General features: G+C 73.8%; 56 protein-coding genes (2 of these 56 cut by a window edge). 32 read left to right on the top strand and 24 right to left on the bottom strand.

What is annotated here, in order from left to right; all coding sequences use genetic code 11:
* From FB476_RS15905 to FB476_RS15875, 7 genes are all read right to left on the bottom strand, one after another.
* A protein-coding gene (locus FB476_RS15905; protein ID WP_141821205.1) for a CobD/CbiB family cobalamin biosynthesis protein crosses the window boundary here: on the bottom strand, positions 1-368 show its 5' end (the start). The gene continues 583 nt to the left of window position 1, outside the view; only the first 368 of its 951 coding nucleotides appear in the window; it begins with the start codon at positions 366-368; its stop codon lies beyond the left edge, outside the window.
* On the bottom strand, positions 365-1090 hold the full coding sequence (locus tag FB476_RS15900) for an adenosylcobinamide amidohydrolase (RefSeq protein WP_170233693.1): 726 nt from the start codon (positions 1088-1090) through the stop codon (positions 365-367). Before FB476_RS15900 ends, FB476_RS15905 begins: the two co-directional genes overlap by 4 nt.
* Positions 1087-2583, bottom strand: a complete 1497-nt coding sequence (locus FB476_RS15895; protein ID WP_238329839.1) for a cobyric acid synthase — start codon at positions 2581-2583, stop codon at positions 1087-1089. The genes FB476_RS15900 and FB476_RS15895 overlap by 4 nt, the downstream gene beginning before the upstream one ends.
* A 218-nt stretch (positions 2584-2801) precedes the next feature.
* Positions 2802-3659, bottom strand: coding sequence for an ABC transporter ATP-binding protein (locus FB476_RS15890; RefSeq protein WP_141821199.1), 858 nt, complete (start codon positions 3657-3659; stop codon positions 2802-2804).
* A complete protein-coding gene (locus tag FB476_RS15885; protein WP_141821197.1) occupies positions 3656-4738 on the bottom strand; it encodes a FecCD family ABC transporter permease in 1083 nt (360 codons plus the stop codon). Before FB476_RS15885 ends, FB476_RS15890 begins: the two co-directional genes overlap by 4 nt.
* A 20-nt stretch (positions 4739-4758) precedes the next feature.
* Positions 4759-5736, bottom strand: coding sequence for an ABC transporter substrate-binding protein (locus FB476_RS15880; protein WP_141821195.1), 978 nt, complete (start codon positions 5734-5736; stop codon positions 4759-4761).
* 251 nt (positions 5737-5987) lie between these two features.
* Positions 5988-6872, bottom strand: coding sequence for an aminotransferase class I/II-fold pyridoxal phosphate-dependent enzyme (locus tag FB476_RS15875; protein WP_141821193.1), 885 nt, complete (start codon positions 6870-6872; stop codon positions 5988-5990).
* Between the two features lie 124 nt (positions 6873-6996).
* Here FB476_RS15875 and FB476_RS15870 point away from each other — a divergent pair, with 124 nt between their 5' ends.
* A complete protein-coding gene (locus FB476_RS15870) occupies positions 6997-7272 on the top strand; it encodes an HU family DNA-binding protein (protein WP_022920161.1) in 276 nt (91 codons plus the stop codon).
* 30 nt (positions 7273-7302) lie between these two features.
* On the opposite strand, the gene FB476_RS15865 is transcribed toward FB476_RS15870, so the two are convergent.
* Positions 7303-7998, bottom strand: a complete 696-nt coding sequence (locus tag FB476_RS15865; RefSeq protein WP_170233692.1) for a response regulator transcription factor — start codon at positions 7996-7998, stop codon at positions 7303-7305.
* Positions 7999-8471: 473 nt separating this feature from the next.
* Here FB476_RS15865 and FB476_RS16550 point away from each other — a divergent pair, with 473 nt between their 5' ends.
* A complete protein-coding gene (locus tag FB476_RS16550; protein WP_170233691.1) occupies positions 8472-9740 on the top strand; it encodes a hypothetical protein in 1269 nt (422 codons plus the stop codon).
* A 53-nt stretch (positions 9741-9793) separates the two neighbouring features.
* On the opposite strand, the gene FB476_RS15855 is transcribed toward FB476_RS16550, so the two are convergent.
* On the bottom strand, positions 9794-10324 hold the full coding sequence (locus tag FB476_RS15855) for a DinB family protein (RefSeq protein ID WP_141821189.1): 531 nt from the start codon (positions 10322-10324) through the stop codon (positions 9794-9796).
* A 103-nt stretch (positions 10325-10427) separates the two neighbouring features.
* On the opposite strand from FB476_RS15855, the gene FB476_RS15850 reads away from it, so the two are divergent.
* Genes FB476_RS15850 through FB476_RS15830 form a run of 5 tightly spaced genes read left to right on the top strand, consistent with a single transcriptional unit; the run spans position 10428 to position 15015 of the window.
* Complete coding sequence (locus FB476_RS15850; protein ID WP_141821187.1) at positions 10428-10790, top strand: ArsR/SmtB family transcription factor; 363 nt, start codon at positions 10428-10430, stop codon at positions 10788-10790.
* Positions 10787-11281 (top strand): SRPBCC family protein, encoded by a 495-nt coding sequence (locus tag FB476_RS15845; protein ID WP_141821185.1) that lies wholly within the window; start codon positions 10787-10789, stop codon positions 11279-11281. The genes FB476_RS15850 and FB476_RS15845 overlap by 4 nt, the downstream gene beginning before the upstream one ends.
* A gap of 33 nt (positions 11282-11314) precedes the next feature.
* Positions 11315-12472, top strand: a complete 1158-nt coding sequence (locus FB476_RS15840) for a DNA glycosylase AlkZ-like family protein (protein WP_141821183.1) — start codon at positions 11315-11317, stop codon at positions 12470-12472.
* 26 nt (positions 12473-12498) lie between these two features.
* Positions 12499-13335, top strand: coding sequence for an SGNH/GDSL hydrolase family protein (locus tag FB476_RS15835; protein WP_141821182.1), 837 nt, complete (start codon positions 12499-12501; stop codon positions 13333-13335).
* Entirely contained in the window at positions 13336-15015 is a 1680-nt protein-coding gene (locus FB476_RS15830; RefSeq protein ID WP_141821180.1) for a bifunctional 3'-5' exonuclease/DNA polymerase, read from the top strand.
* On the opposite strand, the gene FB476_RS15825 is transcribed toward FB476_RS15830, so the two are convergent.
* Positions 15016-16227 (bottom strand): AAA family ATPase, encoded by a 1212-nt coding sequence (locus tag FB476_RS15825; RefSeq protein ID WP_141821179.1) that lies wholly within the window; start codon positions 16225-16227, stop codon positions 15016-15018. It lies immediately after the preceding gene.
* A gap of 136 nt (positions 16228-16363) precedes the next feature.
* Between FB476_RS15825 and FB476_RS15820 the strand changes: the two genes are divergently transcribed.
* The 4 genes from FB476_RS15820 (at position 16364) to FB476_RS15805 (ending at position 19304) form a co-directional block, all read left to right on the top strand.
* Positions 16364-16897 carry a peptidase gene (locus FB476_RS15820; protein ID WP_141821178.1) on the top strand — a complete coding sequence of 178 codons (534 nt, stop codon included), beginning with the start codon at positions 16364-16366 and terminating at the stop codon, positions 16895-16897.
* A 64-nt stretch (positions 16898-16961) separates the two neighbouring features.
* A complete protein-coding gene (locus FB476_RS15815) occupies positions 16962-17351 on the top strand; it encodes an ankyrin repeat domain-containing protein (RefSeq protein ID WP_141821177.1) in 390 nt (129 codons plus the stop codon).
* 59 nt (positions 17352-17410) lie between these two features.
* Positions 17411-18544, top strand: coding sequence for an LLM class flavin-dependent oxidoreductase (locus FB476_RS15810; protein ID WP_141821176.1), 1134 nt, complete (start codon positions 17411-17413; stop codon positions 18542-18544).
* A 94-nt stretch (positions 18545-18638) separates the two neighbouring features.
* The gene (locus FB476_RS15805; protein WP_141821175.1) at positions 18639-19304 is read left to right on the top strand and encodes an FMN reductase; all 666 of its coding nucleotides are present in this window, start codon (positions 18639-18641) and stop codon (positions 19302-19304) included.
* Positions 19305-19307: 3 nt separating this feature from the next.
* On the opposite strand, the gene FB476_RS15800 is transcribed toward FB476_RS15805, so the two are convergent.
* Positions 19308-20954 carry a D-glucuronyl C5-epimerase family protein gene (locus FB476_RS15800; protein ID WP_141821174.1) on the bottom strand — a complete coding sequence of 549 codons (1647 nt, stop codon included), beginning with the start codon at positions 20952-20954 and terminating at the stop codon, positions 19308-19310.
* Between the two features lie 62 nt (positions 20955-21016).
* On the opposite strand from FB476_RS15800, the gene FB476_RS15795 reads away from it, so the two are divergent.
* Positions 21017-21463 carry an NUDIX hydrolase gene (locus tag FB476_RS15795; RefSeq protein WP_141821173.1) on the top strand — a complete coding sequence of 149 codons (447 nt, stop codon included), beginning with the start codon at positions 21017-21019 and terminating at the stop codon, positions 21461-21463.
* 1 nt (position 21464) lies between these two features.
* On the opposite strand, the gene FB476_RS15790 is transcribed toward FB476_RS15795, so the two are convergent.
* Positions 21465-21830 carry a hypothetical protein gene (locus tag FB476_RS15790; RefSeq protein ID WP_141821172.1) on the bottom strand — a complete coding sequence of 122 codons (366 nt, stop codon included), beginning with the start codon at positions 21828-21830 and terminating at the stop codon, positions 21465-21467.
* 71 nt (positions 21831-21901) lie between these two features.
* On the opposite strand from FB476_RS15790, the gene FB476_RS15785 reads away from it, so the two are divergent.
* Positions 21902-22615, top strand: coding sequence for a matrixin family metalloprotease (locus FB476_RS15785; protein WP_141821171.1), 714 nt, complete (start codon positions 21902-21904; stop codon positions 22613-22615).
* 35 nt (positions 22616-22650) lie between these two features.
* On the opposite strand, the gene FB476_RS15780 is transcribed toward FB476_RS15785, so the two are convergent.
* The gene (locus FB476_RS15780) at positions 22651-23268 is read right to left on the bottom strand and encodes a hypothetical protein (RefSeq protein ID WP_141821169.1); all 618 of its coding nucleotides are present in this window, start codon (positions 23266-23268) and stop codon (positions 22651-22653) included.
* 121 nt (positions 23269-23389) lie between these two features.
* Between FB476_RS15780 and FB476_RS15775 the strand changes: the two genes are divergently transcribed.
* Positions 23390-24187 (top strand): PIG-L deacetylase family protein, encoded by a 798-nt coding sequence (locus FB476_RS15775; RefSeq protein ID WP_141821167.1) that lies wholly within the window; start codon positions 23390-23392, stop codon positions 24185-24187.
* A gap of 25 nt (positions 24188-24212) precedes the next feature.
* Here the strand turns inward: FB476_RS15775 and FB476_RS15770 are convergent, their stop codons facing one another.
* From FB476_RS15770 to FB476_RS15755, 4 genes are all read right to left on the bottom strand, one after another.
* Entirely contained in the window at positions 24213-24971 is a 759-nt protein-coding gene (locus tag FB476_RS15770; protein WP_141821165.1) for an amino acid ABC transporter ATP-binding protein, read from the bottom strand.
* Complete coding sequence (locus FB476_RS15765; RefSeq protein WP_141821163.1) at positions 24968-25681, bottom strand: amino acid ABC transporter permease; 714 nt, start codon at positions 25679-25681, stop codon at positions 24968-24970. Before FB476_RS15765 ends, FB476_RS15770 begins: the two co-directional genes overlap by 4 nt.
* Positions 25682-25690: 9 nt before the next feature.
* Positions 25691-26545 carry a transporter substrate-binding domain-containing protein gene (locus FB476_RS15760; protein WP_141821161.1) on the bottom strand — a complete coding sequence of 285 codons (855 nt, stop codon included), beginning with the start codon at positions 26543-26545 and terminating at the stop codon, positions 25691-25693.
* A gap of 184 nt (positions 26546-26729) precedes the next feature.
* Entirely contained in the window at positions 26730-27767 is a 1038-nt protein-coding gene (locus FB476_RS15755) for a saccharopine dehydrogenase (RefSeq protein WP_141821158.1), read from the bottom strand.
* A gap of 47 nt (positions 27768-27814) precedes the next feature.
* Between FB476_RS15755 and FB476_RS15750 the strand changes: the two genes are divergently transcribed.
* Positions 27815-28873 (top strand): zinc metalloprotease, encoded by a 1059-nt coding sequence (locus FB476_RS15750; RefSeq protein WP_141821156.1) that lies wholly within the window; start codon positions 27815-27817, stop codon positions 28871-28873.
* A gap of 31 nt (positions 28874-28904) precedes the next feature.
* On the opposite strand, the gene FB476_RS15745 is transcribed toward FB476_RS15750, so the two are convergent.
* Positions 28905-30056, bottom strand: coding sequence for a MalY/PatB family protein (locus tag FB476_RS15745; RefSeq protein WP_141821154.1), 1152 nt, complete (start codon positions 30054-30056; stop codon positions 28905-28907).
* A 44-nt stretch (positions 30057-30100) separates the two neighbouring features.
* Between FB476_RS15745 and FB476_RS15740 the strand changes: the two genes are divergently transcribed.
* Positions 30101-30712, top strand: coding sequence for a hypothetical protein (locus FB476_RS15740; protein WP_141821152.1), 612 nt, complete (start codon positions 30101-30103; stop codon positions 30710-30712).
* Positions 30713-30745: 33 nt separating this feature from the next.
* Here FB476_RS15740 and FB476_RS15735 read toward each other — a convergent pair whose 3' ends face one another.
* Positions 30746-31750: an aldo/keto reductase family protein gene (locus FB476_RS15735; RefSeq protein ID WP_141821150.1), complete on the bottom strand. Its 1005-nt coding sequence runs from the start codon at positions 31748-31750 to the stop codon at positions 30746-30748.
* A 59-nt stretch (positions 31751-31809) separates the two neighbouring features.
* On the opposite strand from FB476_RS15735, the gene FB476_RS15730 reads away from it, so the two are divergent.
* The 4 genes from FB476_RS15730 (at position 31810) to FB476_RS15715 (ending at position 35194) form a co-directional block, all read left to right on the top strand.
* Positions 31810-32412 (top strand): LiaF domain-containing protein, encoded by a 603-nt coding sequence (locus FB476_RS15730; protein ID WP_141821148.1) that lies wholly within the window; start codon positions 31810-31812, stop codon positions 32410-32412.
* 219 nt (positions 32413-32631) lie between these two features.
* A complete protein-coding gene (locus FB476_RS15725) occupies positions 32632-33414 on the top strand; it encodes an endonuclease/exonuclease/phosphatase family protein (protein WP_141821146.1) in 783 nt (260 codons plus the stop codon).
* 122 nt (positions 33415-33536) lie between these two features.
* A complete protein-coding gene (locus tag FB476_RS15720) occupies positions 33537-34400 on the top strand; it encodes an SDR family oxidoreductase (RefSeq protein ID WP_141821144.1) in 864 nt (287 codons plus the stop codon).
* 131 nt (positions 34401-34531) lie between these two features.
* A complete protein-coding gene (locus tag FB476_RS15715) occupies positions 34532-35194 on the top strand; it encodes a DUF5701 family protein (RefSeq protein WP_238329834.1) in 663 nt (220 codons plus the stop codon).
* A gap of 177 nt (positions 35195-35371) precedes the next feature.
* On the opposite strand, the gene FB476_RS15710 is transcribed toward FB476_RS15715, so the two are convergent.
* Both FB476_RS15710 and FB476_RS15705 read right to left on the bottom strand, forming a co-directional pair.
* Positions 35372-36376 (bottom strand): sigma-70 family RNA polymerase sigma factor, encoded by a 1005-nt coding sequence (locus FB476_RS15710; protein ID WP_141821142.1) that lies wholly within the window; start codon positions 36374-36376, stop codon positions 35372-35374.
* Positions 36373-36861, bottom strand: a complete 489-nt coding sequence (locus FB476_RS15705) for a VOC family protein (protein WP_202877060.1) — start codon at positions 36859-36861, stop codon at positions 36373-36375. The genes FB476_RS15710 and FB476_RS15705 overlap by 4 nt, the downstream gene beginning before the upstream one ends.
* A 153-nt stretch (positions 36862-37014) precedes the next feature.
* On the opposite strand from FB476_RS15705, the gene FB476_RS15700 reads away from it, so the two are divergent.
* From FB476_RS15700 to FB476_RS15670, 7 genes are all read left to right on the top strand, one after another.
* On the top strand, positions 37015-37470 hold the full coding sequence (locus FB476_RS15700; protein ID WP_141821140.1) for a MarR family winged helix-turn-helix transcriptional regulator: 456 nt from the start codon (positions 37015-37017) through the stop codon (positions 37468-37470).
* Positions 37467-39554: an MDR family MFS transporter gene (locus FB476_RS15695; protein ID WP_141821138.1), complete on the top strand. Its 2088-nt coding sequence runs from the start codon at positions 37467-37469 to the stop codon at positions 39552-39554. Before FB476_RS15700 ends, FB476_RS15695 begins: the two co-directional genes overlap by 4 nt.
* A gap of 104 nt (positions 39555-39658) precedes the next feature.
* Complete coding sequence (locus FB476_RS15690) at positions 39659-40858, top strand: histidine kinase (RefSeq protein WP_141821136.1); 1200 nt, start codon at positions 39659-39661, stop codon at positions 40856-40858.
* A gap of 33 nt (positions 40859-40891) precedes the next feature.
* Complete coding sequence (locus tag FB476_RS15685; protein ID WP_141821134.1) at positions 40892-41680, top strand: LytR/AlgR family response regulator transcription factor; 789 nt, start codon at positions 40892-40894, stop codon at positions 41678-41680.
* Between the two features lie 31 nt (positions 41681-41711).
* Complete coding sequence (locus FB476_RS15680) at positions 41712-42065, top strand: hypothetical protein (protein ID WP_238329833.1); 354 nt, start codon at positions 41712-41714, stop codon at positions 42063-42065.
* 4 nt (positions 42066-42069) lie between these two features.
* Positions 42070-43587, top strand: coding sequence for a sodium/solute symporter (locus tag FB476_RS15675; RefSeq protein ID WP_141821130.1), 1518 nt, complete (start codon positions 42070-42072; stop codon positions 43585-43587).
* 9 nt (positions 43588-43596) lie between these two features.
* Positions 43597-44166 (top strand): DinB family protein, encoded by a 570-nt coding sequence (locus FB476_RS15670; protein ID WP_141821128.1) that lies wholly within the window; start codon positions 43597-43599, stop codon positions 44164-44166.
* A gap of 57 nt (positions 44167-44223) precedes the next feature.
* Here the strand turns inward: FB476_RS15670 and FB476_RS15665 are convergent, their stop codons facing one another.
* A complete protein-coding gene (locus FB476_RS15665; protein WP_170233690.1) occupies positions 44224-45405 on the bottom strand; it encodes a ScyD/ScyE family protein in 1182 nt (393 codons plus the stop codon).
* A 344-nt stretch (positions 45406-45749) separates the two neighbouring features.
* Here FB476_RS15665 and FB476_RS15655 point away from each other — a divergent pair, with 344 nt between their 5' ends.
* Genes FB476_RS15655 through acs form a run of 3 tightly spaced genes read left to right on the top strand, consistent with a single transcriptional unit; the run spans position 45750 to position 49783 of the window.
* Positions 45750-46124 (top strand): DUF485 domain-containing protein, encoded by a 375-nt coding sequence (locus FB476_RS15655; protein WP_141821123.1) that lies wholly within the window; start codon positions 45750-45752, stop codon positions 46122-46124.
* Positions 46121-47740, top strand: coding sequence for a solute symporter family protein (locus FB476_RS15650; RefSeq protein WP_141821120.1), 1620 nt, complete (start codon positions 46121-46123; stop codon positions 47738-47740). Before FB476_RS15655 ends, FB476_RS15650 begins: the two co-directional genes overlap by 4 nt.
* 51 nt (positions 47741-47791) lie before the next feature.
* Complete coding sequence (acs, locus tag FB476_RS15645; RefSeq protein ID WP_141821118.1) at positions 47792-49783, top strand: acetate--CoA ligase; 1992 nt, start codon at positions 47792-47794, stop codon at positions 49781-49783.
* Positions 49784-49813: 30 nt separating this feature from the next.
* On the opposite strand, the gene metB is transcribed toward acs, so the two are convergent.
* Together metB and FB476_RS15635 are read right to left on the bottom strand one after the other, a co-directional pair.
* A complete protein-coding gene (gene metB, locus FB476_RS15640; protein ID WP_141821116.1) occupies positions 49814-51016 on the bottom strand; it encodes a cystathionine gamma-synthase in 1203 nt (400 codons plus the stop codon).
* A 130-nt stretch (positions 51017-51146) separates the two neighbouring features.
* On the bottom strand, positions 51147-51584 hold the full coding sequence (locus tag FB476_RS15635) for a pyridoxamine 5'-phosphate oxidase family protein (protein WP_141821114.1): 438 nt from the start codon (positions 51582-51584) through the stop codon (positions 51147-51149).
* A gap of 177 nt (positions 51585-51761) precedes the next feature.
* On the opposite strand from FB476_RS15635, the gene fdh reads away from it, so the two are divergent.
* Together fdh and FB476_RS15625 are read left to right on the top strand one after the other, a co-directional pair.
* Entirely contained in the window at positions 51762-55139 is a 3378-nt protein-coding gene (gene fdh, locus FB476_RS15630) for a formate dehydrogenase (RefSeq protein WP_141821112.1), read from the top strand.
* On the top strand, positions 55139-56078 hold the 5' portion of the coding sequence (locus FB476_RS15625; protein ID WP_141821110.1) for a 4Fe-4S dicluster domain-containing protein. The gene runs 170 nt beyond the window's last position; only the first 940 of its 1110 coding nucleotides appear in the window; the start codon lies at positions 55139-55141; its stop codon lies beyond the right edge, outside the window. The genes fdh and FB476_RS15625 overlap by 1 nt, the downstream gene beginning before the upstream one ends.

Below are 56078 nucleotides of genomic sequence, written 5' to 3'. Positions count from 1 at the left end.
CGGCCGACCAGCGAGGGCAGGGCGGCGCGTGCTCCGTCGAGGTCGTCGGCGACGAGGTGCCGCTCGATGTCGGCGGCGGTGGAGCGCAGCATTCTCCCGGCGCCCGCGATCCACACGGCGGCCGCGGTGGAGGCGGTCGGGCCGAGCGTGCGGCGCAGGAGCAGCCCGCCGCCGGCCCCCAGGCCGACGCCGATGGCGGCGTGGAGGACGCCCCGCGGGCGGCTGTCGGCGTAGAGGCGCCCCTCGACGGCCTGCATCGCGGTGCCGAACCGGGCGACCGGGTGCCAGCGCGTCGGCGGCTCGCCCAGGGTGCGGTCGAGGAGGAGGCCGAGCGCGACGCCGAGCGCCCGGGACCCGAGCGCGCTCACCACACCGGGTCCTCTCCCGGCACCCAGGGGTGCGCGTCGAGCCCCGCCGAGACGGCGTCGTGCACGGCGTGCGCGAGGCGGCCTCCCCACTCCGAGCGCACCCCCGCGAAGGCGACGGCGTCGTGCCCGTCCACGGGCTCCGGGGCGAGCACGACGACGGCGTCGCTAGCGGTCCCGGTGCCGGGCACGCCGCGCTGCACGAGGACCTGGGCCTTGGCCTCGGTGACGGTCGCCAGCGCCTGCACCAGGGCCGAGCCGGTGAGGGGGACGGGCAGGGCGACGACGATGTTCACGGTCCCGGGCGGAGGCGGGCCGTCGGACGGGTAGGCCGTGGCTCCCGGGGCGGACGCCTCCGCTCCCGGGGCGACGAGCGTGCCGGCGCGGGGGTCGTGCGGCCAGGTCGGCCGGGTGACGCCGACGGTCGCCCAGACCACGGCGCCGTCGCGCTCGGTGTGCTCCACCTGCGCGACGTCCGCGGCCGTGAGCAGGGCGCACCCGTCGCCGGACAGCCCGAGGACCTCAGCGGTCTCCCTGGCCCACGCGTCGAGGTCGGTGCGGGAGAAGCCCGCGTCGACGGCGGCGTTGAGCACCCAGCGAGGTCGCACCAGCCCACCGCCCACCGCCGCCGCGCTCAGCGCCCACCAGCCGGCGGGCACGTGCCAGGTCAGGGCGCCGTCGTGCCGGGCGAGCGCGGGCAGCGGGACGGGCGGGGCCCCCCTCACCACCCCGGCTCCTGGCCGGGTGCGGAGGCCTGCCCCGCGAGCTCGAGGACGGAGTCGAGGTCGAGGTGCTCCTCGACCCAGTCGGCCAGGTGGTCGACGTGGGCGCTCAGCGCCTCGGCGTAGGAGGTCGGGGAGGGCACGAAGGTGCGGCGGCGGGCGGCGGCGACCTTCCACAGCAGGGCGTGACGCAGCCGGTCGCAGTCGAAGACCCCGTGCAGGCTGGTGCCGCGGATGTGGCGGTCCGTGACGCAGCCCTCCTGGACGGTGGTGCCGTCCTCCTGCTCGAGCTCGAAGAGCGCGTGACCGCCGGTGCGGGTCAGCCGGCCCCACCGGATCTGGTAGCCCTCGACGGGGATCTCGGTGCCGACCACCCGGCCGCGGGAGCGGGTGACGACCTTGGGGCGCTCGAAGGTGGTCTCGACCGGGAGCAGCCCGAGCCCCTCCACCGTGCCGGCGCCCGACTCCAGGTCGTCGTGGATGAGCGTGCCGAGCATCTGGTAACCGGCGCACAGCCCGAACAGCCGGACCCGCCGGTCGAGGGTCGTCAGCGCCCGGTCGAGGTCGCGCTCGCGCAGCCAGGCGAGGTCGGCGACCGTGGCCCGGCTGCCGGGGAGGACGACCAGGTCGGCGTCCTCGAGGTCACCGGGCCGGGTGGCCCACCGCACCTCGACGGAGGGCTCCAGCAGGAGCGGGTCGAGGTCGGAGGGGTTGGCCAGGTGGGGCAGCCGGACCACCGCGACGCGCACGGGGTCGGTCACCTGCGGGACGGGCAGGCGGAAGCCCACGAGGTCGAGCGAGTCCTCGACGCCGAGCATGAGGTGGTCGCCCAGGTGGGGGAGCACCCCGAGGACGGGCACGCCGGTGCGGCGCTCGAGGTCCGCCAGACCGTCGGCCAGCAGCGAGGCGTCGCCCCGGAAGCCGTTGAGCACGAAGCCGCGCAGGGTGGAGCGCAGGTGCTCGGGCAGGAGGGCCCAGGTGCCGTAGGCGGAGGCGAAGGAGCCGCCGCGGTCGATGTCCACGACGAGCACGGCGGGCACCCCGGCCGCCGCGGCCAGCGGCAGGTTGACGACGTCGCGCTCGAGCAGGTTGATCTCGGCGGCGCCGCCGGCGCCCTCGAGGACCACCACGTCGTGCTCCTGGCGCAGCGAGGCCAGGGCGTCGAGGACGACCGGGCGGACCGTCTCGGCGCGGTCGCCGTAGGAGAGGGCGTCGTCGACGGCGATCTCCTCGCCCATCACGACCACGTGGGAGGTGCCGTTCGCGGACGGCTTGAGCAGGACCGGGCCCATCCGGCGGTCGGTCTCGACGCCGGCGGCCAGCGCCTGCATCGCCTGGGAGCGGCCGATCTCGCCGCCGTCGGGGGTGACCGCCGCGTGGTTGGACATGTTCTGCGCCTTGAAGGGCGCGACCCGCACACCACGGCGCGCCAGGGCGCGGCACAGCGACGCCACCACGGTGGACTTGCCCGAGCCGCTGGTGGTCCCGACGACCATCACGGCCCCCCGCGTGGTGGAGGAACGCCTCGCTGCTGCCTCCCCGGCCATGCGTCCTTCCCTGTTCCGTGCTCCGGCCTCGGGCCGGGCACCCCGTGTCAGCAGGGCACCCGGTAGGGCGAGCGCCTTGCTCGCGGCGAGGAGGGTCGGCGACCCTGCGTGCCACGCCGAACGACCCCAGTGTGCCCGCTCGGCACGACCGGGTGCGCTGGGAAGGGTCACGATACCCCCAGGTCAGGCCGTTGTGGACGGGTCCGGACGGGAAGCGGCACGGGGCCGGGTGCCCCGGTCCGGCGGGGGACGCGAGGCGCGGGCACGACGACCAGGTGGCCGTCGAGCTCGTGGACGCGCACGGGATGGCCGTAGACGCGGGAGACGAGGTCCTCCGAGAGCACCTCGGCCGGGGAGCCGAGCGCGGCCAGCGAGCCGCGGTCCAGGAGGGCCAGCCGGTCGGCGTAGCGGGCGGCCGTGCCCAGGTCGTGCATGGCCGCCACGACGGTGAGGCCGTCCTCGCGCCGCAGCTCGTCGACGAGCTCGAGGACCTCCACCTGGTGGCCGACGTCGAGGGCGCTGGTGGGCTCGTCGAGGAGCAGGACGGGCGACTGCTGGGCGAGGGCGCGGGCGATGACGACGCGCTGCGCCTCGCCGCCCGAGAGCTGGCGCACGGTGCGCCCGGCGAAGGACGCCAGGCCCAGCCGGCGCAGCACGTCGATGGCGACCCTGCGGTCGGACTCGGACTCCGAGCGCAGCCAGCCCAGGTGGGCGGTGCGCCCGAGGAGGACGTACTCGACGACGGTCATCCCGGGGGGCAGCTCGGGGGACTGCGGCATGAGGGAGAGGTCGGTCGGCCCGGGCGTCCCGCCCGTGCCCAGCTCGACCGAGCCGGAGCTGGGCACGAGCCCGACGAGCGCCCGCAGCAGGGTCGACTTGCCCGAGCCGTTGGGGCCGATGAGGCCGAGCCACTCCCCGGTGCGGAGCTCGAGGTCCATGCCGCGGAGCACCTCGGTGCCGTCGTAGGCGACCCGCAGGTCGTGCGCGCGCAGGGCGGCGGCGGGGGTCAGGTCGGCGGTGGTCATGCGTCGTGCCTCCCGCGCCACAGGACGATGCAGAAGAAGGGTGCCCCGACGAAGGCCGTGATGATCCCCACGGGCAGCTCGGCCGGGGCGGCCAGGGTGCGGGCCCCGATGTCGGTCAGCGCCAGGAAGGCGGCTCCGACCAGCCCCGAGAGGGGGACGATGACCCGGTAGGAGTGGCCCACGAGGAGCCGGACCAGGTGGGGGGTGACGAGCCCGACGAAGGCGATGAGCCCGCTCACGGACACCGCGGCCGCGGTGATGAGCGTGGCCGCACCGACGACGACGAGTCGGGAGCGCGCCGGGTGCAGGCCCAGGGCGCGCGCCTCGTCGTCACCGAGCCGCAGCACGTCGAGGTGCCGGGCGTGGAGCAGGAGGACGACGCCGGCGAGCAGGACGTAGGGCAGCAGCAGCGTGACCGGCTGCCAGCCGTGCGTCGCCAGCCGTCCGAAGAGCCACGAGAGCACCTCTCGGGAGCGCGACTCGTCGAGCTTCTGCAGGGCGAAGGTCTGGGTGGCGGAGAAGAGGGCAGCCATCGCGACCCCGGCGAGGAGCAGCGTCGCGGGGTCCCGGAAGGAGCCCCGCGCCACGACCACCGAACCGGTCACCGCCAGGACCGCGCCGACGAAGGCGGCGGCCGGCAGCGCGCCGACCGGGCCCCAGGACAGGTCGAGCCCGAAGCCGAGCGCGAGCACGGCGCCGAGGCCGGCCCCGGCCGAGACCCCGAGCAGGTAGGGGTCGGCGAGCGGGTTGCGGAAGACGCCCTGGTAGCCGGCGCCGGCCATCGCCAGCGACGCCCCGACGAGGCCGCCCAGGACGGTCCGGGGCAGGCGGATCTGCCACAGCAGCGACTCCTGCTGCGGGGTCAGGGTCTGCGGCACGTCGACCCAGGGCAGCGCGCCCACGAGGGAGCGCGCCACCCCCTCCAGGGGCAGCCCGGCCGCGCCCTGGGAGACGGACGCCAGCCCGACGAGGATCAGGACGGCCGAGGCGCCGAGCACCGCCGGCAGCGGCAGCCGGTAGGCCCGCCGGGCGGCGTCCTCCAGCGCGTCCGCCGGCCGGGGCGGGTGGGTGGTGGTCATGGACGGGCCCGTCCGGCTGCTCAGCGGCTGCCCGCGGCGACCGGGACGGCCGACATCGCCTCGGCGAGGGTGTCGATCAGCTCGGGCAGGCGCGGGCCCCAGCGCGAGGAGATGTCGGCGTCGACGGCCACGATGCTGCCGGTGCGGACGGCGTCGACCTCGGCCCACCCAGGGCGGGCCGCGACGTCGTCGACGGTGTAGATCGCCGCGTCCGAGATCACGACGAGCTGCGGGTTGGCGTCGACGACGGCCTCCTCGGTCAGCTGTGGGTAGCCGGTCTGTTCCGTGTCGGCCTCGTCGGCGATGTTCACGGCGCCGAGCTCGGTGTAGACGGAGCCGATGAAGCTGGCGCTGCTCGCGGCGTAGAGCGTCTCGTCGAGCTCGTGGTAGACGCGGAGGCCGGCGCCGCGGGGGGCCTTCTCCAGGGCGGCGGCGACGTCGGCGCGCATCTGCTCGACGACGGCCGCGCCCTCGTCGACGTGGCCGGTCGCCAGGGCGAGGTCGGCCAGGCCGGCGTAGCCGCTCTCGATGTCGGCCGGGGCGGCGTTGACCAGCACCGGGACGTCGAGCGCCTCGAGCGAGGCCTTGAGGTCGTCGATGTCGTTGGCGATGACGACGAGGTCGGGCTCGTAGCCGAGGATCGCCTCGACGTTGGGGTCGAAGCCCGACAGGTCGGTCGTCGGTGCCTCGGCGGGATAGGTCGAGAACTCGTCGGCGGCCACGACCTGGTCGCCGGCGCCGATGGCGAAGAGGATCTCGGTGGCGGAGGGGGACAGCGAGACGATGCGCTCGGGGCGCTCCTCCAGGACGGTGCCGTCGGGCAGGGTCACGGGGAAGTCGCTCGCCGGGGCGCTGGCAGCGTCGGTGTCGGTGCTCGCCGCCGGTGCGGCCGTGTCGGTCGCGTCGTCGGTCGCTGACCCGCAGGCCGCGAGGACGAGCGTCGCCGCCAGCAGGGCGGCGGGCGCGCGCAGCAGGTGGGTGGGGGCAGGATGCGTCATCGGGTCCTCCTGTCGTCGAGGTCTGGTGCTTGCTCGAGCGACAGTCCGCGAGACGGGATCCGCCGTCCGAACCAGCCCTTGGGTCCTCGAGGGCGAGTGGTACGGATCGTCGGGCAGTTCGACCGGACTCCGTCCCCTCGAGCCAGGGCTCGGGGAACTCCACCGTTGCGGGTCAGTGCCGGGTTCTCACCGGACTTCGTCTGCCAGACGTGGACCAGCCTACCGCTCCGCAGGAGCGGCGCCGACCCCGCTCAGAGCCGGTCGAGGGCGGCGGACAGCCGGTCCAGCCCGGCCGCGTCGGGCACGGCCACCCGGGCCACGCCCGGCAACCCGAAGCTGCGGCAGTCGCGGACCAGCACGCCGTGGGGCGCGAGGCGCTCGCGCAGGCCCGGCTCGTCGACCAGGACCCACGGCGCGTCCCCGGCGGACACGGTCAGGCCGTGGCCGCGCAGGAGGTCGGTCAGCTCGGCCCGCAGCGTGGTGACGCCGGCCGACCACGCGGGCAGGTCGGCGCTCTCCAGCAGGTCCGGCAGCACGGCCAGCGCGAGGGTGCTCACCGACCAGTGCGGCTGCAGCGCCGCGCACCGGCCCACGACGTCGGGATCGGCCAGCACGTAGCCCAGCCGCAGGCCGGGGCAGGCGAAGGTCTTGGTGAGCGAGCCGACGACGACCACGCCCTCGCGGCCCGCGGTCCACCGGCCCGTCGCCAGCGCGTAGAAGGCCTCGTCCCAGACGTCCGCGTGCTCGTCGGGACCGGCGAGGTGCCCGGTCGGGCTGTGGGGGTCGGTGCGCCACACCGGGCCCTGCTGCCCGCGGGGGTGCAGCCCGAACTCCGGCTCGCCGCGCACCCGTCCGCCGAGCACGGCGGTCACCAGGGAGATGGCCTCGCTGCCGCCGTTGGTCAGCAGCACGCGCTCGCGGTCCACCCCCAGGACACCGGCCAGCAGGGCGGTCGCGGGACGGTCGTCGGGATAGCGGCCGAGCGCGTCGAGGTGGCGGCTCACCAGGGGCGCCACGGGGGGCGCCAGGGGGTTCATGTTCTGGGAGAGGTCGAGCAGGTCCGCGGGGTCGAGCCCCAGCGCGGCCGCCACCGCAGGACCGTCGCCGCCGTGCTCTCCGGCCGGGGGAAGGCTCACGAACGGCCTCCTAGACCTCGAAATCGTTGATCTGACGCGAAAAGGTGGGCGAGTCGGTTGGCATAACCCGCCCATATCTGCATACCGTGAGCCGACCAATCAGGCCGATGAAAGGGCTGTACACATGAGCAAGAAGGTTATCGTCGAGGCCGTGGCCCGCGAGGCAGGCATGACCCAGGCTGCTGCGGACAAGGTCGTCAGCGCCGTTCTCGACGCCATCGGCGCCGAGCTCGCCAAGGGCGAGAAGGTCTCCTTCCCGGGCTTCGGCACCTTCGAGGTGCGCGAGCGCGCCGCCCGCACCGGGCGCAACCCGCAGACCGGCGCCGAGATCCAGATCGCCGCGAGCAAGGCCCCGGCGTTCAAGGCCGGCTCCAAGCTGAAGGAGCGCGTCTCCGGCTGACGCCGCAGACCGTCACGCACGCCCCGCCCGTCAGTCCGACGGGCGGGGCGTCGTCGTCTCCGGGTCCGCCCGGACCGCGCGGTAGCCGACGCCCGGGACGGGCTGGCCCAGGAAGGGCCCGCCGGCACGCAGCACCTTGGCGCGCAGCCGGCTGAGATGGACCTCGAGGACGTGGTCGTCGCGGGCGCAGCCCTGCCAGACCCGCTCGAGGAGGTGCTGCCTGGTCAGGACGTGGCGCGGGTTCTCCAGGAGCACCTGCAGCAGCTCGAACTCGGTCCGTGTGAGCGGCACCTCCCGGTCCCCCACGGCGACCCGGCGGGCCGCCCGGTCCAGGAAGACGGACCCCAGGCGCGCGCCCTCCTCCGCGGGCGCCGGGGCCCGGCGCAGCCGCGCCTGCAGCCGCACCGCCACCACGAGGTCGCTGCACGGGGTGCGGATGTAGTCGTCGCAGCCCGCGGCGAAGGCCAGCAGCTCGTCGCGCTCGTGCGGGCTGGCGGCCAGGAGCACCACGGGCACGTCCGCGCCGGCATGGACCCGGGCGCACAGCTCGTGACGCTCGGCGACACCGGTCCCGGCGACCACGACGACGAGCCGGGTGCCGGGGGGCGGCAGGTCGGGGGCGTCGGGCGACAACGGTCGCACCACGACTCCGGCGCGCTGCAGCGCGGACCGGACGGCCCGTTCGGTGCGGTCGTCCGGATGAAGGGCGGACAGGAGCGCGGTCACGGCGCGGTCCTCTCGGGCGGCCCCCGAGGCTGGTCCCGAGCACGACCAGCGTAGGGCCGGGGTCGGCCCACGAGGCAGGAACTATGATCGGCGTCACATCGTGAGGGGAACGTGAGCCGCTCGAGAACGCGTCGTGACGTGCGGCGGCCACGCTCGGACGGTTGAGGAGCGGTGACCGGCAGCCCGTGACGACTTCCCGGTCGGAGGGCTCCTCGACATCCGGCTCCGCAACGGTGCGGACAGACCCCTCGAAGGAGAAGCAGGGATGAAGATCAGGACAGCGCTGTACGGGTGTACGGGCGCGTTGGTGGCGGCGGGGATGGCCCTCGCCGGTGGCTCGACGGCTGCGGGGGCGCCGGTCGAGCCGGAGGAGGTCGAGGGCAACCCCACGTGCCAGGACATGGGGTAGGACTTCGGAGAGCGGATCGACCCGCCCGCCGCCCGGCACCTACCCCGTCGGCCAGATGGGCAGCGTGACGTTTACCTCGGACGGCACGTGGGTCGACTGGACGTCGACCGTCGGCATCGACGCCGTGATCGTCAAGGGCGGCCCGAACGCCAACGTCTACCGCTACGACCCGCCGGCGGAGTCCTTCGGGGACACCGGTCTGGTGACGCCGACCAACCCGAACAACTACAAGCCCTACGGTCTGAGCCACGTCGACTTCTGCTACGACATCGAGCTGCAGGTCTCGAAGACGGCGGACACGAGCTGGACCCGTAGCCACACCTGGACCATCGACAAGGTGGGTGACGAGACCGAGCTCGAGCTCGCGGCGGGCGAGATGCACGACGTCGCCTACGACGTCACCCTGGACGCCACGCCCACGGATTCGGACTGGGCGGTCCAGGGCGAGATCGCCGTCACCAACCCGCACGACACCATGGCCGCGACGGTCACCGGGGTGACCGACTCGATGACCGGCGGCATCGCCGCCGACGTCGACTGCGGAGGGGACTTCCCGCGCAGCATCGCCCCCGGGGCGACGCTCGTGTGCACCTACGGCCCGACGGCACTCCCCGACGCGACCGACCGCGTCAAAACGGCGGTCGTGACCGCCACCGAGGCCGTCCCCGGTGGGACCGCCACGGCGGACGTCACCTTCAGCGAGGATCCCACCAGCGTCGTCGACGAGTGCATCGACGTCACGGACTCCCTCGAGGGTGACCTCGGCACGGTGTGCGTCGAGGACCTGCCGAAGACCATCTCCTACACCCACCAGATCACGGCCGAGGAGTGCGGCGAGTGGACCGTCCACAACGTCGCGAGCTTCGAGACCAACGACACGGGTGCGACGGGCGAGGACGACCACGACGTCGCCGTCACCGTGGAGTGCCAGACGGGCTGCACCCTGACCCAGGGCTACTGGAAGACCCACTCCGAGAAGGGCCCGGCGCCCTACGACGAGACCTGGGCGATGCTGCCCAACGGTGCTGACACGACGTTCTTCCTGAGCGGGAAGAGCTGGCACGAGGTGTTCAACACGCCGCCCGCGGGCAACAGCTACTTACTCGCTGGCCCACCAGTACGCCGCGGCCGCGCTGAACGAGCTCAACGGCGCCGACACCACGGCGGTCTCCGCCGAGATGGCTGCGGCGAAGACCTTCCTGGAGACCTACACGCCGGCGCAGGTCTCCGCCGCGAAGAAGACCCTGGGTGCCGAGGCCACCGCTCTGGCGGGCGTCCTCGACTCCTACAACAACGGTCTGATCGGCCCGGGCCACTGCGACGAGTGACCTGAGGGCACCCCTGGCGGGTCGGGAGGCGGTGCACCGCCTCCCGGCCCGTCCTGCGTCATCGGGCCTCGACGTCGTGCAGGTGGTGCTCGATGTCGTGGAGCGTGTAGACGGCCAGGGTGGCCACCGTGAACGCCGTGCCGGCCCGGGAGCCGCGACGCTCCCAGGCGTCTGCGCCCACCGCGTCGAAGGCAGCGGCCGTGGCGCCCACCTCCGAGGCGTACTCCTCGGCCACCTGCGCCGGGTCCTGCAGGTCGTAGCGGTCGGCCACCGCCGCGGCGTCCTGGTCCCACTCCTCGAAGACGGCCCCGTCCTCGGCGAGCATCTGCTCCAGCCGGCCGCGCATGACGCGCAGCACGTCGCGGCAGTGCGCGGCGTACTCCAGCGGCGACCAGGTCGTGGCGGCCGGCCTGGTGCGCGCGTCGGCGCGGGTGAGGCGCTCCCGCCAGGCCGGCTCCGCCGCCCGCAGGCGCCGGCCCGTCGACCCCACGTCGTAGCCCGGGTCGAAGCCGCACTCCGGGCAGCCCCGGGTGATCACCACCGTCCAGTCCTTGGTGTCCGGCTCGATCGGGGCGGGCTGCGCGTCCATGTCCCGATCGTGGCACGGGCGTTCTGTTCAACCAAAGGGTTGACAACGTCCGGCCGCGGTCCTACGGTTGTTCAACCGATGAGTTGAGAAAGGGTGACCGTGCATGACGGACCAGCTCTCCAGGGTGTTCGGCGCCCTGGCCGACCCCACCCGGCGGGACATCGTGGCGCGCCTGAGCGACCGCGACGCCACGGTCGGTGAGCTCGCCGAGCCGTACGCCATGAGCCTGCAGGCCGTCTCCAAGCACCTCCGGGTGCTCGAGGAGGCCGGGCTCGTGACCCGCGGCCGGGACGCCCAGCGGCGCCCGGTCCACCTCGAGGCGGAGGTCTTCGACCTGATGACGATGTGGATCGAGCGCTACCAGCGCCGGGCGGAGGAGCGCTACACGCGCCTCGACGCCGTCCTGGCGGACCTGCAGGAGGGGCGCGACGAGACGCCCCGCGAGACGAAGGACGCAGCATCATGACCACGACCGACCAGCAGACCCGCTACGAGCGGGCCGTCATCGAGCCCGACGCGACCGTGCCCGCGGTCCACATCACCCGCGACTTCCGGGCCACCCCCGAACAGCTGCTCCGGGCCCACACCGACCCCGAGCTCTTCGCGCGGTGGATCGGCCCGGACGGCATGACCACCCGGATCGACCACTGGGACGCCCGCACCCTCGGCTCCTACCGCTACGTCAGCGGCCACGACGGCACGGAGTACGGCTTCCGCGGCACCTTCCCCGAGATCAGCGAGCACCGGCTGGTCCAGACCTTCTGCTACGAGGGCATGCCCGAGGCGATCGCCCTGGAGACGATGACCTTCGAGGACCTCGGCGACGGCTGGACCCGGCTGCACGCCTTCTCGCTGTGCGACTCCTTCGAGGGGCGCGACGGGATGCTGGCCTCCGGCATGGAGGTCGGGGTCCACGACGGCTACGCCAAGCTCGACCGGCTGCTCGCCGAGGGGTGACCGGAGGGGGCGGGCGGTGACAGACTCGCCGGGGTGACCTGGGAGCAGCTCGCCGCCGCCACCCTCGCCCGGCAGTTCGCCGAGGGGCGGCCGCCGGTGACCGACGTCGCCGGCGTGGCCGGGCTGCTGGGGCGGACGGGGCCGGTCCAGGCGCAGACCGCGCGCTCGCCCTTCCTCGGGCTGGCCGCCCGGGCGAGGGGAGTCACCCTCGACCTCGTCACCGCGGCCTACGAGGAGGGCGCCGTCGTCCGCGGCAGCTCGCTGCGGGGGACCGTGCACACCAGCACCTCCGGCGACCACGTCCTCCTCGACGTCGCGACCCGGCTCGGCCAGCGCACGAGGTTCGAGCGCGAGCTGCAGCTCGACGCCGCGCCGGTCGAGCGGGTCTGGGAGGCCACCGAGGCCTTCGCCCGTGACGCCTGGCGCACGGCCGACGAGCTCCTGGAGCACCTCGGCAGCTGGCTGGCCGAGCACGACCCGGGCGCCCGTCCCCGGCTCGGCACCACCGCCTCACCCTCCCTGGGCTACGGCCACGGCGGCCTGGTCCGCCGGCCGCTGAGCGGCGGGTGGGAAGGTCAGGGGAGGCCCGGCTACCGCGCCGCCCGGGCCGTGCTCGGCGACGGCCATCTCCGCGACGTGGCCCTCGCCGACCCGCAGGGCTCGCTCGTCGCCCTCGTGCGGCGGCACCTCACCTGCTCCGGCCCGGCGAGCCGTCGGGACCTCGCCTGGTGGTCCGGCGTCGGGCTGCGGGCGGTCGACGCCGCTCTCGCGGCCGTTCCCGACCTGGTCACCACGACGGCCCCGGACGGGCAGCAGGTCCACGACCTGCCGGGCCTGCCCACCGGCGAGGGGAGCTCCCCGGCGGAGGTGGTGCCGGGGGTGCGGCTGCTGCCGGAGTTCGACGCGCTGATGTGCGCCTACGAGCCGGCGGCCCGGGTGCGCTTCGTCGACCTCGAGCATCACGGCGTCCTGGCGGGCCGCGCCAACGGCCTCCTCCTCGCGCCGCTCCTCGTCGACGGCCGCATCACCGGGCACTGGCGCGCCGAGGGCTCCGGGCCACGGCGCCGGTGCGTCGTCACCTGGTTCGCCGGCACCCGCCGACCCACCCGCGCCGAGGTGGAGGAGCAGCTGGACCGGGTGGCGACGGCCTACCCCCTCACCTGGACCGGTCTGGAGATCGTGCGGGGCTGACGGGGGAGAGGGTTACCGTGACGGGTATGCAGGTCCGTCCCGAGCCCGCGCACCCGCGCACCTGGGAGCGCTTCGTCGCCATCGGCGACTCGTTCACCGAGGGCCTGGTCGACGCGCACCCCACCCGCCCCGACGAGTACGTCGGCTGGGCCGACCGGGTCGCCGCGGCGCTGGCCGCGCGCAACGCCGCCGAGGGCCGCGACTTCGGCTACGCCAACCTCGCGATCCGCGGCCGGCTGATCGACGCGATCATCGCCGAGCAGGTCGAGCCGGCCCTGGCGCTGACGCCCGACCTGGTGAGCTTCTCCGCCGGCGGCAACGACGTGCTGCGCCCGCGGGTGTCGGTCGAGTCGGTCATCGCCCGGCTGGAGGCGACGGTGGAGCAGATCCGGGCCACCGGCGCCGACGTCCTCCTCGTCACCGCCCCCAACCTGGCCTGGATGCCGCTGGTCAACCGGGTGCACCCGCGTCTGGTCGACTACACCGCCCAGCTCTGGGGCGTCGCCCAGCGCACCGGCGCCTTCGTCGTCGACATCTACACCCTGCGCTCGCTGCGCGACCAGCGGATGTACGGCCCCGACCGCATCCACCTCAGCTCCGAGGGCCACGCCCGCGTCGCCGCGCAGGCGCTGTGGACCCTGGGTATGCCGTTCGAGGTGCGCGACTGGACGGTGCCGCTCGACCCCGCCCCGCCGCTGGGGCGCTTCGAGTCGATCCAGGCCAACCGCGAGTGGGTCGCCACGCACCTGCGGCCGTGGATCCGGCGCCGGCTGCGCGGCGAGTCCTCCGGGGACCTGCGCCGCCCGAAGCGGCCGGAGATCGCCCCGGTCGAGCTGGACCTGCCCGCCCCCGGCGAGGAGTAGGTGGACCTCGTCCTCGCGCCCGCCGGCGAGGTGGTGGAGGCCGTCGAGGTCGCCGACGGGCAGGCCGTCCCCACGACCCGTGCCCGCATCCCCCGGGCAGAGCTGGCGGCCTGGGTGTCCGCGCGGCCCGCGAGCACACGGTGGGTCTGGGCGGACAGCTCGGTCGTCTACCCCGAGCTGCTGCGCGCCGGCGTGCGGGTGCGCACCGCGGTGGACCTGCGGCTGGTGCACGCGCTCCTGCGGCGCGCCGCCGCCGTGCGCGGCAGCGAGCTCGCCTCGGCCCCGCCGTCGGCGTGGGACGAGGCCGACCCCGGCGCCGGCGGCCCGCTGCCCGACCGTGGCGCGGCGCTCTTCGAGCTGGCGACGTCGTCGCACCTCGACCTCGACGCCTGCGTGACGGAGCACCTGGCCCAACGACGCTGCCTCGAGCAGGCGGGCGACGGAGGCCGTCTCGCGTTCCTGTGCCACGCCGAGTCCGTCGGTGGCTTGGTCGCGGCCGAGCTCAACCACGTCGGTGTGCCCTTCGCCGCGGACGTGCACGACCGGCTCCTCACCGAGCTGCTGGGCGAGCAGGACCGCTACGGGGGCCGGCCATCGGCGCTCGCCGCGGCCTGCGAGGAGGTCCGCGCCTCGCTCGGCGCCCCTTCGCTCAACCCCGACTCGCAGGTGGACCTCGTCGCGGCGCTGCGCAACGCCGGCCTGCCGGTCACCAGCACCCGCAAGCACGAGCTGCGGGCCCTGGACCACCCCGTCGTCGAGCCGCTGCTGCGCTACAAGCAGCTGAGCCGGCTGCACGCAGCCAACGGCTGGGCCTGGTTGCACACCTGGGTGCGGGACGGCCGGTTCCGCCCCGACTGGGTGCCCGGGGCCGTCGTCACCGGTCGGTGGGCGAGCCGTGGCGGTGGCGCGCTGCAGCTGCCCAGGCAGATCCGCGCCGCCGTGCGGGCCGACCCGGGCTGGCGGCTCGTGGTCGCCGACGCCGCGCAGCTGGAGCCCCGCGTGCTCGCCGGGATGTCGGGCGACCGGCGGATGGCCGCGGCCTCGACCGGGGGCGACCTCTACTCGGCCCTCGTCGACCAGGGCGTGGTGCCGACCCGCCAGCACGCCAAGGTCGCGATGCTCGGGGCGATGTACGGCGCCACCACCGGAGAGGCCGGTGCCCTGATGCCCCGGCTGCAGCGCGCCTATCCGCGGGCGATCGGGCTGGTGGAGGCGGCGGCCCGGGCCGGCGAGCGCGGCGAGCAGGTGCAGACCTGGCTCGGGCGCACCTCGCCGCCCCCCGCGGGCTGGTGGCGTGAGGCGCAGTCCGCGGCCCAGCAGCCGGGCTCCGGCGCGGCGGCGGAGCGACGCGCCCGCCAGGCGGCGCGCGACTGGGGCCGCTTCACCCGCAACTTCGTGGTGCAGGGGACCGCGGCCGAGTGGGCGCTCTGCTGGATGGGGCACCTGCGGCGCACCCTCGCGGAGGACCCGGCGCTCGCCACCTCGGCCGGGCGGCCCGAGCTGGTCTACTTCCTGCACGACGAGGTGATCGTCCACGCCCCGGCCGAGGTGGCGGAGCTGGCGGCCGAGGCGATCCGGGACGCCGCCCGCGCGGCGGGCCGGCTGCTCTTCGGCGATTTCCCGGTCGAGTTCCCGCTCTCGGCCGCGGTCGTGGACTCCTACGACGAGGCCCGCGACTAGCTAGCGGCTGCCCCACTCCCACGGTGGCGTGCCGAGCAGCCCCTGGCCGGCGACCCGCGTCTCGCCGAGGTCCTTCTCCAGCTCGACCAGTCGCAGCGGGGCGACCTCGCCCGGCGGTGGCGGGTCCGCCTCGCGGACGGCGTCGACGTCGGTGCCCGTCGCGACGGCCGCGGCCGCGAGCAGCGCGTCGGAGTGGGTGACCACCACGACCTGCGTCCGGCGGGCCGCCTGCGCCACGAGCCGGCCCAGCGGGGCGACGAGCGAGGGGTGCAGGCTGGTCTCGGGCTCGTTGAGCGCCATCAGCCGCGGCGGCACCGGGGTGAGGAGGGCGGCCAGCCAGAGCAGGTAGCGCAGCGTGCCGTCGGACAGCTCGGCCGCCCGCAGCGGGCGGAGCATCCCGCGCTGGTGCAGCCGGACGTCCATCAGCCCGTCGGTGGAGGCCACCTCCAGCCGCGCGCCGTCGAAGGCGTCGGCGACCGCCTCCTCCAGCTCGCGTCCGCCGTCCTCGGCGATCGTCTGCAGCGCGGCGGCCAGGTCGGACCCGTCCTCGGCCAGCGCCCAGGTGCGGGTGCCGACCTGGGGCCGGCGGACGGGGCTGGCGGCGTCGACCCGGAAGCCGTCGTAGAAGCGCCACGAGCGCAGGGCGTCGCGCACCGCCCACAGCTCCGGCGCGTCGGCCGGGTCGACGACCTCGGTGAGCATGCTGGCCCAGGTCGGCACCCGGACGGGTGCCTGCTCCCAGCGACCCGCGTCGTCCCGCAGCTCGACGGTGGCGTTGCGGCGGCGCGCCACGAGGGTCGCCGGCCGCATCACCGGCCCGGTCCACACCGCCTCGCGCTTGACCTCGGGGTCGCGGTCGAAGGCCGATCCCGACTGCACGGGGATGCCGAGGTCGACCAGGTAGGACAGCTCGTCGCCCCCGACGCCGAGCCGCAGCCCGACCCGGCCCGTGCGCACGGTGCCCTGCACGTCATACCCCCGGCGTGCGGCGCCGAGCGACTCCGGACCGGCCCACAGGACCGAGGGGAGCCCGCCCTCGCGGGCGAGGGAGCCGACGACCCGGCCCGCGCCGCAGTCGGCGAGCAGGCGCAGCGCACGGTAGACGCTGCTCTTGCCCGCACCGTTGGCCCCCGTCACGACGGTCAGGCGGCCGAGCGGCAGCCGCACGTCGCGCAGGGACCGGTATCCGCTGACCGCCACGGTGCTGTACACGGCTCGGAGCCTAGGCCCGGGCGGTGACAGGGGGGGCGCGCCGGGCCCGGGCCCTTCCCGTTCCCCGCGATCGCGTGGCAGATTAGGAGGGACCACCGGGAACGGCCTGTCAGGACGAGGGCGAGGAGGTCAGGCGATGACGGAGCGGAGACTGCCGCCGGTCGAGGTCGCGCCGCTGCAGCGGCACGGGGAGCTGTCGGGGTTCGTGCTCATCGGGCGCTGGCCCGACGACACGCTCGAGTGGGCCGACTTCCTGCTGCTCGCCGTGCAGCTGGCCGCCGTCCCGGGCATGCTGCCGCAGGGCAGCACCGTCTTCCGCGTCGCCGAGGAGGTCCCCGACGGTCCGCCCGAGGGTGCCGTCGGACTCGTCCTCGCCGAGGGCCCGATCCTCGGCGGCGAGCACCTGCGGCCCGGGCGCTTCGCCGACCGGACCCCGCCGGGGCTGGCGGTCCTGCACCCGCCGCGGAGCACCGTCTCCTCGGTGCCCGAGTACGACACCGCCTCCGGGTGCATCCTGCTGCCCGGCGCTCCCGAGCTGGGGCTGGAGCACCGCGCGGCCTGGGTCGAGGTCGACGCCCAGGGGCACATCGCCCGGCTCACCAGCAAGGTGGTCGACGACCCGGGTGCCGACGTCGACACGGCGGCGCTGGCGCTGCTGCTGGCCGCCTGAGCCACGCCCGGCGGCGTCCGTCGCGCTCGACTAGGCTCGGTCGGGTCGCCACCAGGAGGACCCGATGACCGACAGCGTGCCTGACCAGGAGACCGTCGACCTCGCCCACGCGCTCTTCGACCTCGCCCGTCAGGGTGCCACGGCGCGGCTCGCCGCCTACGTCGACGCGGGCGCCCCGGTCGACCTCACCGACCCGGCCGGCAACACCCTCCTCATGCTCGCGGCCTACCACGGGCACGCCGACCTGGTCCGCGAGCTCGCGCGCCGGGGTGCCGACGTCGACCGCCTCAACGACCGCGGCCAGTCGCCGCTGGCGGGTGCGGTCTTCAAGGGCGAGGACGAGGTCGTGGCGGTCCTGCTCGAGGGCGGCGCCGACCCCGACCGGGGCACGCCCACCGCGCGCGAGACGGCCGCGATGTTCGGCCGCCCCCAGCTGCTGGAACGGCCGGAATAGACGCGGCGGGGCTCCTGTTAGTAAAGTTGACATATCAACTACCCAAGAAGGTGAGCCCCATGCAGTTCGGTGTCTTCAGCGTCGGCGACGTCACGCCCGACCCCACCACCGGACGCACGCCCAGCGAGGGCGAGCGGATCGAGGCGATGACCCGCATCGCCCTCAAGGCCGAGGAGGTCGGGCTCGACGTCTTCGCCACCGGCGAGCACCACAACCCGCCCTTCGTCCCGTCCGCGCCGACGACGCACCTCGCGTTCATCGCCGCGCAGACCGAGCGCATCGTGCTCTCGACGTCGACCACCCTGATCACCACCACCGACCCGGTGCGGATCGCGGAGGACTACGCCTTCCTGCAGCACCTCGCCCAGGGCCGCGTCGACCTCATGATGGGCCGCGGCAACACCGGCCCGGTCTACCCGTGGTTCGGCAAGGACATCCGCCAGGGCATCCCGCTCGCGGTCGAGAACTACCACCTGCTGCGCCGCCTGTGGCGCGAGGAGGTCGTCAACTGGCAGGGCAAGTTCCGCACGCCGCTGCAGGGCTTCACCTCCACGCCGCGCCCGCTGGACGGCACCCCGCCGTTCGTGTGGCACGGCTCGATCCGCTCGACCGAGATCGCCGAGCAGGCCGCCTACTACGGCGACGGCTTCTTCCACAACAACATCTTCTGGAACATGGAGCACACCGCGCAGATGGTGAAGCTCTACCGGCGCCGCTTCGAGCACTACCGTCACGGCAGCGCCGACCAGGCGATCGTGGGTCTGGGTGGCCAGGTGTTCATGGCCGGCACGGAGGCCGAGGCCAAGCGGTTCTTCCGGCCCTACTTCGACAACGCCCCGGTCTACGGCCACGGCCCGAGCCTGGAGGAGTTCACCCGGGCCACGCCGCTGACCGTCGGCACGCCCGAGATGGTCATCGAGCGCACGCTGGGCTTCGCCGACGCCGTGGGCGACTACCAGCGCCAGCTCTTCCTCATGGACCACGCCGGTCTGCCGACCGAGGTCGTGCTGGAGCAGCTGGAGATCCTGGGCCGCGAGGTCGTGCCGGTGCTGCGCCGCGAGTTCGAGGCGCGCCGCCCGAGCCACGTCCCGAGCGACCCGCCCACGCACGCCAGCCTGGTCGCCGCCGGTCCCGACGCGCCGCACCACCTGGTCGCGCCGGTCCGGGCCGCGGAGACCGTCGTCACCTCCTGAGCCGTCGGGTGCCGGCCGGGCCGTCCCGGCCGGCACCCCGGCCCTCACTCCACCCCGTCGCACCGCACACCCGATCCCCGAGGGAGCTCACGTCGTGTCCCGCCGCATCGTCGTCATCACTGCCGGACTGTCGCGTCCGTCGTCCACCCGCCTCCTGGCCGACCGCATCGCCGAGGCGGTCGCCGCGCAGGTCGGCGCCCGCGGCGAGAGCGTCGAGACCGAGGTGATCGAGCTGCGCGAGCTGGCCTCCGACCTGGTGACCACCCTCACCACCGGTGGCCTGCCCACCCCGGCCGTGCGTCGCGCCCGCGAGCTGGTCAGCTCGGCCGACGGCGTCGTCGCGGTGACGCCCGTCTTCGCCGCGAGCTACGCCGGCCTGTTCAAGCTGTTCATCGACGTGCTCGACCCCGACTCGCTCACCGGCACGCCGGTCCTCGTCGCCGCCACCGCCGGCACCGCGCGCCACCAGCTGGTCCTCGACCACGCGCTGCGCCCGCTCTTCAGCTATCTGCGCGCCGTGGTGGTGCCGACCGGGGTCTTCGCCGCGACCGAGGACTTCGGCGGCGGCGAGGCCGACGCCCTCACCGCCCGCGTGACGCGCGCCGCGTCCGAGCTCGCGGCGCTGGTCGTCGCCGAGCGCGGAGCGGTCGCGGGCTTCGTCCCGGGCGCCGAGGACCTGCGCCCGCGCCGCCGCTCCGGCAACGACCTCGACGAGGACGTCCCCGACTTCGAGACGCTGCTGGGCGGCCTCGGGCAGTAGCCCTCAGCCCTCGCCCGGCGCAGGGTCGCGCCACATCCTGACCTCGGGCTGCAGCGGGAGCCACCAGCCCTCGAGCTCTCCGCCGGAGAGGTGGTAGGACGGCCGCCCTGCGGTGTAGGCGGACCGGTCGCTCGGATGGCGCACCCCCGGCTCGAGCGTGACCAGGCGCGAGTCGATCTCGTCGCCCTCCTCGTCGTAGCGGTAGACCGCCACCTCGACCTCCGCCTCCACGGAGAGCTGGAGGTCGGGCGCGTAGACGTGCTCCTCGACGAGCTCCTTGACCCAGGCGCGCCCGTAGCCCTCCTCGACCCACCAGCCCTTCAGGTCCCCCTCGGCGAGCCGGATGACGTTGGGCCCGTCCGGGACCTTGCCCCGTCGGTCCCAGGCGAGCTCGACCGGTGCGTCGAGCGAGAGCTCCCGGGTCTCCTGCACGGTCATCGTGCGGTCGGAGATGTGCGCGGCCTTGTCGTCGAGCCGGTAGGCCGCCGTGGTGCGCGGCGTCAGCACGGCCGTGCCCTCGCTCGCGCGCCAGACCGGGAAGTCGGACCGGTAGTCCTGCGCGTGCTGGGCCCAGACGGGATCGTGCGACATCCGGTAGATCATCAGGAACTGCTCCTGGTGGTACCGGTGGTAGGTGTGGGCCAGCTGCCCCTGCCAGATCGAGTAGCGGCTCGCCCACCCGGGGTTGCGGAAGTCCCGGCCCGCCGTCTGCTCCAGGGTGTGCAGCGCGCCGCGCCACAGGCTCTCGGCATCGGCATGGTCGTAGCCGTTCATCATCCAGTAGTCCCAGATGCCGTACATCGACCACATGTGCCCGTTGAGGACCCGCTCGCTGGTCATGACCGGATAGCGGGAGTACTCCTCCAGCCACAGGCGGCCGTCGTCGTCGACGAACGAGCTGAAGTAGCCCTCCCCGTCGGGGGCCTGCAGGAAGGCGGCGAAGGTGCGGTCGGCCGCGTCGCGCCAGCGTTGCTCGCCGGTGATCTCGTGGAGCCGGACGAAGGTCGAGAGCGCCTGGCCCGAGGCCATGCCGGAGGCCCAGGGGGGCGTCAGCACGCCCCGGCCGTTGCGGTGCAGGTCGAACTCGAAGTCGTAGGGGAAGTACCACGCGCCGTCGATCTCGTGGCGGCGGTCGACGATGCGCTGGGCGTTCTTCTCGGCCATCTCCAGGTAGGCCCGCTCGCCCGTCAGCCGGTAGGACTCCATCAGCTTCAGGGCGTACTGCGCCTGGGCGACCGGATGGTCGTAGGTCTGGCCGTCCCAGGTGGCGACGAAGACGCGGACGCCCTCCTCGTCGACGTCGCCGGTCCCCAGCTCGGTGATCACGCCGTCCTGGTAGGGCCGCAGCCCGTCGGGGATCGGCTGCGGCTCGCGCTCCGACGCCGTGTAGCCGGCGATCCGCTCGCGCGGGGCGTCGACCGGCCTGGGCGTCCTGGTCTCGGCTGACGCCGAGGGCGACGGCTCCTGGGTGGCCGGGGCGGTCTCCGCCGCCGTCTCCCGGGACGCCGTCGACGGGTCCTGCCCCCGGTCGCCGAGCAGCGCGGCGGTCCCGGTGGCACCGGCCGCGAGCAGCACCGCGGCCGTGCCGGTCGCCAGCACGCGCCGGCGCCGCATCACGCGCGCCCGCGCCTCCGCCCTGGTCCCTGCCACCGCTCAATCTCACCACACGGCAGGGAGGCCGCGGGACCGCGCCGTCGGCCTACCCTGTCCCGGTGGACTACGACACCAGGGTGGGCTGCTACGCGTGGATCGAGCAGGACGGCAGGGTCCTCCTGCCGCACTGGAGCGAGACGCGGCACGACGGTCGCGTCGTCGGCGGATGGACCCTGCCCGGCGGCGGCATGGAGCTCGGCGAGACCCCGGAGGAGACCTGCCTGCGCGAGGTCCACGAGGAGACCGGTCTGAGCGTCGAGCTCGAGGGTCTGCTCGGCGTCCGCAACCACTGGATCCCGCCCGCCGACCGCCTCAGCTTCTCGCCGCAGGGCCTGTCCCTGCAGGGGCTTCAGGTCGTCTACCTCGCCCGGGTCACCGGCGGCACCCTCACCGTCGAGGTCGACGGCAGCACCGACGACGTCCGCTGGGTCGAGCTCGACCGGCTCGCGGAGCTGGACGCCGTCACCCTGGTGCACGCCGCGGCGGAGTGGGCGGCCGCCCGCTAGGTCACCGGTCGGTGCCGATCCCGGCCGCCCGGTCCAGCCGCTGCAGCAGGTCGTGCGCGGCCAGCTCGACCGCCTTGTGCCGCCACTGCGCGGCCCGGAAGACGCAGGCGATCAGCGCCGAGCGGTGCACCCGGCGGAAGTCGCCGTGGACGAAGGCGTAGCGGCCCTTGGTGCCGTCGGTGGCGCCCACCGTCAGGCCCAGGTGCCACGCGGCGTAGTCCTCCATGGGGTGCCTCTCGAGGTAGGCGTTCTCCGCGGCGGCGTCCGGCTGCCGTTCCGACCACTCGGAGTCGAGGACGTACTGCCGCGCGTCGATGAGCTCGCGGCAGCGCGCGACTCCTGCCCCGTGCACCTCGTAGGTCGCCATGGCGCCATCGTGCCGCGACCAGGGCCGGCTGTCGCCCCGCACCGGCCAGGTTCGTGGGCGACACTGTCGGGATGACCGAGGCACCACGGCGAGGGCGCTCCTGCGGCGGCGTGCTCGGCACGCTGGTCGTGGTGGGCTCCGTCATCGTGGGCACGGTCGTGCTCTCGCCCACGCTCGCCCTCACCGACCTGCGCGACGTCGTCATCGACCCGGTCGTCGGCGTCCCGGGGTCCGGCGGCGACGGCTGGACCTACATGGCCACCACCCCGCGGGGCGCCCCGATCACCTGGCCCTGCGAGGGCACCGTGCCGATCGAGGTCAACCCGCAGGGCGCTCCGGAGGGCTACGAGGGCCTCGTCGCCTCCGCGGTCTCCCGCGTCTCGGAGGCGAGCGGCTTCGCCCTCGAGGTCGTCGGCGAGACCGACGACCGGACCTATCGCGACCGGGACGCCGGCCCGGTCCTCCTCATGTGGGCCGACGAGGAGGAGGTGCCCGAGCTCGTTGGAGCCACGGCCGGCATCGGCGGCTCGACCTACGTGCAGGGTCCTGGCGGGGGCGGGCACTCCGTCGGCGGCATGGTCGTGATCGACACCGACGTGCCCGGCGGCTTCTTCCGACGCACCGACCCCGAGCCGGTCCTCGTCCACGAGCTGCTGCACGTGCTCGGCCTGGGGCACAGCGACGACCCGCGACAGCTCATGGCGCCGGAGCACTCCGGGCAGGACGACCTCGGGGAGGGCGACCTCGCCGGGCTGGCGGCGCTGCGCGAGGCCGCCTGCTCCTAGGCGCCGGCCGGATCTGGGTCGCCGCGAGACGTCCGTCAGGCCAGGTCGGCCCAGGCGTCGAGCACCCGCTGCAGCTCACCGGCGTGCCGGGGCGGCACGTAGGCGAGCGACACCCGCTGCCCGTGCCGGACCAGCGCGGGACGCAGGGTCGGCCCCGCCACGGCCTCGGCGATCTCGCGCAGCACCAGCGGGTCGACACGGTCGCCGTCGAGCCTCGGGTGGATCTCCCGCGTCACCCCGTCGAAGGTGAAGCGCAGGATCCACCGGCCCCGCGGCTGGTCGACCCCGCCGCTGACCTCCTCCAGCAGGTCCGCCGTGCCGGCGGTCCCCGCGAGGCGGCGCAGCAGGTGCGGGTAGGAGTCGGGCCCGACCACGTGCTCGAGGTCGATCGTCGTCACCCGGGGGTGGGACGTGAGGCCGTCGCCGTCGCGGCTCAGGCAGTGGAGGGCGGCCACGTAGGGGTGCCGCCGCAGCAGCAGGGCGGCGTCACGGTCGGCCTCGATGTCGGCGACCGTCACGCCCTGCGGCTCCAGCCCGAGCCGGGTGAGCGTGGCGACCTGCTCGGCCACCGAGGGGGGCGTCGGCGGGGGCACCCTGGTCGGGGGCTCCGCGCTGCCGTCGCTGCGTCGCTGGAACACTTCTGCGAGTCCCATGCCCTCAGCCTGCCACCGGGGGCCGGGCGGCACAACGGTCCGCGGCCCCGCGCGCCGGCGAGATGCGACATACCCGGTCGTGCGCGGGGCGCACCACGCCCCCGGCGGACACAATGACCCGGTGAGCACCATCGTCTTCCTCCACGCCCACCCCGACGACGAGGCGTCCCAGACCGCCGGCACGATGCGCCTGGCGGTCGACGCCGGCCACCGCGTCGTGTGCGTCTACGCGACCAACGGCGACCACGGCTCGGTGCCCGCCGACCTGGCCGAGGGCGAGACCGTCGTGGACCGCCGGCGGGCCGAGGCCGAGGCGTCCGCGCAGGTGCTCGGGACCGCGCGCGTCTCCTGGCTCGGCTACGCCGACTCGGGCATGACCGGCTGGGAGCAGAACGGCCACGAGCAGTCCTTCCACGGCGCCGACACCGAGGAGGCCGCCGGTCGGCTGGCGGCGGTCCTCGACGAGGAGGATGCCGACGTGCTCGTCGGCTACGACTGGCACGGCGGCTACGGGCACCCCGACCACGTCAAGGTGCACGCGGTCGTGCACCGGGCGGCCGAGCTCGCGGCCCGCCGTCCGCGGCTGCTCGAGGCGACGATGAACCGCGACGAGATGCGGCGGCAGTACCTCGCGGCGAAGGAGGCGGGTCTCGTGGTCGACGGGGCCGACTGGGACCCCGACGCGCCCGCCGACGACGGCAACCCCTTCGGCTCGCCGGAGGCCGAGATCCACTGGCGGGTCGACGTGCGACCGGTGATCGACGTCAAGCGCCGGGCGCTCGCGTGCCACGCCTCGCAGGAGGACGTGGGGTGGATGCTCGGCATGGGCGAGGAGGAGTTCGCGGGGGCGTTCGGCACGGAGTGGTACATCGAGCCCGGCCTGCCCGCCGGGATGACGGTCGGGCACCCGCTGGGCTGACGCCCGGCGGGTGCCCGGGACCCGTCTAGTGCTCCTGCAGCTGGGCGAGGAAGGCCTGCCCGCGCTCGCTGGTCGGCGAGTCCAGCACCTGCTCCGGGGGCCCCTGCTCGGCGATGCCGCCGTCGGCGAGGAGCACGACCCGGTCGGCCGCCCTCCGGGCGAAGCGCATCTCGTGCGTGACGACCATCATCGTCATGCCCTCCTCCGCGAGCGTGCGCATGACGTCGAGCACCTCGCCCACGAGCTCCGGGTCGAGCGCCGACGTCGGCTCGTCGAAGAGCATGACGGCCGGGTCCATGGCCAGCGCGCGGGCGATCGCGACGCGCTGCTGCTGGCCGCCGGAGAGGTTGTCGGGATACGCCTTGGCCTTGTGCGCCAGCCCGACCCGCTCAAGCAGCTCGGCGCCACGGGTGGTCGCCTCGTCCTTGGAGCGCCCCAGCACCTCGCGCTGGGCGACGGTCAGGTTGTCCATGACGGTCATGTGCGGGAAGAGGTTGAACGACTGGAAGACCATGCCGATCCGCGAGCGGAGCCGGTTGAGCCCCTTCTCGCCGTAGGAGAGCTGCTCGCCGGCGACCTCGATGGTGCCCTCGGAGATGCGCTCCAGGCCGTTGACGCAGCGCAGCAGCGTGCTCTTGCCGGCGCCCGAGGGGCCGATCAGCGTGACGACCTCGCCCTCGGCGACGTCGAGGTCGACGCCGTCGAGCACGGTCGCGCTGCCGTAGCGCTTGACGATGCCGCGCATCGAGACGAGGGGACCGCCCTGTCCGTGGGAGGTGCTCATGCGGTCCTCGCTCCTTCCTGCTCGGACTGGGGGCCCTTCGTGATGTCGGCCTCGGGCCGGCGGTGCGCGCTCAGCCGGTGCTCGAGCCAGGAGACGAGCGCGGTGAGCGCCAGGACGATCACGAGGTAGTAGATCGCCACCACGATGTAGGACGTCAGCGGCTCGTAGGTGGTCGCCGCCATGTTGCGCGAGGTCTGGAACAGCTCGGTCATCCCGATGAACGAGACGAGCGAGGAGTCCTTCACCGCGATGATGTACTGGTTGCCCAGCACCGGCAGCGTGGTGCGCAGCGCCAGCGGCGCCTGCACCCGCTTGAGCGTCTTGGCCCGCGACATGCCGAGCGACCGCGACGCCTCCACCAGACCCTTCGGCACCGCCTGGAATCCCGAGCGGATGATCTCGGCGATGTAGGCGGAGTTGTGGAAGGCCAGCGCCAGCGCCCCCGCCCAGAACGCCTCGAGGGTGACGACGGCCGTCAGGCCGAAGTAGATGATGAAGATCTGCGTGATGAGCGGCGTGCCGCGCACCAGGCCGATGTATGCCGTCGCGAGCCACCGCAGCGGACGCACCCTGCTCATGGCCATGGCGGCGACGAGCGCGCCGCCGACCATGGCCAGGACGAGCGCGGCGGCCGTCAGCCGCAGCGTGACCCAGGTGGCCTCGATGAACAGCGGTGAGTACTCCGCGAAGAGCTCGAGGAAGGTGGACACCGCCGGACCTCAGCCCTCGCTGGTGGTGGCCGAGTCGTCGGTGGAGCCGGCCCCGTCGCCCTCGAGCGAGGAGATGTCCTTGCCGAAGTACTTCTCCGAGATCTCGGCGTAGGTGCCGTTCTCCTTGATGGTCGCCAGCGCCTCGTCGAGCGCCTCGACCAGGGCGGTGTTGCCCTCCTCGACCGCGAAGGCGGGCTCCTCGGTGAAGACCGGGTCGCCGCACTCCACGAGGTCGAGCCCGGACTCCTGGATCTGGTAGAGGCCGACGTTGCGGTCGGTCATCGCGGCGTCGAGGCGGCCGGTGGCGACGTCCTGCAGGGCGGTGACGTCGGAGGTGAAGGTGCGGATCTCGCCGACCCAGTCGCCGCCGTTCTCGGTCAGCCAGTCCTGGTAGGTCGTGCCGCTGGCGACGCCGATGATCGGGGAGTCCAGCTGGCTGATGTCGGTGCAGTCGGTGCCCGGGGCGACGAAGGCCTGGGCGCCGGAGACGTAGTAGCTCTCGGTGAAGTCGACCTGCTTGTCGCGCTCCTCGGTCGGGGTCATCGAGGCGATGAGCACGTCGTAGCGGTTGGACTTCAGACCCTGGATGAGGGTGTCGAAGGCACCGGTCTGGGCGTCGACCTCCAGGCCCAGCTCCTCGGCGACGGCGACGCCGATGTCGTGGTCGAAGCCGGTGAGGGTGTTGCCCTCGAAGTAGCTGAACGGCTGGAACTCGCCGCTCATCGCCACGACGAGCGTGCCGTCGGTGTCGAGGCCGAGCGCGTTGTCGCCCGACCCTCCGTCGCCGCAGGCGGCGAGGAGCATCGTCGCGACGGCGCCGAGCGTGACGGCGGCCGCGCGGGTGCTGCGGGGGGTTCTGGACATGGGGCCTCTCCTCGGGTCGTCCTGGGGGTTGGTCTCGTGCCAACGTAGCCAGGACCGCCCGGGCTGTCGCCCCGTGACGACCCCAGGGCCGCGGTTTTGCTACGCGCGCGCGCCTTGGGCAGTGGGTCGGGACGGGGATGGACCCGTCCCGACCGTTATCGGATCGTTATCGCCCCGGTCGTGCTCAGCCGTCGTGGACGTGCCGACGGAACCACTCCAGGCTGGCGGCCCACGGGCCGGAGCGGTCGGCCAGGTCCGGCAGCAGCGGGGTCAGCTCGGCGGAGAAGCTCTCGCTGGCCTCGCGGGGCAGCAGCGAGGGCAGGTTGTCGATCGCGATGACGTCGAGCGGGTGCTCGTCGGTGCCGAAGCGGCGCACCGGCTCGTCCCACGTGGTGATCGCGGTGTTGAGCGGGATGAGGTTGGCCGCGGAGGTGACGTCGCAGGTCACGTCGCCGACCACCCGCAGCCGGCGGGGCGGGTCGACGTCCTCGGGGCGCACGAAGGGCTCCTGCCCGTCGGAGCCGGAGCTGACGACGCAGTTGACGAGGATCTCGTGGTCGAGCATCGCGGCGCGGTCGAGCTCGGCGGTGTCGGCGCGGTCCCAGCGGGTGACCGCGCAGCCCGCCACCCCCAGGGCCTCCGTGGCGCCGGTGCCGGACCGGCCGCGCGAGCCGATGACGAGGGCGCGCTCGGGGGTGCCCGGGGTGCTCTCGCGCAGCCGGGCGTCGAGGGCGTCGCGGGTCATCGGCTCCACGGGGCCGGTCAGCAGACCGCGGGCGTGCAGCACCGCGAGCGCGGCCCCGACGTAGCCGGCCCAGAAGCCGAAGGCGACGACGCGCTTGCCGCCGACCGTGAGGTACTCGACGTCGAGCAGCTCGCCCCCGCCGCGGCGGAAGCGCTCGAGCACCTCCTCGGCACCCTCCTGGCCCTTGTAGGCGTGGGCGAAGAAGACGTGCGTGTGCCGCAGGTCGGCCGGGTGGTCGGGCAGCTCCTTGATGCCGACCACGACCGCCCCGTCGGGGGCGTTCTCCCAGGAGCCGGCGGGCGCGGTGCGGCAGCCCACGGCGACGTACTCCTCGATCGGGACGACGCGCGTCGGGGACTCCTCGACGGTCACCTCGAAGCCGTCCGCGATGAGGCGCGCGGCGTCCGCGGGGACGATGGGCACGCGCTGCTCGGTGGGGCGGGCCTCGGCACGGATCCACAGATGGGGTCGGGTCATGGACCAAGGGTATGGAGTGTCGGGGCCGTGCCGCATAGTGTCCGGCCATGGGGTTGTTCGAGTCGGCCGCGAGGAAGCGGCGCGCGGCGGAGCTCGCGCGCCGGCTCGCCGAGCTCGACGAGTGGGACCGTCGCTACGGTCTCGGCGGGGCGCCGCCCGGCCACCCCGCGGCGCGCCCCGACACCGGCTGGCGCGTGCACTCGACCGACGGCCTCCCGCCGCTGCGGGCGCTCGACCCCGTCCGGCCGGTCCCGGCCCCGCGCCGCCGTCGGGGCGGCTCGACCCTGGTGGTCCTCGTCGTCGCGCTCGTCGCCGCCGTGATCGCCTTCCCGACCCAGGCCACAGAGGTGCGCTCCTGGGCCACCGCGGCCGGCCGCTCCGTGCTCGGGATGCCGGCGACGGAGAGCGCGGCCGGTGGCGGGACGCGCTGGGGCGACGGTCTCGGCGAGGTCGTGCAGCGCTGGTCCCCGCCACCCGGCGCGGGGCTGCGGGGCTGGGAGCCGCCCCGGGGCGAGCGCGTCCTCCCCACCGTCGACCCGGGCACCAGCGACGCCTACGCCTACCTCCAGACCCAGCCGGGCGGCGACGACCCGGTCGGCTTCTCCCCGTGCGGCCCGGTCGAGGTCGTCGTCAACCCCGAGGGCGCGCCCGACGGGTGGACCGAGCTGGTCCGGGGGTCCCTGGACCGCGTGGGTGCAGCCTCGGGCCTGGCGCTCGACCTCGTGGGCGAGTCCGACGAGGTCTGGTCCGAGGAGCCGCGCGAGCTGGGGTCGCCGGTGCTGGTCTCGTGGTCGGACGCCGACGCCGTGCCGCAGCTGGCCGGCCAGGCCGCCGGGCTCGGTGGCCCGACGACCGTCGAGGGCCCCGACCGCCGGGTCTGGCACGCCAGCGGCCAGGTCGTCCTGGACCGCGACGACCTCGCACGCCCCGAGCAGCACGCGGCGGTCCTCGACCACGAGCTGGCCCACGTGCTCGGGCTCGGCCACGTCGACGACATCGGCCAGCTCATGGCACCGGTCAACACCACGGGCCGCATCGGCTTCGGGCCGGGCGACCTCGCAGGCCTGGCGCGGATCGGCGCGATCGGCTGCCCCGGCGACGCCTGAGCGGCCCTCGCCCCGCGGACGGAAGGGCCCGTCAGTCCAGCGCCGACCGCATCCGGCGCACGGCCTCGGTCATCAGCTCCTCGCTGGTGCCGATGTTGAGCCGCGCGAAGCCCGCGCCGCCGGAGCCGAAGGCCGGTCCGGGCGACAGCATCACCCTGCCGCGCTCGAGGAAGACCCTGGCCGGGTCGTCGCCGAGCCCGAGCTCGCGGCAGTCGAGCCACGCCAGGTAGGACGCCGAGCCCGGTGCGTAGCGCACCTGCGGCAGCTCGCGCTCCAGCAGGTCGGCCAGCTGCGCCGTGCGCTCCTCGAGGGCGGTGCGCACCGTGTCCAGCCACTCAAGCCCGTCGGTGTAGGCGGCCTCCGCGGCGTACTGGCCCAGGATCGAGGGCGCCCAGTCGACCTCGGCGGGGATGTCGGCGGGCCAGCGACCGGGGACGGCCGTGACACCGAGGGCGAGCTTGAGGCCGGCGGTGTTCCAGGCCTTGGACGGCGAGTGCAGCGCGATGCCGACCTGGCGGGCGGCGTCGGAGACGGTCAGCCACGGCACGAAGCGCGGCCCACCCGGGTGCACGAGCGGGGCGTGGATCTCGTCGGCGACCACGACGGCGTCGTGCGCGAGCGCCAGCTCGGCCAGCGCGGCGAGGTCCTCGCGCGGGTAGACGTGGCCCAGCGGGTTGTGCGGGCTGCAGAGCAGCACGACGCGCGTGCCCTCGGCGAGCGCGTGCTCCATACCCTCCAGGTCGAGACGTCCGCCGGAGGCGACGTCGAGCATCGGCACCTCGTGCGCCTCCAGGCCGAGGGAGCGCAGCCACGGGTAGAAGGACAGGTAGACCGGCGGGTTGAGGACCACCCGGTCGCCCGGGCGGGTCAGCGAGCGCAGCACCTCCTTGACGCCGTGGCCCACGTCGGCGAAGAGCCGGGTCTGCCCGCCGGTGCCCTCCGTCTCCCAGTCCCAGACGTCGCGGGCGAAGCCGGCGAAGGCGCGCGCGACCGGCGCCGGGTCGCCCGCGTAGCCGAAGTCGGAGCGCCGCACCGCCAGCTGCAGCGCCTCCGCGATCGCGGGCGCGGTGCGCACGTCCATCTCGGCCGTCCACGCGGGGAGCACCCCGTCGGGGACGCGGCTCCACTTCGCCGAGCGGTGCTCGAGCATGTCGTCCAGGGTCAGGTCGAACGGCGCGGTCATGGGTTCAGGGTGTCAGCATGCCTGCGGCACAGCAGGATGGGGGTATGGCGTCGCGCACCTGGACCTTCACCGGCCACATCCTGGGGGTGGGCACGGCCGGGGGAGTGCGGCTGGTCGTGGGCACCTGGGACGACTCGCCGCTGGGCGCCTTCGCCGACGTCATGGTCGAGAAGGTGGACGGCCACCGGATGCTCCTGGCCCCGAGCGAGCAGGTCGCCGAGTTCGTGTCCTCGACCTACTCCTTCGACGAGACGCGGATCGAGCCGGTCTTCGTCCTGCGCACGCCCAGGCGGCTGGAGGTGCGGACGCGCTCGCTGCGGCTCGACGCCGAGCTGGGGAGGCGCACGGTGCTGGGCCGCCTGCTGCGGCTGCTGCCGCGCCCGCTGGCGGCGCACCCGGTCGTCTCGACGGTCACCGACCCGGTCGCGCGGGTGGTCCTGCCCGGCGTGCGGACCCGCGGCACCGCCGGCAACGGCCGGCGGGAGTACTACGGCGCCACCGACGTGCGCGCGGTGACCGACGCGACCGCCACCCTCGACGGGGTGCGGCTCGGGGCGCTGGCCCCGGTGGACCCTCCGACGCGCTTCGGCTTCTCCTCCACCCCGCGCACGCCGAGCCTGACGCGGGTGGTGACCACAGTCGTCGAGCCGGGCTGACCCAGGGGCCGCCCGGCCCGACGACGGAGGAGATCAGGCCACGCGGGTCTTCGGTGCGTGCTCGGCGGTCTTGCCCGGGTCGCGCTCGACGACGCCCCCGAGGACCTCGTCGATCTTGGCCATGAGGTCGGCGTCGAGCGTGACGCCCGCGGCCTTGACGTTGTCCTCGACCTGCTCGGGGCGCGAGGCGCCGACCAGGGCGGCGGCGACGTTGGGGTTCTGCAGCACCCAGGCGATGGACAGCTGCGGCATCGTCAGGCCGGCCTCCTGCGCCAGCGGCTTGAGCTCCTGCACGGCGGTGAGCACCTCGTCGCGCAGGAAGCCCTGCATGCCCCTGCCCATCTTCTCGTCGGCGGCGCGACCCTCGGTCGGCTGCTGGCCCGGCAGGTACTTGCCCGAGAGCACGCCCTGGGCCATCGGGCTCCACACGATCTGGGAGATGCCGAGCTCCTCGCAGGCCGGGACGACCTCGGGCTCGATGACCCGCCAGAGCATGGAGTACTGCGGCTGGGAGGAGATGAGCTGGAAGCCCAGCTCGGTGGCCAGCCGGTGCCCCTCGCGGATCTGGTCGGCGGTCCACTCCGAGACGCCGATGTAGAGGGCCTTGCCTTGGCGCACGATGTCGGCGAAGGCCTGCATCGTCTCCTCGAGCGGGGTCTCGGTGTCGTAGCGGTGCGCCTGGTAGAGGTCGACGTAGTCGGTCTGCAGCCGCTTGAGCGAGCCGTTGATCGACTCCATGACGTGCTTGCGCGAGAGGCCGGTGTCGTTCTTGCCGCCCGGGCCGGTCGGCCAGTAGACCTTGGTGAAGATCTCCAGGCTCTCGCGGCGCTCGCCCTTGAGGGCCTCGCCGAGCACCGTCTCGGCGCGGGTGTTGGCGTAGACGTCGGCGGTGTCGAAGCTCGACACCCCCGCGTCGAGGGCGGCCCGCACGCACCGGTGCGCGACCTCGTTCTCCACCTGGGACCCGTGGGTCAACCAGTTGCCGTAGGTGATCTCGCTGATCTTCAGTCCGCTGTTGCCGAGGTGTCGAAACTCCATCCCGCAACAGTAGGTCGGGCCCCGCACGCCGTGGCGGCCGGGCGGTTACGGTGGGAGGTATGACGAACCAGCCCGGTGGACAGCAGGGTCCGGAGTGGGCCGGCCCCAGCGAGCTCGGCTACCCGACGGAGCCGACGCCGCCCCCGCCGCCGCTGCCCACGCCCGGCAGCGCCGGGACGGGCACCGGCATGCCCGAGGTGGTGCCGCTCGCCGGCGAGGTGCTGCCGCCCTACCGCGCGGGTGCCGCCCAGCCGCCGGCCCGGATCGAGAAGACCGACCCGCTCGTCGCCTTCCTCGGCGACATCGTGCGCACCGGTCGCTGGCAGGCCGCCCGCAAGACCAACGCGCTGCAGCTCATGGGCGACCTCAAGCTCGACCTGCGCGAGGTCATCCAGCCGGGCGAGACGCTCGAGGTCGAGACCTGGTCGCTCATGGGCGACGTCAAGATCGTCGTGCCGCCGGGCACCGAGGTGGTCGTCAGCGGCGGCACGCTGCTCGGCGACGTCAAGACCGAGACCGACCCGCGTCACCAGACGGCGCCCACCGGCGCGCGGCTGGTCGTGCGCGGCTACACGCTCATGGGCGACGTCATCGTGCGCGAGATGGGCCCCGACGCCGGAAAGCCGCCGCGCGGCTGGCGCTGGGTGTCGCCGAAGCACTGACCCTCCGCGGCGTCGCGGTCGAGCCACAGCGGCACGACCGCGAGGAGGCCGAAGAGCGCGATGCCGGCGAGGACGGCGAGGTCGAGCAGGAGCTGGAAGATCGTCATGCCCCTACCGTCGTCCCGACCACCCGCGCCGCGGATCCACCCGGGGTCTGCACCTGCGGGTGGGCACGTCATACCGGGGGCGCGGTCGGCGCGCCCTGCGTAGCATCCGGGCATGCCGGTGCGCTCCCTGCTCGCCCTCAACGTCGCCGCGCCGACGCGCGAGCGGGCGCGCGGGGTCCTCGAGCTGCTGTGGCCCGACGAGGACGACGTCTGGGTGCTCACCGAGACCTCGGGTGGGGAGGGGACCCGGCTGCTCGCGCAGGTATGCCGTGCCGCCGGGCATGGCGTGCACGTCACCGACCGGGCCTCGGCCGGGGGCCGGGGGGTCATGGTCGTGACGCGACGGCCGGACCTGGTCGCGGAGGTCGAGGAGCTGCCGGGGCCGTCCGTGCTGCCGGGACGGGTGCTGCCGCTGCGCGTGACCGACGGGGGTGGTGAGGTGCTGCGGGTGCTCGGCGTCTACGGGGCTGCCAGCGACCCGGTCCGCTACTCCTCGGCCACGCAGCGGCGGCGGAAGCGGGAGTGGCTGGCGGCCCTCGACGCGTGGCTGCCGGCCTGGCGTTCGGTGGATCCTGACGCGCCGGGCGTCGTGGTCGGGGACCTCAATCTCGTCGACCCGCTGCACGACGACCCGCTCCCGCACGTCCTGCTCGAGGAGACGGAGCTGCTGGCCGGGCTGGAGGGGCGGCACGGCCTGGTCGACGCCTTCCGGCTCCGGCACCCGGCCTCGACCGAGGTCAGCTGGGTCGACCACAGCGGGGTCGGCTGCCGCTACGACCACGCCTTCGTCACACCCGACCTGGTGCCGCGCGTCGTGGCCTGCGACCTGCACCAGGCTCCGCGCGAGGCCGGGCTGACCGACCACGCGGCGCTGCGGCTGGTGCTCGAGGGCTGAGCGACGCGCCGGTGGCGTCGCCCTGGGCGTCGGTCCAGCGGGCGGGCGGCTTCGGCGCGCGGGCCGTGCGGACACTCCATACCGTCGAGAGGGACCCCGCACCCCGACCGCAGGAGCTCGCCATGTCCCGTCCCGACCTGACCTCGATCCCGGCCCAGGAGCAGACGTGGCCGGGCACCGTCGCCGAGCTCGACCCGGCGCCCGACCACGGCGAGGAGTCGTGGACCGGGCGCGACCGGCTGACCGGGAAGCGCGCGCTCATCACGGGCGGTGACTCGGGCATCGGCCGGGCGGTGGCGCTGACCTTCGCCAAGGAGGGCGCCTCCGTCGCCGTCGCGCACCTTCCCGAGGAGGCCGAGGACGCGCAGCGCACCAAGGAACTGGTCGAGGAGGCGGGCGGCAGCTGCACGCTCTTCCCCGTCGACCTGCGCGGCTACGACGCCAACCGGCAGCTCGCGCAGGACGCGGTCGCGGCGCTCGGCGGGCTCGACGTCCTCGTCGCCAACGCGGCCTACCAGATGACCCACGACCACCTCGAGGAGTTCCCGCCGGAGCAGGTCGAGCGCACCTTCGCGACCAACGTCTTCTCGCCCTTCTGGCTGGTGCGCGAGCTGGCCGGGGAGCTGGAGAAGAGCGGCGGCTGCGTCGTCGTCACCACCTCGGTCCAGGCCTACTCGCCCTCGGACCACCTGCTCGACTACGCCGCGACCAAGGCGGCGCTCAACAACCTCGTCGTCAACCTCGCCGCCGAGCTCGGCCCGCGCGGCGTCCGGGTCAACGCGGTCGCGCCCGGCCCGATCTGGACCCCGCTCATCCCGTCCACCATGGCGCCCGACAAGGTCGAGGGCTTCGGCTCCGACGTGCCGCTCGGGCGGGCCGGGCACCCGGTCGAGGTCGCGGCGGCCTACGTCTTCCTCGCCTCCGACGAGGCGAGCTACGTCTCGGGCACGGTGCTCGGGGTGACGGGCGGCAAGCCGGTCTTCTGAGGCGGGCGGGTAGGCGCCGGCGTTCGGTGTCGACCCCGGGGTCGTCGGCAGCGGCCCGGTGGCCCGGTACCCGGTGGGAATGCTCCGCCAGGTCGCAGCGTTGTGACGGCCCCCACGACAGGAGGACACCGATGCCCGCTTCCCTGCCCGCCGATCCCACTTCCTCGCCCGCCGACGTCACCGGCTCGACCGGTCCGGCCGCGGGGCCCCCGCCGCTCGCCGAGCAGCACGCCCGCCTTGTCGGGCTCGGCCTCGACGTGCCGCCGCTGCCGGACGGGCTCGCGGGCGACCTCCTCGTCGTCTCCCCGCGGCTGGTCCCGCTGGCCGAGCTCGTGCCGCTGCTCCGGCTCGGCGACAAGCCCGGTTTCGTCGTCGAGGATCTGACCGACCTGGCGGAGTTCGGCCCGGTCGAGGGCGTCGACGTGCCCGACGCCGACCTCTACGCGGTGATCGACCCGCAGCGCGGCGACGAGTACGCCAACCGCAGCCCGAACGACGTCGACCCCGAGATCGCCGCCCGTGGCCGCAGCCGGATGACCGCGGCCGAGGGCGTGGCCTGGGCCCTGCAGGTGCCCGAGGTGCTCGAGCGCAACCGGTGCTTCATGACGACCGGCTCGCGCAGGCCCGGCCGTCGCCCCGGCACGCTCGACAGCCGCGTCCCCGCGCTCTGGATCAGCAACGGCACCGGCCGCGACGGCCGCGACCGCAGGGGAGCCCCCAAGCTCGGCTGGTGCTGGGCCGGCAATCACCACACCTGGCTCGGGATCGCGTCCGTGGCCGGCCGCGCCGGCTGACGGCAGACCTCTCGGTGAGTGCGTTCGGCAGCTGAGGACGTCAGGCCCGGATCACGACCGCTGCGAGTGCACCGCATACGTCGACGATCTCCACTTCTTAGGATCTGGCGACACAACCGGTGCACTCGCAGGGAAGGCATGGAGCGGCCCGGCCGCCCCCCGCACGTCACCAACCTGTCAGCGCCGGACCTCCGCCGGCAGCCCCGCCTGGGCGAACGCCTCCTCGGAGAAGAAGCCCACGACCGACGTCACGACCCCGTCGACGATGTCGAGCACGACGAGCTGGAAGGGGCGGTGGACGCCGTCCTCGCCGCGGAAGTACATCCCCGCCGCGGGCTGGCCGTTGGAGACCGTCGGCAGCATGAGCAGGTCGCGCGGTCCCGAGGCCGGGCACTGCGTCGAGATGAGGTCGGCGATCGCCTGGCGGCCCAGGTAGTAGCGGTCGAAGGGCGGCATCTGCCACTGCGCCTGGTCGGCCATCACCGCGACGACCGCGGGCACGTCATACCTCTCCAAGGCCTCGCAGAAGGCGGCGAAGACCGCCCGCTCGTCCTCGGTGAGCTCGTGCACCCGGCGGCCGGCGCGGCTGACCCCGTCGCCGAGCGTCGCGCGGGCGCGCTGGAGCGCGGAGTTGGCGGCGGCGACCGAGCAGCCCAGCGCCTCGGCGGTCTCGGCCGCGGAGAGCTGGAGCACGTCGCGCAGCACGAGGGCGGCGCGCTGGCGCGGCGGCAGGTCCTGCAGCGCCGCGACGACCGCGAGCTGCACGCCCTCGCTGGCGACGGCCGCGTCGGCCGGGTCCGGCTGCGCCTCGCCCCAGACCAGCCGGTCGGGCAGCGGCTCGAGCCAGTCGCGGGAGCGGTCCTCCACGACCGGGACGCGCGGGTCGCCGGGGGGCTGGCCGAGCCCGCTCGGCAGCGGCCGCCTCGACTGCCGCTTGAGCGCGGTCAGGCAGGTGTTGGTGGCGATCGTGTACATCCAGGTGCGCACCGAGGAGCGGCCCTCGAAGGAGTGGAAGGCCTTCCAGGCACGCAGGTAGGTCTCCTGCACCATGTCCTCCGCCTCGCCCGCGGAGCCCAGCATCCGGTAGCAGTGCGCGAGCAGCTCGCCGCGCAGCGGCGCGGTCAGCTCCTCGAACGTGCCGTCGGTCGCGGCGGTGGTGGTGGGGTGCTCGGCGACGGTCATCGCATCTCCTCATCGAGTCGGGGCACGACCCCTCCGGCTCTCGTGCCGTTCTCCACCCTCGCACCGGCCCCGTCCGCCGCGCCACCCCTGAGGGGGTCGGGATCCATCCACATCACCTCCCAGACGTGGCCGTCGAGGTCGCTGTAGGAGCGCCCGTAGAGAAAGCCCAGGTCCGAACGCCGCACGTCCCGGCCGCCGGCGAGCACCGCGCGGTCGACGAGCGCGTCGACCTGCTCCCGCGAGTCGGCGGTCAGGCATAGCACCGACTCCACCGCCCCGGGCGGCGCGGTCGGCTGGTCGTGGAAGCCCGCGAAGAGGTCGGCCCGCAGCAGCATGGCGAAGTGCGCCGGCCCCAGCCGCAGGCACAGCGACTCCCCGTCGCAGAAGTCCTCGTCGAAGCGGTAGCCGAGCTGGGTGAAGAACGCCCGGCTGCGGGCCAGGTCGGCGACGGGGAGGTTGACGAACAGCAGCTGGTGCTGGGGCACGGTGGCGGGTCCTCTCGAGCTCTGCGACGCGTCACCCCGGGAGCCCGGGAGCGCCGTCACGAGGTCCGACCCGGACCCGTCCGGAAAGTCATCGGGAGCCCCACGACCGATGGGGGAAGAGAACCACCCGGACGAGCGTATGATGTTTGTATCATGCAACTATCTGACCAGCTGACGCGGGCGCTCGCCTCGATCGCGCGCGTCGTCAACGACTTCCAGGGGGAGGAGCTCTCCCGCTCCGACTACCTCGTCCTGGCGCGGCTCACGGCCCCCGGTGCGGAGGCCGAGCCCGTCCGCTCGCGCGACCTCGCCCGGGCCGAGGGCCTGGACCCGTCGACGATGAGCCGACGCCTCGGCTCCCTCGTCGAGCGCGGGCTCATCGCCCGCGAGCCCGACCCGGCCGACGGCCGGGCCTTCCTCGTCACCCCCACCGAGGCCGGTCGGGCCGCCGTCGAGCGCGAGCGCGCGCGGCGCGTGGCCCTCGTGACCGACGCCCTCGACGGCTGGGACGAGGCCGACCGCCTCGCCCTCGCCCGCCTTCTCTCCCAGCTGACCGACTCCCTCGAGGCCCGCTGGGCTGCCGAACGTTCCCGGAGGACCACCGCTTGAGCACCGCCACAACCACCGAACCCGCCCCCTACAGCCTGTCGCCCGAGCACCGGCGCGTCTTCGTCGGCCTCATGCTCGGCATGTTCGTCGCCTCGATCAGCCAGGGCATCGTCGGCCCGGCCATGCCGCGGATCGTCGCCGAGCTCGGCGGCATGGACCACTACAGCTGGGTCGCCACCGCCGCGATGCTCGTCTCGGCGATCGTCGTGCCGATCGTCGGCAAGCTCTCCGACATCTTCGGCCGCCGCGAGTTCTACCTCGGTGGGCTCGTCGTCTTCATGATCGGCTCGATCATCTCGGGCCTGGCGCCCAACTTCTGGACGCTCGTCCTGGGCCGCGCCGTGCAGGGCCTCGGCATGGGCACGCTCATGCCGCTGTCGCAGACGATCATCGGCGACATCATCCCGGCGCGTCAGCGCGGCAAGTACCAGGGCCTGATGGGCGCCGTCTTCGGCGTCACCTCGGTCGCCGGCCCGATCGCCGGCGGCTGGATCACCGACAACTTCGGCTGGCGCTGGCTGTTCTTCGCCGCGCTGCCGGTCGGCGTCATCGCGCTCTTCATCATCGCCCGCTTCCTGCACCTCGACCAGGTCGCCACCAGCGGCAAGATCGACGTCCTCGGCATCGTCACGCTGACCCCCGCCCTCGTCGCGCTGCTGCTCGCCTTCTCCTTCGGCGGCGTTACCTACGCCTGGGACTCGCCGCTGATCATCGGCCTGCTCGTGGGCGGCACGATCCTGCTGGGGCTCTTCGTCGCCGTCGAGCTGCGCGCCGAGAACCCGTTGCTGCCCCTCGGCCTCTTCCGCAACAGCATCTTCACCTGGGCCAACATCGCCTCCTTCGGCCTGGCCATGGTGATGTTCGGTTCGATCATCTACATCCCGGTCTTCGCCCAGGGCGTCATCGGCGTCGGCGCGACCGAGTCCGGCATCATCCTCATGCCGATGATGGTCGGGATGATCGTCATCGGCATCGTCGCGGGCTTCCTGGTCACCAAGACCGGCCGCTACAAGGAGCTGATGCTCCTCGGCGTCGCGATCCTCGCCGTCGGCCTGTGGATGCTCACCCGCCTCGGCGTCGACTCCTCCGGCTGGCAGCTCACCTCGGCGATCGCCGTCATGGGTGTCGGTCTGGGCCTGTCGATGCAGCAGTACACGCTCGTCGTGCAGAACGCCGTCTCCCGCGCCGACCTGGGCGTCGGCACCGCCGCGCTGCAGTTCTTCCGCAACGTCGGCAACACCATCGGCATCGCGGTCTTCGGCTCGGTCATGACCTCCGGCATGGCGCAGGCCATCGCCTCCTACCTCCCGCCGGAGATGCTGGAGGGTGCGGGCGCCGACGCGCTCGGCGACCTGGGCGCGGGCGCCGCGCTCGACCCGTCCGCGACCGCCGGCCTCCCGCCGGAGGTGCTGGTCGCCGTCCGCTCCGGCCTGGCCGACCAGCTGCACAGCGTGTTCATGCTCGGCCTGCCGATCCTGGCCGTGGTCTTCCTCGCCACCCTGGCGATCCGCGCCATCCCGCTGCGCGACACCGTCCACACCCCGGACGAGGCCCAGCGCGAGTACCTCGACACCATGGCGCAGAGCGCCCCGTCGGAGAACTACACGCCCGGCCTGCGCCAGGGTGACATCGGCGCCCGCACCCGCGAGCGCGTCCTGGGCATGGAGCTCTCCCTCCTCGCCGCCCAGGCCGGTCGGCCGGAGCGCCCGCTCCTCACGCGGGCCGTCACCGAGCTGGGCGACGGCGACCTCGAGCGGGGCGTCGCCCTCCTCGAGCAGGCCGCGCTCACGCTCACCAGCGACGACGACGAGGAGATCGCCCGCGCCGAGCGGTATGCCGTGGAGCTGGGACGTCGTGCGGCCGGCCCCGGCGGTCTGCTGAGCGAGGCCCTGCGCCAGGACCTCGCGGTCACGGTCGCCCAGCGCGCTCCCTCCGAGGTGCTGACCAGGATCGAGCCCTCGGTCGCCGAGCGACACGCGGCGGTCGACGTCTCGCAGGTCCGGCAGGCCGCCAACGAGCTGGCGGCCGTGCTGCTCGTCGACGTCGTGCCGCACGCGGCCAGCGGGTCCGCCGACCGGCACTGACGGCATACCCCCCCCCGCCCGGACGAGGTGGTCGCCGCGGCGACCACCTCGTCCGTCGCGTTCCGGGCCCGCCGCGCGGCGCGCCACCTGGGTAGGTTGTCGGCATGCAGGACGGCTTCCACCTCCCCACGGCGGTGCTCGTCGCCGTCGTCTTCCTCCTGCTGCAGGGGCTGCTCTGGATCCGGCGCCGGCGGATGGCCAGGGGGTTCCTCTCGGAGGCCGACCGCATCACCTACGAGGCGCTGCGGACCGGTGCCCAGGCCGGGCGCTACCTGCGCAACGGGCTCACCGAGGAGAACGCCACCAAGGCCGCCCGGCACCTGCGGCTCATGCTCGGCGGCTCGGCCCTGGCCATCTGCGACACCCAGGGCGTCCTGGTGTGGACCGGGCACGGCGACCACCACGGCGCCTCTGCCTTCGGGCACGCCGAGCGGGTGCTGACCAGCGGCGACGTCGCCGTGCTGCGCCGCGACGACCTGCCGTGCGACCGACCCGAGTGCGACGTGCGGGCGGGCGTGGTCGCGCCGATCGTCGTCGAGGACCGCGTCATCGGCACCCTCGCGGCCTACTCCGACCGCCCCTCCGCCGGCCTGGCCCGGGCCACCGAGCAGGTCGCGACCTGGGTCAGCGGCCAGCTCGAGCTCGGCGAGCTCGACCGCGAGCGCACCCGCGCCATGGAGGCCGAGCTGCGCAGCCTGCGCGCCCAGATCAGCCCGCACTTCATCTACAACTCCCTCGGCGCGATCGCCAGCTTCGTGAGGACCGACCCCGACCGCGCGCGCGAGCTGCTGCTGGAGTTCGCCGACTTCACCCGCTACGCGCTGCGCCGCGGAGGCACCTTCACCCCGCTCTCGGACGAGCTGCGCAACGTCGAGCGCTATCTCGTCCTCGAGCAGGCCCGCTTCGGGGAGCGGCTGCAGGTCCACCTGCTCGTCGCTCCCGAGGTGCTCACCGTCGCCGTGCCCTACCTCTCGGTCCAGCCGCTCGTGGAGAACGCCGTGCGCCACGGCCTCGCCGACAAGGTCGGCACCGGCACGGTGACGATCACCGCCACCGACCTGGGCGACCTCGCGGAGATCAGCGTCGAGGACGACGGCGCGGGCTCCGACCCCGAGGACGTGCGTCGCGCGCTGGACGGCGACGACTCCGCGGGCGACTCGGTCGGGCTGGGCAACGTCGACGCCCGCCTGCGCCGCGTCTACGGCGACGACCACGGCCTCGTCGTGGAGACGGCTCCCGGCATGGGCACCAAGGTCGGCTTCCGCGTGCCGAAGTACGCCCCCGGCGTCCACGCGTCGCCCTGAGACCGGTCGCCTCCCGGCCCCTACGATGGCGGCATGCGTGCACTCGTCGTCGACGACGAACCACCCGCCCTCTCCGAGCTGACCTACCTGCTCGAGCAGGACGGCCGGTTCTCCGCCGTGGTGCCCGCGGCCTCGGGGACCGACGCCCTGCGGGCGCTCGAGGCGGGCCCGGTGGACGTCGTCTTCTCCGACATCTCCATGCCGGGGCTGGACGGCATGGAGCTCGCCCGGGTCATCGCCCGGTTCGCCGACCGCCCCCAGATCGTCTTCGTCACCGCCCACGACGAGCACGCGGTCGACGCCTTCGCGGTCCACGCCACCGACTACGTCATGAAGCCCGTCTCCGCCGCCCGGCTGGCCCAGGCCGTCGACCGCGTCGTCGCCGGGCGGCAACGGGCCGACGACCCCGCCGCGCGGACCGGGGGAGCGGCGGGCCCCGCCCGGCCGCAGGTCGACCCGCAGCCCCCCGTCGCCCCCGCGCCGCGGGTGCAGGACGAGCGGATCGCGGTCGAGCTCGGGGGCGTCACGCGCTTCGTGCAGCGCTCCGCGATCCGCTACGTGCAGGCCCAGGGCGACTACGTGCGGCTCTTCACCGCCACCGGCTCGCACCTGCTGCGCACCCCGATGGCCACGCTCGAGGAGCGCTGGGCGCGCGCCGGCTTCGTCCGCATCCACCGCTCGACCCTCGTGAGCCTGGCCCACGTCGCCGAGGTGCGCCAGAGCCACGGCAAGCTCAGCCTCGTGCTCGCCCCCGACGGCACCGAGCTGCCGGTCGCGCGCCGCCACGTGCGCGAGGTCCGCGAGCGGGTCCTGGGGGCCTGACGCGGTGCCGACGTCGTCGCAGCCGCAGCGGGTGAGAGTCACCTCCTCCCGCCGTGGCGCGAGCACGCCGCGGCGCCGCACGGCCCGCAGCGCGCTCGTCGAGCAGACCGGCATCGGCGAGCTCTACCTGGACGGCCTGCTGCGGGCCCAGCTGCGCCTGGCGCTGGCGGTGCTCGGGCTGGTCGCGGTCACCCTGCTCGGGCTGCCGCTCCTCTTCGCCGTCCTGCCGGTCACCCGCGAGTGGCACGTCGGCCCGCTGCCCTTCCCGTGGGTCGTCCTCGGGGTGCTGCTCTACCCCGCGATGATGGCTGCCGCCGCGGTCTACTCCCGCCAGGCCGAGCGCACCGAGCGCCGGTTCGCCGACATCGTCGGCCAGGAGCGCTGACCCGGTGGCGGGCCCGCTCTCGGTCGGCACGATCGCGGTCGTCTGCGCGATCACGCTCGGGCTGAGCGTCTTCGCCCTGCGCTGGGCCCGGCGCACCAGCGACTTCTACGTCGCGGGCCGGGTCGTCTCGCCCGGGCGCAACGCCGCGGCCATCGGCGGGGAGTACCTGTCCGCCGCGAGCTTCCTCGGGGTGGCGGGCCTCATCTACGACTCGGGCGTCGACGCGCTCTGGTACCCCATCGGCTACACCGTCGGCTACCTCGTGCTGCTCGTCCTCGTGGCCGCGCCGCTGCGTCGCTCGGGCGCCTACACGTTGCCCGACTTCGCCGAGGCCCGGCTGGAGTCCCGGGGGGTGCGGCATCTGTGCTCGGTGCTCGCCGTGGTCATCGGCTGGCTCTACCTCATCCCGCAGTTCCAGGGCGCGGGCTTCACGCTGCGGCTGGTCACGGGCGCACCGCTGTGGGTCGGGGCCTTCGTCGTCCTGCTCGTCGTCGTGCTCGCGGTCGCCGCCGGCGGCATGCGCTCGATCACCCTGGTCCAGGCGGTGCAGTACTGGCTCAAGCTCAGCGCGCTCGCGATCCCCGCCGGCGCGATCCTCGCCGTCTGGTGGGTCACCCAGGGCCCCGCGCCGGAGGTGGGGCAGGGCTGGACGCAGCCGTTCACCGGCCGGGCGCCCGAGGAGCACCACCTCTACCGCACGCTCTCGCTCGTCGTCGGCCTGGCGCTGGGCACGACCGGCCTGCCCCACGTCGTGGTCCGCTACTACACCAACCCCGACGGCACCGCCGCCCGCCGCACGACCGTGCACGTCCTCGGTCTGCTGGGGCTCTTCTACATCTTCACGATCGTCTACGGCGTGCTCGGCCGGGCCTACCTGCCCGAGCTGGTCGACGACGCCAGGGTCGACACCGTCGTGCTGCGGCTCCCCGCCGAGGTGCTGCCCGGGCTGGGCTCGGACGTGCTCACCGCGGCGCTCGCCGGGGGCGCCTTCGCCGCCTTCCTCTCGACGTCCTCCGGGCTCGCCGTCGCCGTCACGGGCGTGCTCAACCAGGACGTGCTGCGCCCGCTGCTCAGCCGGGCCACCTCCGGGGACCACTCTGAGGTCACCGGCTTCCGGCTGGCCGCGGTCGTCGCCGTCGTCGTCCCGTATGCCGTCAGCCGGTTCTTCCCCGAGGTGCCGCTCGCGGCCTTCGTCACCCTGGCCTTCGTCATCGCCGCCTCGACCTTCTTCCCGCTCCTGGCGCTCGGCGTGTGGTGGCCGCGGCTCTCGGTCCAGGGCGCGACGGCCGGCCTGGTCACCGGGGCGGTGCTCGCCATCGGCGCCCTCGTGGCCAGCGTCGCCCTCGTGCCCGGCAGCACCGGTTGGGCCGCCGCGCTGCTCGCGCACCCGGCGGCCTGGACCGTGCCGGCCGCCCTCCTCACGGCGGTGACGGTCTCGCTCGCCACGCCCCACGGCATACCCCGGAGCGCGACGCGCACCCTGGTGCGCCTGCACACCCCGGAGGAGATCACCTCTCGTTAGCGTGGGGGTATGGAGCTCAAGGACACCCTGCACCGCTACCTGCGGATCGAGAGCGACGCCCTCATCTGGAAGCTCGAGGGGCTGAGCGAGCGCCAGGTGCGCACGCCCATGACCTCGACGGGCACCAACCTGCTGGGGCTGGTCCGGCACGCCACGGGGGTGGAGGCGGAATACTTCGGGCTCGTCTTCGGCCGGCCGCTGCCGTTCGAGCTGGGCTGGGACATGGACGCCGAGGACAACTCCGACTTCTGGGTGCCGGCCGAGGAGTCGACGCTGGACGTGATCGACCTCTACACCCGGGTGCAGGCGCACGCCGACGCCACCATCCGCGAGCTCCCTCTCGACGCGCCCGGCCGGGTGCCGTGGTGGGGCCGGCAGGAGACGACCCTGGGCCACATCCTGGTCCACGTCATCGGCGACCTGTCCCGGCACGCCGGCCACGCCGACATCCTGCGCGAGGAGCTCGACGGCGCCGTCGGCCTGCAGCCCGGCAACGACAACATGCCGAGCGACGACGCGCGCTGGTGGGCCGACTACCGGGCACGCCTGCAGCAGATCGCCGACAGCTTCCCGGAGTAGCCACCCGCGGGCCGCCCGGCCGCCGTTCGCAGGCCGGCGGCCGGACGGGGTCGAGGGTCAGCGGCCGAGGCCGACCCTCACGACCGTGCCGCCGCCCGCGCACACCGCGCAGGTCGTGACGTAGGCGGCGTCCTTGGACAGGGCCACCCCGAAGGGGGCGGGCAGGTCGTCCAGGACGGTCGTGTGGGTGGAGGAGCCACGCCTCACCTTGACCAGCGAGCCGGAGGGCAGCCCGGTCTCGGCGGCCAGGCCGACGTCGGAGATCTGCACGGCGTAGAGGGCACCCTTCGCGTCGAAGGCGAGGTCGGTGACGTTGGTGAGCCCGCTGGCCCACACCCGCGGGGTGCCGTCGCGCCCGATCCGCCAGATCGCCGCCCCGCCCTGCGGGAAGGGGAAGCCGGTGAGCTGGCTGACGTAGACCGCGCCGTCCGGCCCGCGCACGGCCGAGGTCGGCACCGGCTGGAAGGGGAACGGGTTGCCCGACCCGGGCGGGAACTCCGTGGTGCCGCCGGCCAGCACCGCGAGGGTGCGCACCCGGTCGTCGTCGACGCGCAGCACCGCGTTGGCGCCCGCGTCGGCGACCAGCCAGCCCCCGCGGTCGCGTGCGAGGGAGACGGAGTTGGTGTCGAGCAGGCCGCCGTCGGGGTTGCGCCGGGTCTCGTGCCGGGCGAGGTCGGCCTCGGTCTCGAACCGGGGCGCGCCCTTCCCGCGCAGCCGGATCTCCTGCACGGTCGCCAGCCGGCGGTAGTCCCGCCCGTGCTCGGCCACGAGAGCGTCGCGGGTCGCGGGCGGGTTGCCCAGGCCGAAGGTGACCACGAGCTTGCTCGACCCGGTGACCTCGACGTCGTAGGGGCCCGAGGCCTCGGCGCCGACCGCCAGGGACGGCAGGCCGGTGACGACACGACCCTGCCCGCCGTCGCGGCCGATCTTGGTCACCGCCCCCGACGGGCCGGCGCACACCGGCACGGGGTCGGGCGCGCCCGGGGCCACGCCGAGCACGCAGTCGTCCCCGCCCGTGCCGGACTCGGCGACGTAGACGTCGCCGCGCGAGGTCACCGTCAGGTGGCGGGGGCTGTCGAGCCCGGAGGCGACGACCGTCACGGTTCCACCACCGTCGTCGCGGCCCCTGCCCTTCCCCGTGCCCTTCCCCTCCCCGGCGACGGCCCCCGGGAGGGCGGTGGCGGTGATCAGCCCGGCCAGGGCGAGGGCCAGCAGGGAACGCGTGCGCGTGGTGGGCATGAGGGACCTCCAGGGTGGTTGACGGATCAACGCTAGGAGCGCCCCGGGCCCCCGGCCATGGGTACAAGTACCCATAGCGCGAGAAGGCGGTCCGGGCCTAGGATGCGCGCCGCCCCCCAGCGACGGCCTCGCCGACGCCGGCCGGAGCCCCGGCGACGACCGCTCGTCGCGCCGGACCGCCCGCCCGCCGCTCGTCGTGGCTCCCGGACCACTCGTCGCGCGCGCCGTCCCTCTCGTCGGAGGTCCTTCCCACGCCCCTTCCGCCCCCTGCCACGGGGTCGGACAGTGGTCGCAGCCGGCGGCACACCCCTGCCGTCCGGACCCCCTCGTGAAAGGAACCTCGCGTGAGCACGACACGCCCGGACGAGGCCGGCGGCGCTGCCGGTCCCGAGGAGCCCGCGGTGGACCCCTACGTCCAGCTGCAGCGCACCGACGAGTTCCAGGACCTGCGCCGCAGGTTCCGCTCCTTCGTCTTCCCGATGACGGCCTTCTTCCTCCTCTGGTACTTCGCCTACGTCCTCGCGGCGGTCTTCGCGCCCGGGTTCATGTCGGTGCGGATCTGGGGCGTGATCAACGTGGGCCTGGTCTTCGGGCTCCTCCAGTTCGTGACCACCTTCGCGATCACGTTCATCTACGCGCGGTGGGCCAACCGCGAGTTCGACCCCCGTGCCGAGGCCCTCGGGGCACGCATGGAGCAGCTGGGAGGTGCGGGCCGATGAGCCTGATCATGTCCACCGCGACGGTGCAGGTCGGCAACCCGGCCCTGAACATCGGCGTCTTCGCGGCCTTCGTCATCGCCACCCTGACCATCGTCATCAAGGTGGCCGGCGGCAAGAAGACCGCGGCGCAGTACTACACCGGCGGCGCCTCCTTCTCCGGCCGTCAGAACGGCCTGGCCATCGCCGGCGACTACCTCTCGGCCGCGTCCTTCCTCGGCATCGCCGGGGCCATCGCGCTGCAGGGCTACGACGGCTTCCTCTACTCGATCGGCTTCCTCGTCGCCTGGCTCGTCGCGCTCCTGCTGACCGCCGAGCTCATGCGCAACACCGGCCGCTTCACGCTCGCCGACGTGCTCTCCTACCGGCTGCGCCAGCGTCCCGTCCGCATCGCGGCCGCGACCAGCTCGCTGGTGGTCTCCTTCTTCTACCTGCTGGCCCAGATGGCCGGCGCGGGCGGCCTGGTGGCCCTCCTGCTCGGCCTGGACTCGCTGTGGGCGCAGTACCTCGTCATCGCCGTCGTCGGCGCCGTGATGATCGGCTACGTCCTCATCGGCGGGATGAAGGGCACCACCTGGGTGCAGATGATCAAGGCCGTGCTACTCATCGCGGCGACCGCGATCATCACCGTCTGGGTGCTCGGCAAGTTCGGCTTCAACCTTTCCGCGCTGCTCCAGGGCGCGGTGGACAACTCGCCCGAGGCCGGCGCCGCGCTGCTCGACCCGGGCCTGAAGTACGGCCTGTCCGACCTCACCAAGATCGACTTCGTCAGCCTGTCGATGGCGCTGGTCCTGGGCACCGCCGGCCTGCCGCACGTGCTCATCCGCTTCTACACCGTCCCGACCTCCCAGCAGGCCCGCAAGTCGGTGGAGTGGGCCATCTGGCTCATCGGCGGCTTCTACCTGCTGACCCTGGTCGTCGGCTACGGCGCCGCGGCGCTCGTCGGCCCCGACGCCATCAACGCCGCGCCCGGCAAGGCCAACTCGGCCGCGCCCCTGCTCGCCTACGAGCTTGGCGGCTCGCTGCTCCTGGGCATCATCTCCGGCATCGCCTTCGCCACCATCCTCGCGGTCGTCGCCGGCCTGACCATCGCCAGCTCGGCCACCTTCGCCCACGACCTCTACAACTCCGTCTTCAAGCGCGGCCAGGCCACGCCGGACGAGGAGGTCAAGGTCGCCCGCTGGGCCTCGATCATCATCGGTGTCGTCGCGATCCTCGGCGGGATCCTGGCCTACGGCCAGAACATCGCCTTCCTCGTGGCCCTGGCCTTCGCGGTCGCGGCGAGCGCCAACCTGCCGACGATCCTCTACAGCCTGTTCTGGAGCCGCTTCAACACCCGCGGCGCCCTGTGGAGCATCTACGGCGGCCTGGCCTCCGCCCTGGTCCTCATCACCTTCTCGCCGGTCGTCTCCGGCTCGCCGACGGCGATGATCACCAACCCGGACGTGGACTTCGCCTTCTTCCCCCTCGCCAACCCCGGCATCGTCTCCATCCCGCTGGCCTTCTTCCTCGGCTGGCTGGGCTCGGTGACCAGCCCGGAGCGCAACGAGCAGAAGTGGGCCGAGGTCGAGGTGCGGAGCCTGACCGGGCACGGGGTGGCCGAAGCAGTCGACCACTGACCCGCAGTTCACGGCATACTCGACCCGAAAGCAACGACGCCAGGAGGCACGATGACCACCGAGACTCCGTCCGACGCGCTGTCCAACCTGCTCCACGAGGAGCGGACCTTCCCGCCGAGCGAGGAGTTCGCGGCGCACGCCAACGGCAAGGCCGAGCTCTTCGAGCAGGCCGAGGCCGACCGGGAAGGCTTCTGGGCCGACCAGGCCCGGCGGTACGTCAGCTGGGAGACCGACTTCGACCAGGTGCTCGACTGGTCGGACGCCCCCTTCGCCAAGTGGTTCGTCGGCGGCCGGCTCAACGCCTCCGTCAACGCGGTGGACCGCCACGTGGAGGCCGGCAACGGTGACCGGGTCGCCATCCACTTCGTCGGCGAGCCGGGTGACACCCGCGACATCACGTATGCCGAGCTGCACCAGCAGGTGCAGAAGGCCGCCAACGCGCTCGCCGACCTCGGCGTGGGCCAGGGCGACACGGTCGCGATCTACCTGCCGATGATCCCCGAGGCGGTCGTGGCGATGCTCGCCTGCGCCCGCCTGGGTGCGCCGCACTCGGTGGTCTTCGGCGGCTTCTCCGCCGAGGCCCTCCACAGCCGGATCGACGACGCCGGCGCCAAGGTCGTCATCACCGCCGACGGCGGGTGGCGTCGCGGCAAGCCGGGCGCGCTGAAGCCCGCCGTGGACGCCGCCCTGGCGGTCGGCGAGTCCCCGGTCGAGAAGGTCCTGGTGGTGCGCCGCACCGAGCAGGACGTCGAGTGGGACGACGACCGCGACGTGTGGTGGCACGAGGCGCTCGAGGCGGCCGCGGACACCCACGAGCCGGACTACTTCGACGCCGAGCACCCGCTGTTCATCCTCTACACCTCGGGCACGACGGGGAAGCCGAAGGGCATCTTCCACTCGACCGGCGGCTACCTGGTGCAGACGGCCTACACCAACGCCGTGGTGCACGACGTGCACCCGGAGTCCGACGTCTACTGGTGCACCGCCGACATCGGCTGGGTCACCGGCCACTCCTACATCGTCTACGGGCCGATGACGCTCGGCGCCACCCAGGTGATGTACGAGGGCACGCCGGACACCCCGCACCAGGGCCGGTTCTGGGAGATCGTCCAGGACAAGAAGGTCACGATCCTCTACACCGCCCCCACGGCGATCCGGACCTTCATGAAGTGGGGCAAGGAGATCCCGGCGAAGTACGACCTCTCCTCGCTGCGCCTGCTCGGCTCGGTCGGCGAGCCGATCAACCCCGAGGCCTGGATGTGGTACCGCGAGGTCATCGGCGGCGACCGCTGCCCGATCGTGGACACCTGGTGGCAGACCGAGACCGGGGCGATCATGATCAGCCCGCTCCCGGGCGTCACCCCGACCCGTCCCGGCTCGGCCCAGCACGCCATCCCGGGCATCGTCGCCCAGGTCGTGGACGACAACGGCGTCCCCGTGGAGAAGGGGTCCGGCGGCTACCTCGTGCTCACCGAGCCGTGGCCCTCGATGCTGCGCGGCATCTGGGGCGACCCGCAGCGTTACAAGGAGACCTACTGGAGCCGCTTCGAGGGCGTCTACTTCGCCGGTGACGGGGCCAAGCTCGACGAGGACGGCAACATCTGGGTCCTCGGCCGCGTCGACGACGTCATGAACGTCTCGGGCCACCGGATGTCGACGGCCGAGATCGAGTCGGCCCTGGTCTCCCACCCCAAGGTGGCCGAGGCCGCCGTCGTGGGTGCCGCCGACGAGACGACCGGTCAGGCGATCTGCGCCTTCGTCATCCTGCGCTCGGAGGCGGTCGAGGAGGCCGACGAGCAGGGCGAGGGCGGCGACCTGGTCGCCGAGCTGCGCAACCACGTGGCCAAGGAGATCGGCCCGATCGCCAAGCCGCGTCAGATCATGATCGTGCCGGAGCTGCCGAAGACCCGCTCGGGCAAGATCATGCGCCGCCTGCTCAAGGACGTCGCCGAGAACCGCGAGGTCGGGGACGTCACGACGCTCGCCGACTCCTCGGTCATGAGCCTGATCAGCGAGGGGCTCTCCAAGGGTTCCTCGGACTGAGCCGCTCCGCCCCGCCGCCCGGGTAGGCCGTCAGACGGCGACCCGGGCGGCGGCGTGCGTGGCGGCGGCCGCCCGGTCGAGGGCGGCGCGCACGTCGGCGCGCAGGTCCTCGGGGTCTTCGATGCCCAGGGACAGGCGCAGCAGGCCGTCGCCGATGCCGGCCTCGGCCCGGGCCTCGGGGGTCATCGACAGGTGGGTCATGGTGGCGGGGTGGGCCACGAGGCTCTCGGTGCCGCCGAGGGACTCGGCCAGGCTCAGACATCGCAGGCCGTCGAGGAAGGCCCGCACCGCCGGCAGCCCGCCGGCGAGGTCGATGGAGAGCATCGAGCCGAAGCCGTCCTGCTGGCGGGCCGCGATCTCGTGGCCGGGGTGGTCGGGCAGGCTCGGGTGGTGGACGGCGGCGACGGCGGGGTGGTCGACCACCTCGGCGAGCACCGCCCGGGCGCTCTCGTCGTGGGCGCGCAGCCGGGTGTGCAGGGTCCGGATGCCCCGCAGGGTCAGGTAGGAGTCGAAGGCGCTGCCGACCAGGCCCAGCACGTTGGCGAGCTCCTGCAGCTCCTCGTGCTGCTCCTGGGTGCGGGCGACCACGGCACCGCCGACGACGTCGCTGTGCCCGTTGAGGAATTTGGTCGTCGAGTGGATGACCAGGTCGGCGCCGTGCTCGAAGGGTCGCTGCAGGGCGGGGGAGAGGAAGGTGTTGTCGACGACGACGGTGGCGCCGAAGCGGTGGGCCAGCTCGCTCACCGCCGCGATGTCGGTGACCCGCAGCAGCGGGTTGGAGGGCGTCTCGACCCAGACCACGGACGGCGCGTCCGGGTCGGCGAGCGCCGCCTCCAGCGCAGCGAGGTCGGAGAGGTCGACGGTGCGGTAGCGCAGCGTCCCGTGCTCGGCGAGCGTGTCGAAGAGGCGCCAGGTGCCGCCGTAGCAGTCGTGCGCGACGAGGACCGTGTCGGTCGGGCGCAGCAGCAGGTGCGTCACGAGGGTGACGGACGCCAGGCCGCTCGGGGTGATCGTGGCGCCGGCGCCGCCCTCCAGCGCGGCGATCGCCTCGCCGACGTGGTCGCGCGTGGGGTTGCCGCAGCGGCTGTAGTCGTAGCGGCGAGGCTCGTCGAAGCCCGCGAAGCTGTAGGTCGAGGACAGGTAGAGCGGCGGGATGATCGCGCCCTCGGCCGCGTCGGTGTCGATGCCGGCGCGCACGGCGAGCGTGCGGGAGCGCTGCGGGAAGTCGGTCATGGGGGCCGGTCCTCGTACGTCGGGAATGCGGGAGCCGTGCCAACGTAGCACGACGCCGAACGATGGACGGATCACGGCCCCTCTCGGCCGTTCAGGACGAAGACACTTCGGTCTGGGCCCGTCGTAGATGTCAGTTCTGCGGCAGGTAGTGCTCCCAGGGGCGCGCCAGCACGAACTCGCGCCCGCTGAGCTCGGTGACCTCGATCGCGACGACGTTGTGCTTGGGCGTGGCGATCCACGGCCGGAGCCGCAGGTTGTCGGCGTCGCGGGCCTCGGCGCCCTCGAGGATCTGGGCCTTCCCGCGCGCGAGGATGCTCCAGGCGCGCTCGTTCTCCTCGTCGACGTCGTCGACCTCGAAGGCCACGTCGGCGTTCATCACCACGCCGAGCAGCTTGGAGCCCTCGGCGGTGCGGAAGACCAGACGCCGCCGGTCGTCGACCGCGAAGTTGACGGGGGTGATGTGGACCTCGTCGGCGAGGTGGTAGGCCATTCGGCCGAACTCCTCGGCCCTCAACCGGGCCCAGCACTCCTCCTCGGTCAGGATCGTGACGGGGTGCTCCTGGGTCATGGTCACCGTCTCCTCGGGTGGTTGGGATGTCGGTGCTGCCATTCTACGACGGACGGTCGTATCAAGGCGAGCTGCGGATGCCCCGTCCCACCTGCACCTCCTCCGCGCCGGGCGGGCCGTGTCGGGCTACGGTGGAGCCTCGACCGGACGCCGACGTGCCAGAGGGGAGAAGCCGTCATGACCCGCAGGAGCGCGACCTTCCTCGGCTGGCCCGCGCTGCGCCAGCTGGCCAGCGGCGACCTGCTCGGGCGGGGCGCCGCGGTCACCTCCCGGCGGACGCGCGAGGTCGAGCCGCGCACCTCCACCGCCGACCGGGTCGTGCAGAGCGTCTGCCCCTACTGCGCCGTGGGCTGCGGGCAGAAGGTCTTCGTCTCCGGCGAGCGCGTCGTGCAGATCGAGGGCGACCCGGACTCGCCGGTGAGCCGGGGCCGGCTGTGCCCCAAGGGCGCGGCCAGCGAGCAGCTCGTCAACTCGCCATCACGTCAGACCCAGGTGCTCTACCGCGCGCCGGGTGCCACGCAGTGGCAGCCGCTCGAGCGCGACACCGCGATCGACATGATCGCCCGCCGCTACGTCGAGACCCGCCGCCGCACCTGGCAGGACCTCGACGACCAGGGTCGCCGCGTCCGCCGCACCATGGGGATCGCCTCGCTCGGGGGAGCCACCCTCGACAACGAGGAGAACTACCTCATGAAGAAGCTCTACACGGCGTCGGGGGCGATCCAGATCGAGAACCAGGCCCGCATATGACACAGCTCCACGGTTCCCAGTCTGGGGGCCTCGTTCGGGCGCGGCGGCGCCACCCAGTCCCTGCAGGACATGGCCAACGCGGACTGCATCGTCATCCAGGGCTCCAACATGGCCGAGTGCCATCCGGTGGGCTTCCAGTGGGTGATGGAGGCCAAGGCCCGTGGGGCGCGCGTCATCCACGTCGACCCGCGCTTCACGCGGACCTCGGCGGTCGCTGACACGCACGTGCCCATCCGGGCCGGCACCGACGTCGTGCTGCTCGGCGCGCTGATCAACCACGTGCTGAGCAACGACCTCTACTTCCGCGACTACGTCGTGTCCTACACCAACGCCGCCACGCTCGTCAGCGAGGACTACCGCGACACCGAGGACCTCGACGGCATCTTCTCCGGCTACGACCCGGCCACCGGCACCTACGACAACGAGAGCTGGGCCTACCAGACCCGGCGCTCCTCGGACGGGAGCGACGGCATCCAGGAGCCGGGGGACGAGGACGACGACGCGGAGGACCGGGCCCGGGCCGGCGGTCACGAGCACGGTGCCTACGGCTCGCCGCTCGCGCACGCCGACGTGGAGCGCGACGAGACGCTGGAGCACCCGCGGACCGTCTTCCAGATCCTGCGTCGCCACTACCGGCGCTACACCCCGGAGATGGTGCGCGACGTGTGCGGCATCGACGGGGAGCAGTTCGCCGAGCTGGCCCGGGCGATCACCGACAACTCCGGGCGGGAGCGGACCACCTGCTTCGCCTACGCGCTGGGCTGGACCCAGCACAGCCTCGGGGCGCAGTTCATCCGCGCCGCGGCCATCCTCCAGCTGCTGCTCGGCAACATGGGCCGCCCGGGCGGCGGCATCATGGCGCTGCGCGGCCACGCGAGCATCCAGGGCTCCACCGACATCCCGACCCTGTTCAACCTGCTGCCCGGCTACCTGCCGATGCCCGTGGCCGGCGAGCACGACACCCTCGAGGACTACCTCTCCGAGATCTCCTCCCCGCTGCAGAAGGGCTTCTGGGTGGAGGCGCCCGCCTACACCGCGAGCCTGCTCAAGGCCTGGTTCGGCGACGCCGCGACGCCCGACAACGACTTCTGCTACGACTACCTGCCCCGCCTCACCGGGGCGCACGGCACCTACCAGACGACGATGGCGATGGTCGACGGCGAGGTCGAGGGCTACTTCGTCGTGGGCCAGAACCCCGCGGTCGGCTCGGCCCACGCCCGCATGCAGCGGCTCGCGCTGACCAGACTGAAGTGGCTGGTGGTGCGCGACCTGCAGCTCATCGAGACCGCGACCTTCTGGAAGGACTCCCCGGAGATCGCCTCCGGCGAGCTGCGCACCGAGGACATCCGGACCGAGGTCTTCTTCCTGCCGGCCGCGACCCACGTGGAGAAGTCCGGGACCTTCACCCAGACGCAGCGCATGCTGCAGTGGCGCCACCAGGCCGTGCAGCCGCCGGGCGACGCGCAGAGCGAGCTCGACTTCTACTTCCAGCTCGGCTGCCGCATCCGCGAGCTGCTCGCCGGCTCGACCGACGAGCGCGACCGGCCGCTGCTCGACCTCACCTGGGACTACCCCACCGACGAGCACGGCGACGTCGACGCCGAGGCGGTGCTGCGCGAGATCAACGGCTACCACGTCACCGGCGAGAAGGCCGGGCAACCGCTGGACACCTTCACCGAGATGAAGGCGGACGGCTCGACGGCGGGCGGCTGCTGGATCTACACCGGAGTCTTCGCCGGCGGCGTCAACCGGGCCGCCAACCGCGCCCCCCGGGAGGAGCAGGACGAGGTCGCCGCGCAGTGGGGCTGGGCCTGGCCCGCCAACCGCCGGCTGCTCTACAACCGGGCGTCCGCCGACCCGCAGGGTCGGCCGTGGAGCGAGCGCAAGAAGTACGTCTGGTGGGACGAGGAGACCGGCCGCTGGGTCGGCAAGGACGTGCCCGACTTCCCCGTCGACCGCGACCCCTCCTACCGGCCCGACCCCGACGTGGGCGGCCCGGCGGCCCTCGCCGGCGACGACCCGTTCATCATGCAGGCCGACGGCAAGGGCTGGCTCTTCGCGCCCAAGGGCATGGTCGACGGTCCCCTGCCGACCCACTACGAGGCGCAGGAGTCCCCGGTCGACAACCCGCTGCACAGCCAGCAGCGCAACCCCGGCCGGCTGGTCTACCCGCGCAAGGACAACCTGTGGAGCCCGTCCGGCGACGAGCCCGGCAGCGACGTCTACCCCTACGTCTTCACGACCTACCGGCTCACCGAGCACCACACCGCCGGCGGCATGAGCCGCTGGCTGCCCTACCTCTCCGAGCTGCAGCCCGAGATGTTCTGCGAGGTCTCGCCCGAGCTCGCCGCCGAGGTCGGGCTCGAGAACGGCGGCTGGGCGACGATCATCTCGGCCCGGTCCGCGATCGAGGCGAGGGTGCTCGTCACCGACCGGGTCCGGCCGCTGACGATCAACGGCCGCACGCTGCACCAGATCGGCCTGCCCTACCACTGGGGCGTGGGCCGCGACGCGATCGTCGAGGGCGACTCCGCCAACGACCTGCTCGGCGTGGTGCTCGACCCCAACGTCCACATCCAGGAGTCCAAGGTGGGATCCTGCGACATCCGGCCCGGCCGTCGGCCCCGCGGCGAGGAGCTGCAGCGCCTGGTCGCGGAGCACCAGTCGCGCGCCGGCAGCACGGTGACGACCGGCAACGAGCGCCTCGACGAGGTGCCGCCGGAGGTCGCCCGCCGCCGCGCGGAGGCCGCGGGACGGACGACGGAGACGCCGCACGACCCGGACGAGACGGAGAAGGAGGGCTGATGGGCTACCTCGCGCGCCAGCTGGCCGGCCGCACCGACCCCGCCCCCGACGCGGGCTGGGAGGAGGCGCCGGAGCGCAAGGGCTTCTTCACCGACACCTCGATCTGCATCGGCTGCAAGGCCTGCGAGGTGGCCTGCAAGGAGTGGAACGCCCTGCCCCTCGACGGCCTGGGCCTGAGCGGCAACTCCTACGACAACACCGGCGGCCTGGGCGCCAGCACCTGGCGGCACGTCGCCTTCGTCGAGCAGAGCAAGGACCGCATCCTCGAGGCCCGCGCGTCCGGGCGGCGCCTGGTCGACCTGGGTATGCCGCAGGTCGGCGCCCCGTCCCCGGCGCCCTCTCCCTCGGCGACCCCTTCGCTGCCCCCGGCCCCGGAGGGTCACGGCCCGGACCTGCGCGACCTGCTCGCGGCGGCGAACGGCGCGGGGACCGAGGAGACGGCATACCCGGGTGGTGGTGAGGTCACCGCCGCCGAGGTGAGCGCGATGGGGGCCCCGCTGCCGGACTTCCGCTGGCTGATGGCCTCCGACGTCTGCAAGCACTGCACGCACGCCGGCTGCCTCGACGTCTGTCCCACCGGGGCGCTCTTCCGGAGCGAGCACGGCACGGTGGTGGTGCAGGCCGACGTGTGCAACGGCTGCGGCTACTGCGTGGGGGCCTGCCCGTTCGGCGTCATCGAGCGGCGCACCGACTCGGCCGTCTCGGTGCGGGCCGACGGGCACGTGCCCGACGTCGGCGTCGCCCAGAAGTGCACGCTCTGCTACGACCGGCTCACCGACGGCCAGACGCCGGCCTGCGCCCAGACCTGCCCGACGACCTCGATCCGCTTCGGCACGCGCGAGGAGATGGTCGCGCTAGCCCGGGCCCGCGTCGCGCAGCTGCACGAGCAGGGGTTCACGGAGGCGCGGCTCTACGGCGCCAACGACGACGACGGCGTGG

It is taken from the genome of Ornithinimicrobium humiphilum (assembly GCF_006716885.1).
Taxonomy (GTDB): Bacteria; Actinomycetota; Actinomycetes; order Actinomycetales; family Dermatophilaceae; genus Ornithinicoccus; species Ornithinicoccus humiphilus.
The sequence above is the reverse complement of the archived record's forward strand: the minus strand, read 5'-3'. Positions and strand labels throughout refer to the sequence as shown.

Bases quoted from the DNA above. Each gene is read 5' to 3' on its own strand.
- FB476_RS15650 (WP_141821120.1), top strand. From the start codon at position 46,121: ATGAGCCTGATCATGTCCACCGCGACGGTGCAGGTCGGCAACCCGGCC.
- FB476_RS15720 (WP_141821144.1), top strand. From the start codon at position 33,537: ATGTCCCGTCCCGACCTGACCTCGATCCCGGCCCAGGAGCAGACGTGG.
- FB476_RS15880 (WP_141821195.1), bottom strand. From the start codon at position 5,736: ATGACGCATCCTGCCCCCACCCACCTGCTGCGCGCGCCCGCCGCCCTG.
- FB476_RS15635 (WP_141821114.1), bottom strand. From the start codon at position 51,584: ATGACCCAGGAGCACCCCGTCACGATCCTGACCGAGGAGGAGTGCTGG.
- FB476_RS15770 (WP_141821165.1), bottom strand. From the start codon at position 24,971: ATGAGCACCTCCCACGGACAGGGCGGTCCCCTCGTCTCGATGCGCGGC.
- FB476_RS15700 (WP_141821140.1), top strand. From the start codon at position 37,015: ATGCAACTATCTGACCAGCTGACGCGGGCGCTCGCCTCGATCGCGCGC.
- FB476_RS15895 (WP_238329839.1), bottom strand. From the start codon at position 2,583: ATGGTCGTCGGGACCACCAGCGGCTCGGGCAAGTCCACCGTGGTGGCG.
- FB476_RS15750 (WP_141821156.1), top strand. From the start codon at position 27,815: ATGGGGTTGTTCGAGTCGGCCGCGAGGAAGCGGCGCGCGGCGGAGCTC.
- metB (WP_141821116.1), bottom strand. From the start codon at position 51,016: ATGACCGACTTCCCGCAGCGCTCCCGCACGCTCGCCGTGCGCGCCGGC.
- FB476_RS15755 (WP_141821158.1), bottom strand. From the start codon at position 27,767: ATGACCCGACCCCATCTGTGGATCCGTGCCGAGGCCCGCCCCACCGAG.
- FB476_RS15735 (WP_141821150.1), bottom strand. From the start codon at position 31,750: ATGGAGTTTCGACACCTCGGCAACAGCGGACTGAAGATCAGCGAGATC.
- acs (WP_141821118.1), top strand. From the start codon at position 47,792: ATGACCACCGAGACTCCGTCCGACGCGCTGTCCAACCTGCTCCACGAG.
- FB476_RS15665 (WP_170233690.1), bottom strand. From the start codon at position 45,405: ATGCCCACCACGCGCACGCGTTCCCTGCTGGCCCTCGCCCTGGCCGGG.
- FB476_RS15885 (WP_141821197.1), bottom strand. From the start codon at position 4,738: ATGACCACCACCCACCCGCCCCGGCCGGCGGACGCGCTGGAGGACGCC.
- FB476_RS15725 (WP_141821146.1), top strand. From the start codon at position 32,632: ATGCCGGTGCGCTCCCTGCTCGCCCTCAACGTCGCCGCGCCGACGCGC.
- FB476_RS15690 (WP_141821136.1), top strand. From the start codon at position 39,659: ATGCAGGACGGCTTCCACCTCCCCACGGCGGTGCTCGTCGCCGTCGTC.
- FB476_RS15710 (WP_141821142.1), bottom strand. From the start codon at position 36,376: ATGACCGTCGCCGAGCACCCCACCACCACCGCCGCGACCGACGGCACG.
- FB476_RS15850 (WP_141821187.1), top strand. From the start codon at position 10,428: ATGACGGACCAGCTCTCCAGGGTGTTCGGCGCCCTGGCCGACCCCACC.
- FB476_RS15835 (WP_141821182.1), top strand. From the start codon at position 12,499: ATGCAGGTCCGTCCCGAGCCCGCGCACCCGCGCACCTGGGAGCGCTTC.
- FB476_RS15730 (WP_141821148.1), top strand. From the start codon at position 31,810: ATGACGAACCAGCCCGGTGGACAGCAGGGTCCGGAGTGGGCCGGCCCC.
- FB476_RS15870 (WP_022920161.1), top strand. From the start codon at position 6,997: ATGAGCAAGAAGGTTATCGTCGAGGCCGTGGCCCGCGAGGCAGGCATG.
- FB476_RS15760 (WP_141821161.1), bottom strand. From the start codon at position 26,545: ATGTCCAGAACCCCCCGCAGCACCCGCGCGGCCGCCGTCACGCTCGGC.
- FB476_RS15790 (WP_141821172.1), bottom strand. From the start codon at position 21,830: ATGGCGACCTACGAGGTGCACGGGGCAGGAGTCGCGCGCTGCCGCGAG.
- FB476_RS15890 (WP_141821199.1), bottom strand. From the start codon at position 3,659: ATGACCACCGCCGACCTGACCCCCGCCGCCGCCCTGCGCGCGCACGAC.
- FB476_RS15855 (WP_141821189.1), bottom strand. From the start codon at position 10,324: ATGGACGCGCAGCCCGCCCCGATCGAGCCGGACACCAAGGACTGGACG.
- FB476_RS15745 (WP_141821154.1), bottom strand. From the start codon at position 30,056: ATGACCGCGCCGTTCGACCTGACCCTGGACGACATGCTCGAGCACCGC.
- FB476_RS15740 (WP_141821152.1), top strand. From the start codon at position 30,101: ATGGCGTCGCGCACCTGGACCTTCACCGGCCACATCCTGGGGGTGGGC.
- FB476_RS15715 (WP_238329834.1), top strand. From the start codon at position 34,532: ATGCCCGCTTCCCTGCCCGCCGATCCCACTTCCTCGCCCGCCGACGTC.
- FB476_RS15815 (WP_141821177.1), top strand. From the start codon at position 16,962: ATGACCGACAGCGTGCCTGACCAGGAGACCGTCGACCTCGCCCACGCG.
- FB476_RS15810 (WP_141821176.1), top strand. From the start codon at position 17,411: ATGCAGTTCGGTGTCTTCAGCGTCGGCGACGTCACGCCCGACCCCACC.
- FB476_RS15670 (WP_141821128.1), top strand. From the start codon at position 43,597: ATGGAGCTCAAGGACACCCTGCACCGCTACCTGCGGATCGAGAGCGAC.
- FB476_RS15685 (WP_141821134.1), top strand. From the start codon at position 40,892: ATGCGTGCACTCGTCGTCGACGACGAACCACCCGCCCTCTCCGAGCTG.
- FB476_RS15780 (WP_141821169.1), bottom strand. From the start codon at position 23,268: ATGGGACTCGCAGAAGTGTTCCAGCGACGCAGCGACGGCAGCGCGGAG.
- FB476_RS15845 (WP_141821185.1), top strand. From the start codon at position 10,787: ATGACCACGACCGACCAGCAGACCCGCTACGAGCGGGCCGTCATCGAG.
- FB476_RS15785 (WP_141821171.1), top strand. From the start codon at position 21,902: ATGACCGAGGCACCACGGCGAGGGCGCTCCTGCGGCGGCGTGCTCGGC.
- FB476_RS15820 (WP_141821178.1), top strand. From the start codon at position 16,364: ATGACGGAGCGGAGACTGCCGCCGGTCGAGGTCGCGCCGCTGCAGCGG.